The sequence below is a fragment of the Pedococcus sp. P3_C7 genome, assembly GCF_056402615.1.
In genome coordinates this window covers 1-55,745 of record NZ_JBFUHC010000011.1, presented here as the reverse complement: position 1 = coordinate 55,745, position 55,745 = coordinate 1, and the positions used below count along the sequence as shown (strand labels likewise).

The window sequence follows — 55,745 nt, the reverse complement described above, 5'->3', positions numbered from 1 at the left end:
CATCGGCATCACGGTCGCGGATCTCGACCTCGTGACCGACTTCTTCGTGGCGCTGGGCCTGGAGGTCGAGGGCAGGACCTTCGTCGAGGGCGAGTTCCTCGACACGGTCTGCGGCATTCCCGGCTCCCGCACCGAGATCGTCATGTTGAAGCCACCCGGCGATGGCACCCGCCTGGAGCTCGCGAGGTTCGTGCGACCCGACTCCGTGCCCGGCTCCCCGGCCGCCATGGCCAACGAGCTGGGGTTGCGCAACGTGTCCTTCGAGGTCGATGACCTGCAGGCAGCTGTGGACTGGGCTGCGACACAGGGCTACGGACTGGTCGGGGGCGTCGGCGAGTACGAGGGCTCCTGGCGGATGGCGTACGTCCGGGGGCCGGAAGGGCTCGTGGTCTCACTCGCCCAGCGCCTCGGCTGACGCCTCGCACCAACCGTGGCAACGCCATTGCGCAGAACGGCGTTGCCACGGCATGGTTCAGGAGGCCGTCACCACCAGGGTGTGCGAGCCGGCCTTGGTCGGGACGGTCACCTCGAGGCCACGGTTGGTCGTACGGCTGGTCCAGTCGGACAGCACCCGCCCGTCGAGCACGACCTGGGTCACCGTGCTGCCGCGCGGGACGGTGTGCCCGATCCAGACCTTGTCGGCCCCGACGGCGCTGTCGACGGCAAGGGTCGTCGTGTAGCGCGAACCAAGGACGGAGGCCGTCACGCCGGCGAACCCGCCGCCCAGCCGGATGTGCTCACCGGAGGCCGATGGCTGACCGGCCGGCACCTGCGGCACCACGACCAGCTCGCCGTTGCCGAGGTCGGGCTGGAGGCCGAGCCACTGGTGGACGACCGCCCACGCGGTGCCGTAGTTGCCCCACGCCTGCATGAACATCGAGCGGCAGGTCCAGCAGCGGTCGATGTTGGCGCCCTGGTCCGGCGAGGGGAAGATCTCCGGCATCGCGCCCGGCTGCTCGTCAGGTGTCCCGCCCGTGGCGGGCTCGGCGAACATCGGGTCGGCCAGGGCGTGCGTGTAGCGCTGCTGCTGTCCGGCGCCGAGCCGGCCGTAGTTGCCCTCACCGATCGACTGGATCGACGTGGTCAGGCCGAAGACGACCTTCTCGCCCTGGCCGTTCTGGCCACCGCCGCACCCCGTGTGGAACAGGCCGGTAGACAGGGGAGCCGTCCCGCTGTAGCAGGGGTCCTCGCGGCCGGCGAGCGCGGTGTTCCCGTGGGCGAACGGCGCGAGGCCGGGCACGGTGCGCCCGTTGACCTGCAGCTCGGCCTCCATCGGCGTCTGGCCGATCCAGTGCTTCTGGAACGACTGGACGTTGCCGGGATCGGTGAGCGAGTCGGCGTACTGGGACGCCGCGGCATACCACCACGCCCCGTCGAAGCGGTCGCTGATCTGGCGGGCGAGGGTGTTGGCCCACGAGAAGGTGGGGCCGTCGTGCTTTGCCTTCGCCATGGTGGCCAGGTCGTAGAGCCCGCGGATGTAGTAGACGGTGTTGTCGAGCTTCTCCGTGCCCATGCCGCCGCGCTCGACGTTGCCGAGGCCCTCGGGGAAGCCGTCGTGGTCGGCGTCGAGGGTGCGGGTGACGTACTTGAGGTTGCGCACCGAGAAGTCGTACATCTCGTCGCGGAACCCGTTGTCACCGGTCCAGCGCCACAGGAGCGCCACGGTGCTGGGGAACTTCACCGTCTCATCGGTGTTGAAGTTGTATGCCGTGGTGCCGTCCGGGTTGGTGCTGCGGGAGTCCTGGCCGTACCAGATCGACCCGTCCGACACGACCTCGTGCGTCACGACGCCCGAGCGGTTGTTGAGGATGTCGGACACCTCGCGCAACGCCCGCAAGTGGTCCTTGATCGCCTCGAACTGCCCGACCGACACCGAGGCGAACGCGGTGTACTCGGCATCCGTGCCGAAGATCCACGGGTAGTCGGGGAAGCCCGCCCCGATCCAGGTCGCCTTGGCGACGGTCCCGGAGGGTGCGGGGAACTGCTTGCCCTGGTTGGTCCAGCGGATCTGCAGGTCGGTCGCCGTCTGGGTGAGGTCGGCAATGTTCTGCTTGCCCCACTGCACTGCGTCCTGCACCAGCGGGTCGCCGGGCAGGGAGAGCTGCGTCATCTGCGACAGCGCCTGGCGTGAGGCCTTCTTGGCGGCCAGGGCCGCACCGGGGTCGGCCAGCGCCTTGGCGAGCTCGCCACGCGCCGAGGTCAGTCCCTGGTCGGAGCCGGCGACGGCCAGCCAGATCGTCGTCGAGCCGCCGGCCGGCAGGTCGAGGCTGTAGGTCAGCCGGCCGCCGGTGCCCTTTCCGAAGGGTCCGTCGTCGCAGGCGGAGGGCTTGGGGTCTGCCGGGGCGCCCGTCTCGTTGCCGGTGCAGCGGTGGCCGGGCTGGGCTCCGTAGAACTGGCTGCCGATCTGCCCGGTGCTCGGGGTGGCTGCGGTGCCGACGACCGCGGCGTAGTGGTGGACAGGGGCCCCGGGCAGCGCACCGTCGTCGGTGAAGACGAGGTTCTTGCCGTCGTAGGCACCGGTGTCCTGGAGGTTGTCGCTCGCGTTCGGGGTCACGCCGCCGAAGCCCCACGGGTACTGGCCCATCAGCTCGGAGTGGGCGTCGACCGAGAGCTTGGCCGTCCGGGCCGCACCCGGGTTGGTCACGGTCAGGCCGAAGAGCGCACCACGCACGCCGTCAGGCACGAAGTCCGTGCGCGCGACCTTGAGGCCTGCGGTGTCGGGCAGGTCGTAGCGGCTGTAGCCCCATCCGCTCGTGAACTTCGTCGCGGGCCCCACCCACTGGTCGTCGAGGCCGAACCACACGCCGTCGACCATCTTCATCGGAGGTGTCCAGACGCCGCCCATCTCACCGGTGATGTGCCAGCCGTTCGCGTAGAACCGGCCGTCCTCGAAGCCGATGGAGTAGGCGCGGGTGCCGGCCGAGACCTCCCGCCGGTCGGCCAGGCGCGTGCTCACCGACAGCTCGTCGCCGGCCGCGGCGACCGCCGCTGCGGTCCCCCCTCCCCTCGGCGTGGCAGTGGCGGGCACCTGTGCCGCCATGACGGCCACTCCCAGCAGCAGCGCTGTTGCACCGGCAACGTGAGATCGAGACATCGTCGTCCTCCGACCCAGAAGGGGGAGCGACGCCGGGCGGCGTCGCCTGGGTGGTCTGGACGGTTCGCCCGAGGTTTTCGGACTACTTTGTCCGGACCTTGGGACGCTACACCCGGCCCTGCGGACCGGCAACGCAAAATCTCGTGCTAGCCAGCCGACGTCCCGACCGCCGCACTGGGGCTAGCGATCGCCCTCGTCAGCAGCGCCTGGGTCGACTCGCACATCAGGTCCGCAGCCTCGTCCCGCGACAGTCCCGCCATGTCGGTGAGCCAGACCAGCGCTTCGATCCCGGCGGCACTGCGGATCGCCAGAACGAGCCGGTGCAGCGCCTGGTCGCCGAGCTGTCCGCGCAGCGGTTCGAGGGCCTCGGTGATCCAGGCGATCGCCCGACCCTGCCGCAAGGGCAGCGGCGAGCCGTCTGCGTCACGGGGCTCGAGGGACAGCCGCAGCATGGTGCGCTGCTGGGCCTCGGTCTGCACGATCAGCGTCGTGAAGGCGCGGATGACGATGTCGAGCCGCGCGGCAGGCTCCGCGGGAGGGTCGTCGCCGAGCAAGGAACGCGCGCCGGTCTCGGGATGGGCGGCAGCCAGGAGGGACCCGTGGTTGGGGAAATAGCGGTATGCCGTGGCGCGCGACACCGAGGCCGCGACGGCGGCCTGGTCGACGGTCGGGATCTCACCCCTGGCCACCATGGCGCGCGCGGCGTCGACGAGCGCCCTGCGGGTGCGGCTCTTCTGACCGGTCCGGCCGTGGGTCTCGTAGGGCATTGACACACCGTTCATGATACGTCAGTCTCATCATGAGACTCCAGTCTCACGGACGGTGTGTCCGACCGGCGTGGCCACACGGCGACTCCGGTCGACTCCGATCCCCGCGCAAGTCCGACGAAAGTGGGCGTCATGTCCAGCACGACCACGGTTCCCGCAGCCATCATCAGGGCCGAGGGCGAAGGAGAGCGTCGCTGGTTCTTCGGCGGCGGCGTCCACACCTGGAAGGTGCGCGCCCACGAGAGCAACGGCGCCTTCCTGCTGTTCGAGGACTCGATGTCCGGCGGGAAGGCGACCCCGCTGCATACCCATCCGGACTCCGACGAGACCGCGCTGGTGCTTGAGGGCGAGATCCTTATGCACGTCGACCGAGTCGACCACCACGTCGGTGCCGGCGGTGTCGCGGTCGCACCACGGGGAGTGCCGCACGCCTTCCGGGTGCTGTCGGCGAGCGCGAAGATCCTGTTCCTGCACACGCCGGGGTGCTGCGAGGCGTTCTACTGGGATGCGAGTGAACCGCTGGCCGAGGACGGGGTCGACGGCGCAGACGGTGTCGTCGACTTCGACCGGGTCCGCGCCTCCGCGCAGGCGAATGGCGGGATCGTGCTGCTCGGCCCGCCGCCGTTCGGGTGAGGCCCCAGGGTCACCCTCCCTGCGAAGCGGTCTCCTCGGACAGGACGGTGACGGCGCGCTGACGTCGTGTGTCGACGGTCAGCTGGAAGACGTCGGGGCGGTGGTAGTGGCCGACGGGGTCGAACATCCGTCGTCCGGAGGCCACCGCGGTGAGGTCGACCTCCGCGGCGAGGATGCCCTCCTCGTGACGCAGCGGACCGGCGACGATCTCGCCGTTGGGGTTGCAGATCACGCTGTTGCCCGGCTCGACCCACTCGGCCTCGGCACCCTCCTGCGCCCGCCACACGCGGTCGCGGTCCGGGAAGTCGACAGGGATCTGGTCCACGCGCAGGCAGGGGTTCACACCGAGCACCCACACCCGACCCTCCCGGGCGATGTGCCGCATCGTCGCGATCCAGCCGTCACCCTGGGCCAGGGTGGGCGCGACCCAGATCTCGACCCCCTGGGCGTACTGGTGGAAGCGCGCCAGCGGCATGTAGTTCTCCCAGCAGATGAGGCCACCCACCCGGCCCAGGTCGGTGGGCACCACGTCGAGCATCGAGCCGTCACCCATCCCCCACACCGTCCGCTCGGATCCCGTGGGCATCAGCTTGCGGTGCTTGTTGAGCAGTCGTCCATCCGGCCCGAAGTACAGGAGCGTGTTGTAGATCGTGGTCCCGTGCGGCTCCCGCTCGTCGACCCCGACCACCACGTATGCCGCCGCCTCCCGGGCGGCGGCGCCGATCCGTTCCGTGGTCGGCCCTGGTACGACGACCGCCTGGTCGACGAGGCGGGCGAACCAGGCCTCGTCGCCGTCCCAGATGGGGACCGAGTCGATCCAGATCGGCGTGCCGGGCACGAAGACCTCGGGGAACACGATCAGCTCGGCGCCCCGAGCGGCGGCCTCCGCGATGAGCTGCACGACCTTGTCGGTCGTCGCCTCGCGATCCATGAGCACGTAGGACGCCTGCACCGCAGCCGCCGTGAAGACTCTGCTCATCGAGGCACCTCCACCCGACGTCGCTCAGGTCAGGCCCAGGACGGGCGAGCCCTGCTCCTCACGGTAGACCGGTCGCCCTCGTGATGACCTACCTCAACTGGCGGAACGCAGGTAGCGGCCGAAGTGGGGGACGGTGAACGCGATCCGGCCTCGCTCACCGGAGTAGATCAGACCCTTCTTGAGGAGCGCATCCCTTGCCGGAGAGAGGGATTGGGGTTTGCGGTCGAGGACCTGTGCCACCGACGCGGTGGGCACCGACTCGGTCTCGTCGACCTCCTCGCCGGCTTCGGCCAGCGTCAGCGCAGCGTCCGCCATGGCTCGCAGGTACTCGCGCTCGGCGGGGGTGGCTCGTTCGAACCGGGACCCGAAGAACCCCACGCCCAGCTCGGCCTCCGCCTCGGGTGCGGCCACCGTGATGTCCTCGGCCGTGATCGGCGAGCGCGGGGCGACGTCCCACGCGACCTTGCCGTAGGCCTGGACGAAGTACGGGTAGCCGGCGGTCGCGGCATACATCGCGTCCAACGCCTCGGGCGTGAACTCGGCCTCCTCGTCGGCGGCCGGCGCGACGAGGGCGAGGTCGGCCGCGGCGCGGTCGAGGCGGTCGATGCGTTGGTAGCGGAACAGTCGCTCGGAGTAGGACTTCGACGCGGACAGGACGGCCGGGAGGTGCGGCAGTCCGGCACCCACGACGATGACCGGCAGGCCCGACTGGGAGATCTCGTGGCAGGCCGCACAGATCGCCGACACGTCGTCGGGGGACAGGTCCTGCATCTCGTCGATGAAGATCGCGACGCCCCGGCCCACGTCGGCCGCCAGCCCGCCCACATCGGTGAGCAGCTCGACCAGGTCGATCTCGATGTCGCCGGAGTCCGCGCGGCCGGTGGCCACGGGAACGTCGATGCCGGGGTTCCACTTCTCCCGCAGCTTGGCGCCCGGAGCGGCATCCCGCTGGGCAAAGGCCTTGATCACCCCGAGGACGTGGTCCACCTCGTCACCCGCGGGATGCCCTAGCTCGCGGACCGCCACGTGCAGCGCTGCGGACAGCGGGCGGCGCAGGCCCTGGTCGGGACGTGCCTCGAGCTTGCCGGTCCCCCAGTGGGCCCGGACGGCCGCGGAGCGCAACGCGTTGAGCAGCACCGTCTTGCCGACCCCGCGCAGCCCGGTCAGCACGATGGACCGCTCGGGTCGGCCGCGCGCGATGCGTTCGAGCACGACGTCGAAGGCGTGCAGCTGCTCGTCTCGACCGGCGAGCTCGGGTGGGCGCTGGCCGGCTCCGGGCGCGTAGGGGTTGCGTATCGGGTCCACGATCGCAGGCTATGGGGGTTTCTAGCGATTCCCGGAGATTTCGCGATACGCGGCGATCGTGTCGCCCTCGACGGGTTCGGGTCGGGGTGCAGTCGAGCTCAAGTCCGGCTTCAAGTCCAGCCCAAGTGCCGCCCAAGAGGCGCTGGCCACAGTGGCCCCACCACAGCGCCGGACCGCCCGGCCAGACCAAGGATCACTGGAGTCATCCCATGAATGTCCGCACCATCACCGCCGTCGCCAGCGCCACCTTCGCGCTCGTGGCACTCGTCCCTGCCAGCGCTCACGCCGCCACCGTCGAGCGTCTCGACCGCAGCCTCTTCGACGGCACCCCGAGCGTGTCCGCCTCGAGCTGGCACTTCGACGGGCCGACCGCAGGGCCACTCGGAGGCGCGCTCGACCTGGTCGTCACCGCCTCCGACGGCACCTTCCCGACCGTCCCGGGTACCTGCGAGCCGGTCGACGTCCACGCGGTCCTGCAGGTCAGCCCCGGCGAAGAGCTCACCATCAGCACCACCGGTGAGGCCTGCGCCCACATCATCGACGCCAGCCTCAGCGTCAACGCCTACTTCGACAAGGCCGACCTCGCGTACGCCGGCGCCGAGCACAAGAAGGCCAAGGTCGTCGGGGACGGCCTCATCGCGGCAGCGCACAGCTGGCTCGGGGGACAGGCGAGCGTCTCGACGTCCGTCCGCTGGTGAGACCTGGGGGTGGGTCGCGCGGGTCTGCGCGGCCCACCCTCCTCCTCGCTGCGCGTCAGTCGCGGGTGCGGCGGCGGACGATGTGCCCCACCACGGCAGGGATCCAGCCGGTCTCGCCGCGCATCCAGCGTCCCGCCACCAGGTTGTGCGGGACGACGACGAACGAACCCTTGAAACCCTCGGTCAGCGACAGGTCGGTCCCGAAGACATCGGTGACCACCTGCCAGTCGAGGTCGGTGTGGCGGTCGAGGTGCTCGCCGATCCCCACCGCGTAGCGCTCCACGACGGCGGCATGGTCGGGACGGTCGTCCTCCGGCGCGGCCGACCACGCGGCATACGCCCGGTCGAGGCCGGCACTGAGCGAGTCGAGGTCGTCGACGTCGACTCCTTCGGCGGTCAGCGACTCCAGGGCGGCGGTGATCCGGCCTCGCTCACCGTCACCCAGCGGGTCCACCAGCGGGCGCAGCGAAGCGCCTGGGTCGAGCGTGTCACCGGCATCGGGGAGCGTGCGCTCCTCCGTCTCGGGCACGTCAGCTGCGGAGTCGTCGCGGCCCCGACCGAACCACGCCATGGCCGTGACCTACTTGACCGTGGCGGAGCCCGAGTCGGCGACGAGCTGCTTGCCCGCGCCCTGCCACGCCTTCATGCCGCCGTCGAGGTTGGCGACGTCGAAACCCTGTTGCGACAGCCACGCCACGGCCCTGGACGAACGGCCACCACCGCGGCAGGCCACGGCGAGCGTGCCCGCATCGGTGTCCGGCAGCTCGTCGAGCCGGGACGGCAGCTCGCCGAGCGGGATGTGCAGGGCACCGGGCGCATGGCCCGCGTCCCATTCGTCCTGCTCGCGCACGTCGAGCAGTACGGCGTGGTCGTGGACGTCCGTGACAGGAACCTGGGGGATGGTCATGCCCCCAATGAAACACCCCCGCCAGACCGCGCGGAAATCCAGTGGGCAGACCGTCCCCGCGGGCGGCACAGTGTGGCCATGACGAGCAGCGCGGCGGCGATCGCCCGGGTGGTGGCCACGGCTCGCGCCCAGGTGGGCGACCATCCCGCTCTCGTGCCGGTGCTCGACGGCCTGCCCGAGCTGCTCGCGGACCTGGTCGAGCGCTGGTCGCTCACCCTCGGCGAGGTGTACGCCGAAGGCCTGGGCGTCCCCGTGGTCGCCGTCGACGCCGACGGGACGCCTGCGGTCCTCAAGATCGAGCAGGTGGGCCCCGGCTTCACGGCCCAGGTCGCCACTCTCGAGGCAGGACACGGGCGCGGGTATGCCGCGGTGCTGGCGTCCGACGCCCCTCACGGCGCCGTGCTGCTGGAACGCCTCGGTCCCAGCCTCGCCTCCTCGCGGCTGCCTGCGGTGACCCAGGTCGACCACCTGGCCGCCACGCTGCGGTTGGCGTGGGAGGTGCCGGTGTCCCTGGCTCCCGAGGTCGCTGCCGGGGAGGACAAGGCCGCGGTGCTGGCGGGGATCGTGCGCCGGTTCCGTCAGGGCGACGACGAGGAGCGTTGGGGCGCAGCACTGGACCGCGCCCACGAGCTGGCCCGTCACCTGTCGGCGACCCGCGATCCCGCGCGCGACGTCCTCTGCCACGGCGACCCCCACCCCGGCAATGCGTTGCAGGCCAACGGGATCCCGCGCTACAAGCTCGTCGACCCCGACGGGTTCCGGTGCGAGCCCGAGTACGACGTCGGCGTGACCCTGCGTGACTTCAGCAGGGAGGTCCTGGCCAGCCGTGACCATTCCCTGGCCCGCGAGCGGCACGAGGCCCTGTGTGCGCACGCGGCCGAGCTCACCGGCACCGACCCGGAGCGGGTGGGGCAGTGGGCCTTCGTCGAACGGGTCACCACCGCCCTCTACCTGCGCTGGTTCGACGACGACGAGGCAGCCGAGTCCTTCCTCGACGCAGCCACGGTGCTGCTCCGGGACTGACCCCGGCGAGACGTGGGCCAGCGGTGGACCACGAGCCTCAGTCCTTGGCGTCGCCCCGCGCGCGACCGTGCCGCGCGTGACGATAGGTGAACGCTCCGACCGCGATCGCGACCAGTCCGACCACGGTCAGGCTCGTCGAGTCGAGGGGCTTGTCGATGGCCGCGACCGGGACGACGAGGACCACACAGAGGAAGAGGGAAGCGCCCAGAGCCCGGAGGACTGCCCGTGCAGGCCTCACAGTCCCCCTCAGACGTCTCGTCGCCGTTCTCTCACCCTCTAGAGTCCGTGGACGCTGCTCGGTGACGGACGAGCGGACGACGGGACGCCGGCCACGGGTGGATGATCGGGAGATGGACCCCCCACGGCCACTGGTGGGACGCGCTGCCGAACAGGCGCGGCTGCTCCGCGCGCTGGACGAAGCCGTGGATGGGAAGCCGGGGGCGACGCTGCTCCACGGCGAGCCCGGCATCGGCAAGACCAGCCTCGTCCGCGACCTGGTCGAGCGGGCGCAGGCGCGAGGGTTCCACGTCCTGTTCGGCCAGTGCCTCCGGTTCGGGGCCGAGGTCACCACGCACCTGCCGTTCACCCAGGCATTCGACCGCTGGGGGCGAGGCGTCGGCGCCGAGACCCTCGACCGGGTGTTTCCGGGTGCGGTTTCCCACGGCAACGTGCTGGGACCCCGCGGCGGCGTTGCCGACCCCGGGCCGCAGGGACTGCTCTTCCAGCTTGCTGGTGCCGTCGACCGGCTGGCCGACGACGCACCCACCCTCGTGGTCGTGGACGACCTCCAGTGGGCTGACCCGAGCTCCCTCGATGTCCTCTCCTTCATCGTCGCCGGACTGCACCCGGGTCAGCACCTCACGCTCGCCCTCACCTACCGGGACACCGAGCTGGGTGATGGGCACCGTCTGTACGGCTGGTTGGCCGACGTGCGACGCCTCACCGCCGTCCACCACCTCCGCCTCTCGCGCCTCAGCGCCGGCGAGACGGAGCAGCTCGTGCTGCGGCTGCCAGGCGTGCAGGCCGATGTGGCGCTGGCAGAGAGGGTTTTTGCCCGTTCCGAGGGAAACCCCTACCTCGCGGAGCTCGTGGCGCAGGAGGTCGGCGATACCGACGGTGCCGGCGGCCGACTCGCCCAGGCGCTGCTCGCTTCGTGGCACCGACTCGGTCCCACGGCCAGGTCGGTCACCCAGCTGGTGGCCGTCGCCGGGCGTCCCGTGGCGTTCCGCGTGCTCGAGGACCTCGCCCGACGGCGTGGACTGGCGGCCGACGAGGTGACGGCCGCCGTGAGCGAGGCGGTCGGCGAGGGCATCACCGTCGTTCAGGACCATGGGGACGTCTGGTTCCGCCACCCCCTGCTGGCCGAGGTGGTGGTCACGACGCTGCCCCGGTGGGAGCTCCCCGAGGTCCATCGCGCCTTCGCCGCCGGCTGGGAGGCCGCCGAAGGCGTCACGGACGCCGAGCGCGCGACCCACCTCGCCCTGCACTACGCCGCCGCCGAGGACGTGGAACCGGCCTTCAGATGGGCTCTGCGCGCCGCGGACGAATCCCTCAGGCTCCACGCGATCAGCGAGGAGGCGACACACCTCGCCACGGCCGGCGACCTGCTCGAGCTGGTTCCGGCTGAGTCGAGGCCGTCCAGGACCGAGCTGCTCACGAGGGCCGGGCGGTGCCTGATCGCCGCCGGCAGACCGGCCCTGGCCGTGGAGTTCTACGAGCGGGCGCTCTCGGCCGTCGATCCACAGGAGGAGCCGCTGGCCGCCTGCCGCGTCCTGATGGCGCTGAACTTCGCCAAGGGGACCAACATCACCGGCAGCGCTTCGGCCGTGGTCGCCGACTTCGAGCGAGCCGTCGCCCTGACCGACCCCTTCCCGGACTCGAAGGAACGGGTGCTCGCGCTCGCGCACCTGGCCAACTTCGAGGTCTTCGAGGGGATCGCCGCCGGTGCGGGACACGCAGCGGAGGCCGTCCACCTTGCCGAGGCACTGGGTGCCGACGACGCCCTCGCCTGGGCTCTGGTGGTGCGCGCGCAGACGTCGTGGGGCACCCATGACGGCGTCGTCGATGCGGAGCGGGCGTGGGCTCTGGCCCGTGGGGTCGACGAGACCGAGCTGCTCATCAGGGTGTCGGTCAACGTCTGCAACAGCTTCGAGTCCGTGGGGCAGCTCGCAGCGTCGGCGTCGCTCTCGCGCGAGGTCTTTGCGCTCATGCGGGAGCGCGGCAGCGCCCAGGGCATCTCCTGCACCGGTGCGCGCGCAGCGCTGACGCTGGTCCAGCTCGGCCAGTGGGACGTTGCGCGCTCCATCATCCGCGAAACGCTGGCCCTGCGGCTGAACACCCGCTGGGGAGCGGCAGCCCGGTGCGGCGCGGCCGTGCTCAGCGCCCTGGAGGGCGACGTAGCCGCGGCCGACGCGCACCTGTCCCGCGCCAGGGAGCTGATGCCCGTCAGCGGCCTGGGGGACGAGTTCATCCTGAGCGAGATGCTGGTCGCCCTCGAGCTCGGACGACCTCGACGCACCCTCGAGCTGGTCGAGACCTGGATGACCCAGGCCGTCGCCCTCGACCACTCCGTGGCCGACGAACTCCTCCGGCTGGCGGCGCGCGCCGCAGCCGACCTGGCGGACGCCGGTGCGGGCGCGTCCGACGAAACGAGGGCCGCCGCGATCTCCTGGCTGGAGCGCATCGAGTCCCTGCGTGGTGGCTCGCCGCCGCCGTTCCTGCCCTCCGGGCTGGAGGACGCCGTCCACCCGGCGTGGGGCGCTCTCTACGGCGCAGACCGGGCCAGGTGCCACGGCGAGGACCCGACGTCGCTGCCCTTGTGGCAGGCGGCGGCTGAGGCGACCAACCGTGCCGGACTCCGGTTCGACCACGCCAGGTCGCTGTACTTCCTCGGCCGGACGCTCCTGGCAGAGCCGAAGGGTCGCGAGAGGGCGGCCGACGCGCTGGGCCGAGCGGCTGCCATCGGCGACGAGCTCCGGGCGGCCCCGCTGGTTGCCCTCGTCGAACAGCTGGCCCTGCAGGCGCACCTCTCCCTGGTCGACCCCGGCGAGCACCACCCCGCAGCCGAGCCGGTCACCGAGCTGGTGGGCGTGGCCCTGACCCCGCGTGAGGCCGAGATCCTGGACCACATCGTCGCCGGGGAGACCTATGCGCAGGTGGCGCGCCACCTGTTCATCAGTGAGAAGACGGTGAGCGTCCACGTCTCCAACCTGCTCCACAAGACCGGTACGTCGAGCCGAATCCAGCTCGCCGCCCTGGCCGTGCGATCGCACGGGGTCCGGGACACCGCTACTTGAGGAGGCGGGACATCCGACGGTCGGCCAGCGGCTTGCCACCGGTCTGGCAGGTCGCGCAGTACTGCAACGACGAGTCGGCGAACGACACCTCGCGCACCACGTCGCCGCAGACCGGGCAGGTCTCCCCGGTGCGGCCGTGCACCCTCATCCCCGCGCGCTTGGCGTCCTTGAGCTCCTTGGCCGGCTTGCCCGAGGCGGTCGCGACGGCCGCGGACAGCGTTCCCCGCAACGCGGCATACAGGCGATCCACGGCCTCGTCGTCGAGGCTGGCTGCCATCGCGAACGGCGACATCCTGGCGACGTGGAGGATCTCGTCGGAGTAGGCGTTGCCGATCCCGGCGATGAACCCCTGGTCGCGCAGCAGCCCCTTGATCTGTGAGCGTCGCCCGGACAGCAGCGCCCCGAACGCCTCACGGGTGAACTCGTCGGCCATCGGGTCAGGTCCGAGGGAGGCGATCCCGGGGACGTCGTGCGGGTCACGGACGAGATAGGCGGCGAGACGCTTCTTGGTACCCGCTTCGGTGAGGTCGAAGCCGGACGCATCGGAGAACCGGGTGCGCAGGGCGATCGGTGACTTGCCCGGACGCAGCACCGTGTTGGGCATCGCGTCAGACCAGCGCAGCCAGCCCGCGCGGGCGAGGTGGAAGACGAGATGCACTCCGTCGCAGTCGATGTCGACGAACTTGCCGTGCCGGGACACAGCGTCGACGGGAGCTCCGCTGAGCGCCTGCGGTGGCGGGTCGAAGGTCTTCAGCACCGAGAAGGACCCGAGCTCGACCCCTGTCACGGCGAGCCCGACGGTCCGCTCGGCGAGGAAGTCGACGAGCGCCTGGACCTCGGGCAGCTCCGGCACAAGGCCGAGTTTGTCAGAGATCCGCAGCGGATCCGCGGGAATCCCAGCACCGACAGACCCCTTGCGCGGCGGTGCGACGATGGAGCCATGACGACGACGGCCGCACCCAAGGAGCTGCTGCGGCTCAAGTCGCACACCGGACGGCTGGCCCTCACCACCACGGTGCTGGGGAGCGGAATCGCCCTGCTCGACAGCACCATCGTCAACGTCGCGCTCCCGACGATCGGACGCGACCTCGAGGCCGACCTCGCCGGCCTGCAGTGGGTCGTCAACGCCTACGCGCTGACGCTGGCCTCCTTCATCCTGCTCGGCGGCTCACTGGGCGACCGGTTCGGGCGACGAGCGATGTATGCCGTGGGCGTGGGCGGGTTCGGTGTCGCCTCGGTGCTCTGCGCCCTGTCGCCGACGGTCGAGGTGCTCATCGCGGCACGTGCCTTCCAGGGTCTGTGCGCTGCACTCCTGGTTCCCGGCAGCCTCGCGATCCTCCAGGCGTCCTTCCACCGGGACGACCGGATGGCTGCCATCGGCGCCTGGACCGGCCTGCTGGGCGTCGCCACGGCTTCGGGACCTGTCATCGGCGGCTGGCTCGTCGAGCGTGACTGGAGGTGGGCCTTCTGGCTCAACGTGCCACTGGCGGTGGTGGTCGTGGTGCTGAGCCTCAAGTTCGTGCCCGAGTCGCGAAATCCGTTGGCCAGCAAGCACGTCGACGCAACCGGGGTCGCCCTGGCCGTGGTCGGACTGGCCGGCCTCACCTATGGCCTGACGTCCCTGTCCGACGGGCTCAGCGCCTCGGCCCTGACCATCGGTGCGATCGGCGTGATCGCGCTGGGCGGGTTCGTCCGGGCTGAGCTGCACACCCACGACCCGATGGTTCCGCCCTCGCTGTTCGCCAACCGGGTGTTCACCACCATCAACCTCGTCACGCTCCTCGTCTACGCGGGACTGTCCGCCGCGCTGCTGTTCCTCGTGCTCTTCCTCCAGACCGTGGCTGGCTGGTCCGCGCTCGAGGCTGGTGCCGCGACCCTGCCCCTCAGTGTTGTCATGCTTCTTCTCGCCGGCCGCTTCGGCAGACTGGCCGCCAGGTCCAGCCCACGCCCCTACATGATCGGCGGAACCCTCGTCGCCGCAGCGGGATTCGTGCTGTTGGCCATGTCGCCGAGAGAGGCCTCCTACGTCACCAACGTCTTTCCCGGCATCACGCTGGTGGGGCTCGGCCTCGCCATGACGGTCGCCCCCCTGACCGGCACCGTGCTCGCCGCCGCGCCGGACGAGCTGGCCGGCACCGCGAGTGGCGTCAACAACGCGGTGGCGCGCACGGCCGGCCTGCTCGCCGTGGCAGCCCTTCCCCCGCTGGTCGGGTTGGGCGGCGCCGACTACGCGTCGGCCGACGCGCTCGCGCCCTCCTACCGACTCGCCATGCTGGTCTGCGCCGGGCTGCTGGTCGGCGGTGCAGCCCTGACTGCCTTCGGCCTGGCCCAGCGCGAGACGCCGTGCGCGGACGCACCCCACCTCGACGTCACGGCTCGCTAGCTGCGCGGGCCGTGCCCTACAGGTCGAGGGCGATGCGCAGCAGCCGCACCAGCCCGTAGCCGTCGCCCGCGCGGCATACCGGCACCTCGCGCTCGTGGCGGCCACGCGGTGCGGCGAACTCCTCCAACGACACGGGTATGCCGTGGGACAGCACCTGCTCGCCCGGCGTCAGCTCGCGGATGGCGATGGCTGCGACCGTGTGCGGCCGTTGCTCGGCGAAGTCGCCGTAGATCTTGGGGTCGTGCTGGCCGTCGTCACCGACGAGGACCCAGCGGATGTGGGGGAACTCGTTGGCGAGCCGGTGCAGGCAGGCCTGCTTGTGCTCCTGCCCCGACCGGAACCACCCGGTGTTGGTCGGACCCCAGTCGGTGAGGAGCAGGGGGCCCGGCGGGTAGCCGTGACGTCGAAGGAACCGGGTCAGGGTCGGCGCGGTGTTCCACGCGCCGGTGGAGACGTAGACCATCGGTGCGTTCGGGTGTCGTTCGAGCAGCTCGCGGTACATCGTCGCCATGCCGGGCACGACGTGTCGGGCGTTCTCGCTCTTCACGAAGGTGTTCCAGGCCGCGATCATCGGGCGAGGCAGGGACGTCGAGATGACCGTGTCGTCGATGTCGCTGATCAGGCCGAAGGTCTCGTCGTCGCCCACGATCATGACGGCCGCCACCACGTCCTCGGCGTCGGCCGCGCTCACCCTGACCTCGTGCCAGCCGGGCTCGAGTCCGTGGCCCTTGACCTTGGTGTCGATGTAGCCGCTGCGGTCGCTGCGGGTGTGCACAGTCTTGGCGCCGACGGTGATCGTCACGGGGACGTTCATCGCCGGTGCGGTGACGAACGCGCGCCAGCCACGGCGCTCGTCCTCGGCGGACCGGAGCTCCGCTGCGGAGGCGCCGGCGTCGGCGCGCTCACCGGGCTCGGGTCGCCGGGTCAGCAGCACCCTGCCGAGCACCCGGGCGAACTCCTGCGAGCCGTAGCCGGTGTGGGCCACGATCCGGGTCTGCCAGCCGCGGCGTCTCAGCGCCGAGTCGACCCGACGGTGCCAGGCGTCCTCGACGATGGAAGCGCGATGCGGTCTGGCCATGGACAGACCCTATGGCCTCGTGAGCACCGTCCTGAACTGGTCGACGAGTCGATCACCGGTGGCGCCGGGGCCGTCGAACTCGAAGATCTGCTCGCCACGGCTGGCGATGAGCAGTGGCCCTCCGCCGAGGTCGAAGTCCTGGGCGAGCTCGAAGTCCTCGGCGGCCAGCTCACGGGCCCGCTGGCTGGCCGCGAACAGCTCGACAGCGGGACCGTCGAGACCGAGACCCGCGCAGATCGACTCGAGGACACCCGGTGCGTCGAGCGGGCGCGACTCGACGAAGTACGCGTGCTGCACGGCACCCAGGACCGTCGAGACGGGCAGCTCGCCCGCAGCGAGGAGGGCGATGAGGCACGCGGCCGGTGCGTTGGCGGCATACCGGCCGGACTGCACGACCTCCACGTCGACGAGCGAGCAGGCGGCACTGAGCACCGCGCTGACCGAGGGCAGGTAGGCCCACGAGTCGGGATCGTAGATGTCCATGACGTAGACGAGCAGGGTCGACGGGTCGGCCGTCGACGGCAGTCCGTGTCCTGTCCATCCGGTGGTGAAGCGGCCCGGAACGCCGAGTCCGGGGAGTCGCGGCTCGTGTCCGCAGCGCAGGCCCAGCCTCGTCGACGGGCGGGGGGTGCCACAGCCGGTGAAACCGCCGCGGCAGGTGCGGGGAGCACCCTTCATCTCGCAAACCTCCTGGGGCAAGACCGCTGCCCGTGGATGCACAGTCCCGGTAAAGCAAAAAGCAACCGGGATGGCCGTGTGGCCAAACCCGGTTGCTTCAGGTGGAGCCGAGACTAGCTCACAGCGCCTCGGAACGCGAGGATCGAGCTTCGGCGACGATCTGGGAAGCCAGCACGCGCAGCTTGAGGTTCTGCTCCTGGGACTGGCGCCGGAGCAGCTCGAAGGCCACGATCTCGCTGATCGAGTGCCGGCCCATGAGCACGCCCTTGGCCTGTTCGATGACGGCGCGACTGGCCATCGCCTGCTCCATCTGCGCCGCCACCTGACGGGCGCCGGCGACCTGCACCGCAGCTGCCAGGGCATCGGCCGCGCGAGCGGCAGCCATCCGCACGAGCACCAGGTCGCTGTGGTCGAACGCGTGCCGCTCGTAGCCGTAGAGGTTCAGGGCCCCGAACCGCCGCCCCCCGGACTCCAGGGGCAGCGCGAGCAGGGACTGCACCTCGCCGGCCTCGCAGCCTGCCATGAAGGCGGGCCAGCGCTCCTCGCCCCCGGCGAAGTCGACGAGGTTCTCGCGCCCGTTCCGGAACGCGTCCAGACAGGGCCCGTCGCCGACGGCGTACTGCACGGCGTCGATCTCGAGCGTCCCGGCCGTGGTGTACGCCGCGGTGCGCGGTCGGTCCTCCATGACCACCGTGACCCCCACCGCGTCGCAGCCGTCGATGTTGGCGTTGACCGCAGCCACCAGCCGGTCGAGGTAGGGAGCGAGGTCGTCGAGACCTTCGAGTGAGCCCGCGAGCTCGGACATCAGGCGCTGGGCCGCGGCCAGGCTGCGGTCGCCGGCGTCCTGGTGGAGCGCCTCGGCCTCGCGCGCGTCCTGCTCGGTGATCCGCGTGGCGGGTGTGGTGCTCGAGAGGTCCCCGGCATTCGCACCGTCCGCACTGCTCGGGATGCTCGGGGTGTTGTCCGGAGTGAGGTCCGGGACGGAGGCCAGCTCGGCCATGGGCGCTCCTAGGCGACGTGGTGTTCACGCTCACCGTACCCGCCAGTCGGCGTTCCGGGACCACAAACTTCCGGTATGCCGGGTGGCCGCCCGAGCGCGGACGTGCGGTGACGTGGACACGCGGTTAGATGTCGGGATGGCACACGCGCGGCTCCGACCCGGGGCCCCCCGGTGAGCGAGCAGCCCTCGTCGGTCTTCCGCAAGGGCAGCCGGTCGGCGCCGGACGGATACTTCCGGTGGGAGGCGGCCGGGCTGGCCTGGCTCGCGAGCGCGCCGGGCGGGGCCGAGGTGGTCACCGTGCTCGACGTGGCCTCCGACCACCTGGACCTGCGGAAGCTGACCTTCGCCAACCCGGACCCGGCGATGGCCGAGGCGTTCGGCGCCGCCCTGGCCCGGACCCACGATGCCGGCGCCGCGGCATACGGGAGCCCTCCGGACGGCTGGGAGGGCGACGGCTTCCTCGGCCCGGCGACCGAGCTGCTGCCCCTGCCGCTGCGGCCGACCGAGACCTGGGGCGAGTTCTACGCCGAGCAGCGACTGCTCCCGATGCTGTCGATGGGGGTCGATAGGGGTATCTACCACCATTCCGATATTGCGCTCTTCGAGCGGTTGGCGCGCCGGGTGAGCCACGGGGAGTTCGACGACGGGGCGACCCCGGCCCGCATCCACGGCGACCTGTGGTCGGGCAACATCGCGTGGACCCCGAGCGGGGGAGTCCTCATCGACCCGGCGGCGCACGGTGGCCACCGCGAGACCGACCTGGCGATGCTCGCGCTGTTCGGGTGCCCGCACTGGGACTTCGTGATCGGCGGCTACCTCGAGCAGCACCGCCTCGACGCACAGTGGCCCCAGCGGGTGGCGCTGCACCAGCTGCACCCGCTGATGGTCCACGCGGTGCTCTTCGGTTCCGACTACCCGAGCCGGGCGGTCGAGCGCGCCCGCCGCTATCGCTAGGGGTCGCGCTCAGCCGTCCAGCAGCCCGCGGAGGAAGGCGGCCTGACCGACGTGCTGCTGGTCGTCGTTGACCACGCTGACCAGCCGGACCCCCAGCGTGACCGGCGGGTCCCAGCGCTCGTCGACCACCCGGCCGAGGTCGTCAGGGGTGAGCGGCCGGACGTAGTCGACCGTGACGGCGTGCACCGCGTCGAGGTAGCCGACCAGCTGGTCCGGGTCGAGGCCACGCACCCGGGCGACCTGGTCGGGGGTGTGGCCGTAGCCGGTGTCGGCCGGCACGAAGGGCAGCCCGAACCGCTCGTGCCAGCCCGCGCTCGTCCACACCTGCTCGTGGTCGGCGACCTCCGCGATGTGGTCGTCCTGGATGCGGGTCAGGTGCCAGACCAGCCACGCGATCGAGTTGGAGTTCGGCGTCGGACGCTGCGCGAGCTGTTCCGGCGACAGTCCCCTGACGGCATCCTCGGCACCCTGGCGAATCCTGGTGAAGGCGTCGACGAGCAGGTCACCGAGGGTCATGTCCGGATCCTAGGCAGATCGCTCAGGACGCGCCTCCCGGCCCGCTCGGGAGCAGCAGGGCCGAGTCGCCGAACTCGTGCCACAGGTAGCCGCCCCGCGCCGCCTCGTCGTAGGCGCGCTGGGTCAGGTCCTGCCCGGCCACGGCCTCGACGAGCAGCAGGTGCGAGGCCTGCGGGTCGTGCCACCCGGTGACCAGGCCGTTCACCACCCGGGGCGGGTCGTCGCGGGTGACCACCCGGGTCGTCCACCCAGACCTCGCAGCCACCTCGCCGTCGCCGTGGCCGCCGTGGCCGCCGCTGTCGGCCCCGTCAAGGACCGCGGACTCGAGAGCGCGGGTCACCGTCGTCCCGACCGCCACGACGCGGCCACCGGCGGCTCGAGTGGCGTTGACCAGCCGGGCCACCGTCGCGGACACCTCGAACCACTCGGGCTGTGGCGCCTCGCCCGCCTCCTGCGACGAGACCCCCGTGTGCAGCGTGACCACCGCGACGCCGATGCCGGTCGCGACCAGCCTGGTGACCAGTTCGGGGCTGAACGGCCTTGCGGCACTTGGCATCTCGGCGCCGCCCGGACGCGTGGCGAAGACCGTCTGGTAGGCCGCCAGCGGGTAGCTCCGGTCGAGATGGCCGTAGGCGATCGGCCTTCCGTACCTCACGAGGTGCTGCTCGAGCGCGCGCGGGCCGCTCACCGCTGCCCGCCAGAGCCGGTTGCCGCTGCCGGTGGGGGAGGAGTCGGCCCGCGGGTAGGGCGCCAGCAGGGTGAGTCGCCCGCCGGCCGGGAGCTCGAGCTCCTCGCCGACCTGCGCGTCCAGGACGGCGCGGGACGCATCAGGCGGGGTGCGCAGCTCGACCACCCAGGTGCCGTCGTCGAGCCTGGTCGCGGCGTGGACGACGACCGGGCCGCGACCGCCGGCCAGGGCGTCGAACTCCGCCGCGAGGGTGGCCGAGTTGTTGACCACGACCAGGTCACCGGGCGCGAGGTATGCCGGCAGGTCCCGGAAGCGTGCGTGCGCGACTCCCTGGTCGGTGGCCACGAGCATCCGCACCTCGTCCCGGGCGACGCCACGCTCCTCGGGTGGCCCGGGAGCAGTGGTGGCGTCGGGGCTGTCGACGCGGGTCAGCGGGGCGACGGACAGGCGGGTCACGCCGACGCCTCCTGGGCGAAGTCGGCGGCCCGGTACCGGCCGCTGGCCGGGCGCTCGCGAATCAGCGCTCGAATGGCCGGCACGACCGTTTCCGGGAGCGGTCGGTCGCTGATGTCCTGGCCGGGGAAGGCGGCCTGGTGCATCGCCGTCCGCATGTCCCCCGGGTCGATCGCATAGGCGGCGACCTGCGGGTTCTCGACGCCCAGCGTCAGGATGACGTGGTCCAGGGCGGCCTTCGACGCGGCATACGCACCCCATCCCTCGTAGTGCTCCACCGCGGCGTCCGAGGAGATGCCCACCAGCACCCCGCCCGAGGCGCGCAACGCCGGGAGGACGAGCTGGGTGAGGGCCAGCGGGGCTGCGACGTTGGTGAGCCAGACGTCGTCGAGGCCGTCGGGGTCGACCTCGGCCAGTGGCGGCAGTGGGGTGGGTCCGAGGGTGCTGGCGTTGTGCACCAACAGGTCCAGCCGGCCGCTCGTCGCCACCGCGGCAGCGAGCGCCTCGCGGTGCGCCGGGTCGGTCACGTCCCCGGCGACCTGGGTGATGGTTCCGGGCAGTGAGCCGACGGCCTCCTGGAGCCGGGTGGTGTCCCGGCCGTCGACGACCACGTGCCACCCGTCTGCGGCGAGGTCCCGGGTGAGGGCCAGGCCGAGCCCGGCCGAGCCACCCGTGATGAGGGCGGTGTGCATGGTGCCTCCAGTTGCGCTGTTCGGCTGATGGAGACATCATCAAAGTTAAAGTGAACTTGAAGTCAAGCCCCGATCCGAGGAGGAGTGGAGGGCGTGGACACGACCGACGTGCTGACCGTCTCCGAGGTCGCCGAGCGCAGTGGGTTCGCGGCCTCGGCGCTGCGCTACTACGAGCGCGAGGGGCTGATCGAGGCGTCCCGCACGTCGGGCGGCCAGCGACGGTACGCCCGCAGCGTGCTGCGCCGGCTGGCCTTCATCCGGGCTGCGGGCAATGTCGGGCTGACCCTCGACGAGATCCGACGCGAGCTGTCGAACCTGCCCGCCAACCGCACGCCCACGAAGTCCGACTGGCACCGCATCTCGGCCCACTGGAGGACGAGGCTTGACGAGCAGGTCGCGGCCCTGGAGGCGTTGCGCGACAAGCTCGACTCGTGCATCGGGTGCGGCTGCCTCTCGCTGCGGCAGTGCGGCATCTCGAACCCCTCCGACTACGCCGCCTCCACCCCCGACGCTCCCGGGGCCGCCTACCTGCCGCCGCTCCTGCGGCGACCCCCGCGCTGACGGCGGAGAGGCGTTCATGACCCTCACCCTGCTCAGCTACAACATCCACAGCGGGGTCGGCCTCGACGGCGTGCTGGACCTGCGCCGGATCGCTGACGTCATCGCGGCCACCGACGCCGACCTCGTGGGGCTTCAGGAGGTGGACCGGCACCGCCGGGCACAGAGCCGGTTCGAGGACCAGCCGGGTCTGCTCGCCCAGCTCCTGGGCTGGCACCTCGCGTATGCCGCGAACCTCGACGCCGAGCCCGCCCACCCCGGATCACCGCGAGCCCAGTACGGCACTGCCCTGCTGAGTCGCCTGCCGCTGGAGTCCGTGACCAACACCCTGCTGCCGTGCTTCCCCGGCAGTGAGCAGCGCGGCATGCTCGAGGCCACCGTCCTCGTGGACGGCACCGCCCTGCGGGTCCTCGGCACCCACCTGCAGTGGGACAGCGAGACCGAGCGGACCCGGCAGGCGGAAGCGATCGTCGCCACCCTCGACGAACGCCCGACCGTCCTCCTCGGCGACCTCAACACGACACCCGGCTCCCCGGCACACAGCTGCCTCGCCGGGCGGCTCGAGGATGCCTGGACCGTCGCGGGTGACGGCGACGGGCACACCTTCGAGGCCGAACCTCCGCCACGTCGCATCGACTACGTCTGGGTGGGCGGGGGTGTGCGCCCCCTGTCGGCGCAGGTGGTGCGCTCGGATGCCTCGGACCACCACGCCCTTCGCGTCGAGGTCGCCCTGCCCGGCTGAGGGTCGCTGCCCGGCTGAGCACCCCAAGTCAGTCCCAAGTGGCGCACAAGCAGGTGAGCCGACGCTGGTCCCGACCAGTTCACCTCTGCCTTCGAAGGACGACCCACCATGACCCGCTTGCTCTACCGACTCGGCCGCGGCGCCGCTGCCCACCCGCGGCGGACGCTCTCCGCCTGGCTGCTCATCGCCCTCGTGGTCGCCGGTCTCGCCGCGACCCTCGGCGGCACACCCCAGGACGACTACGACGTCCCGGGCGCACGCTCCCAGGTCGGCATCGACCAGCTGCGCGCCCACCTTCCCGGCGCCGGCGGCACCGCCGCCCGCGTGGTGGTGCACGACCGCTCCGGCGACCGGCCCACCGACGGGACCCTGTCCGGCCTCTCGAGCCGGTTGGAGCAGATGCCGCACGTCGTGCAGGTGTTCCCCGCACAGCGTTCGGCCGACGGCGACACGGCAGTCGTCAACGTCAGCTACGACGCCCCTGTCACCGACCCCGACCTCATGGGCCACCTCGAGCCGCTGGACGCCGCCGTCGCACCACTGCGCGCCGCGGGTCTGCAGGTCGAGCTCGGGGGAGAGCTGCCCGAGAGCGCGGCCGCCCCGATGGAGGGTCGTGGCGAGATCATCGGCATCGTCGCAGCGCTCGTCATCCTCGTCTTCGCCTTCGGGTCCGTGGTCAGTGCCGGCCTGCCGATCGCCACCGCACTCGTCGGACTCGGTGTCGGCACCGCTGGCGTCACCCTGCTCGCCGCCGTCATGGACGTCAGCACGGCCGCCCCGATGGTCGCGACCATGGTCGGACTCGGCGTCGGCATCGACTACGCGTTGCTACTCGTCACGCGCCACGCCGAGTACCTCGCGCAGGGCTTCAGCGTGACCGAGTCCGCCGGGCGCGCCGCCGCGACAGCCGGTCGGTCGGTGGTCTTCGCGGCCAGCACGGTGCTCGTCTCGCTGATGGGCCTGCGGCTCGCCGGGCTGCCCGTCTACAGCTCCTTCGGCTTCGCGACCGCCATCGCCGTGCTGTGCGTGATGGCCGCCTCGCTCACCCTCGTGCCGGTGCTGTGCCGCTTCGCCGGCCGTCGGCTGCTGCCCCGCACGGTCCGGCGCGGAGGCGCCACCCGGCGTGGCCGCGCGGCACGGGCCAAGGGCGCCCCAGCCCGTATGCCGTTCACGGCACGGTGGGCGGTCAAGGTCGCCAGGCGTCCGCTGCTGTGGGCGATGGCCGCCGCGATCGTCATGCTCACCCTGGCCGTTCCGGCCCTCGAGATGCGGACCTGGCCGCAGGACCCGAGCAGCCAGTCCACGGAGCTCACGACCCGTCGGGCCTACGACCTCGTCAGTGCCGAGTTCGGGCCCGGGAGCAACGGGCCGCTCACCGTCGTGGTCGACCGCTCCAGGCTCGGGGACGCCGCTGTGGCTTCGCTGGCCCGAGCCCTCGAGGAGCGCTCCGACATCGTCGACGTGACGCCTGCGGTCACGTCGCCCGACTCGGCCATCAGCGTGTTCGACGCGATCCCCGCCTATGGGCCGACCGACGAGCGCACTGGTGCCCTCGTGCGCAGTGTGCGCGCCCAGCTGCCTGCCGGCGCTGAGCTGACGGGGGGCACGGCGTTCTTCGCCGACATCGCCCAGATGCTCGCCGGACGCCTGTGGGTCGTCATCGCCTTCGTCGTCGCCGTCTCGGTCCTCCTGCTGGCGCTGGTCTTCCGCTCGGTCGTGATCCCGCTCAAGGCGGCAGTCATGAACCTGCTGAGCATCGGTGCCGCCTATGGCGTCCTGACGGCCGTGTTCCAGTGGGGCTGGGCCACCGACCTGCTCGGCCTCGACCACCCCATGGCCGTGTCGAGCTGGGTGCCGATCCTGATGTTCGCCATCCTCTTCGGCCTCTCCATGGACTACGAGGTGTTCCTGCTCTCCCGGATCCGCGAGGACTGGGCACGCACGGGCGACTCGCACGGCAGCGTCGTGCGGGGGCTGTCCGCCACCGGGCGGGTGATCTCGAGTGCGGCGGCCATCATGGTCGCGGTCTTCCTCGGCTTCGCCAGCGAGGTGGACGTCGTGGTCAAGCAGCTCGGCATCGGCATGGCAGCCGCGATCCTGCTCGACGCGACGGTCGTCCGGATGGTCCTGGTGCCGGCCACCATGTCGCTCCTGGGCGACTGGAACTGGTGGGTCCCCCGGTGGCTCGACCGCCTCCTGCCGCACGTGCGAGCAGAGGTCACGGACGAGGACCTCGACCTCGAGCCGGCCCCTCTGACCACGGCGCCCGCGGTGACCCGCGGCGGCGCGCCGGGCAACCCGGCATCCCTGCCCGTGGCTGTGGGGGTGAGCGGCACCGAGGACGTGGGCCTCTCGGACGAGGACCTCTGGGACGACGAGCTCGAAACCGTCACCAGCCGCTGACCGCGCCTGACCACCTGACCCAGAACCGTTGACCTGAGAGGAAACCTGTCATGACCACCACCACTGCACCCACCTGGCCGGAACAGCTCACCTTCCCCGGACAGACGGCCGCCCACCCGGGACCGGTCGACATGACGATGATGTACGTCATGCACCACGGGTTCCGCCGGGACCTGGCGGCCTTCGCCACGGCGGCCGCGGCCACCCCCACGGAGGCGCGGTCGACCTGGCGAGCGCTGGCGGCGCGCTGGGAGCTGTTCGCCGAGGTGCTCCACCACCACCACGCGGGTGAGGACGCCGGTCTCTGGCCGGCCCTCCTCGAGCGCGCCGACGAGGCGGACCGCCAGGTCCTGGAGGCCATGGAGGCGGAGCACGCGGAGATCGACCCGATCCTGACAGCGTGCGCCGCCGGCTTCGAACGGCTCGCGCACCAGGCCGACGAGGACGCCCGGGCGGCCCTGGCCGTGCGGCTGTGCGCGGCCCGGGAGAGCCTCGGACGGCACCTGCGGCACGAGGAGACCGAGGCCATCGCGATCATCCAGCGGGTGCTCACCCACGAGGACTGGGAGCAGCTCGAGGAGGAGCACTTCAGGGCCGGGGTCACGTTCGCCCAGGTGCTCGCCCTGGTGCCCTGGGCCGCCCACGACGTGCCGGGACCGTTGCGGCGTCAGGTGTTCGCGAAGACCGGTCGGCCCAACCACATCCTGTGGCTGCTCACCCGCCGGGCCTTCGAGCGGCGCGAGGCCATCGCCTTCCGCTATGTCGACTAAGCAGTCTGGGCGTCAGAAGGAGTAGCGCTCCCGCTGGTCACGCAGCCACTGCGCGGCCAGCGGGATCTGCCATTCCTCGCACAGCTCGAGCGCGCGATCGGCGTGGCTGGCGGCCAGGTCCGCCTCGCCGACCGCGGCCGCCGCCTGGGCGAGGTAGGCGTCGACGGGCCCCATCGCGTTGCCCGATCCGGCGCAGCACGAGTAGCCGGCGTACGCCGCCAGCCGGTCGTAGGCAGCCGACGCCATCGCGTGGTCGTCAAGGCCGAGGGACGCCTCGGCCGCGGCACACCAGTTGAGCATCGAGAACCAGTCGTCGTCGTCGACGCGCACGGCGTGGGTGGCGGCAAACTCCCTGGCACGGTCGAGCTCACCGGCCCGCAGCCAGAACACGAGCATCGTCGAGGTCACCGGCAGCACACTGTGCTCCACGAACTGCTCGAGCACCGGGGCCACCTCGAGGGATCGGCCCTGCCACAGCCGCAGCGACATGAGGGCGCCGGCCGTGGCGTCCTCGGTCTGCGACAGCGTCATCTCCTGGTCCAGCCGGACGATGTCGTCCATCCTCTCGACGCACTCGTCGAACCGCCCCGCCATCGCCAGCCACGGCAGCTCCAGGCTGTCCAGCACGATGAGCCCGTACGGCAGCCGCAGCCGCTGGGCCCAGTCGCGCGCCACCACCGCGTGCTCCCACATCTCCTCGACCAGCCCGAGTTCCCCGGCCACCACGGCCCGCAGCGTCGTGGTGACGACGTACGCGCGTTCGTTGCCGAGCCGGTGGGCCAGCTCCATCCCCTCGGTGACGAGGTCTCGGCGCAGCGGTGCGGTGGACGTCCGCCAGACGGCGACGTAGGAGAGCTGGCAGGCGTCGAGCAGCAGGTCGTCGTCGCCGATCCGCCGGGCCATGGCCAGACCCTCCTCGACGAGCGCCATCCGCTCCTCGAAGGTCGAGCCGTAGTAGATCTCGAGGGCAAGGCCGAGCATCACCCGGCAGCGCAGCCCGCCATCGGCGGGAGGCAGCCCCGCCAGCGCACGACGCAGCGCCTCGACGACCACCGCGTTGACGGTGCCGTGGGGTCCCGACTGCCACAGCGCCCCCACGGAGGTCACCGTGGCGGCCCGACCGAGGAGCTCGACGTCCGCCAGCTCGTCCGCGACGGCGATGGCCGCCTCCGCTGTCGCCACCAGCCCCTCCCAGTCGCCCGACCAGCGCTGGGCGTCCGCGAGGTCCATCAGCACGTCGTACCGCTCGCGTGCGGTGGAGTCGGGGTCCTGCGGCAGGGTGTCGAGGGCCGACTGGAGCAGGTCTGCGGACTCCTCGTAGGCGTGCAGCCGCCGCGCCAGGGCCGCTGCGCCGACGGCTGCGAGCCAGGCACGCGACGCGTGGGCCGGCCCGGCTGCCAGCCAGTGTCGCGCGACCTCGGTCTCTCGCCCGGGCCCGCCGGCCAGCGACTCCGCGACCCGGGCGTGGGCTCTCGCGCGACGGGCAGCGGGGATGGCTGCGTAGATCGTGTCGCGCACCAGCGCGTGACCGAACAGGTAACGGTCGATGCCGTCCTCACGGAGGAGCCCCGCCTCGAGCGCGGGGTCGAGCTGGTCGAGCAGGTCCTCCTCGTCGAGGCGCGAGACCGCGGAAAGGGTGGCGAGGTCGAACTGCCGGCCGACCAGCGCCGCCCACCGCAGGGCCGACACGCTCTCCTCGGGCAGCCGTTTGAGCCGCCGGGCGAGCACGTCGTGCACCGCGGCCGGGGGGTTGGCTTCGGCCAGCAGGGCGGACAGGTCGCCGCCCTCGCGCGCCAGCCGGGCGTACTCCACGAGGAAGAACGGGTTGCCGTCGGTCCGCTTCCTCAGCGACGCGGCCTCGTCAGGGGAAGGCGTCGACTCGCTCACGGCCTCGACGACGCGCGAGGCCTCACCCGCCGTGAGCCCGTGCAGGTCGATCCGCACCGCGTGGCGACGGGCGAACATCTCCACCGCGTCGAGGAGCGCGTCAGTGGGTTCGGGGTGGCTGCGCCACGTGCCCACCACGAGCAGCCGGCCGTCCTGCACTGTCTCTCCGAGCAACCGCAGCACGCGCAGCGACGCGACGTCGGCCCAGTGCAGGTCGTCGAGCAGCACGACGACGGTGCGACCGGTCGCGGCCTCGGCCACCGCGCCCGCGATGGCCTCCCACGTGCGGAACCTGCCCCCACCGTCCTCGTCCTGGTCGGTCATCTCGGGCAGCTCACGCCCGAGCCCGCGCAGCACCTGCTGCCACGGCCACAGCGGGGGCGCCCCGTCGTCCTGCGAGCACCGTCCGAGCAACACGGTCGCACCGCGTTCGTTGGCCACGCGGGCCAGCTCGCCCGCAAGGCGGCTCTTGCCGATGCCCGGCTCCCCGACCAGCGCGGCGAGGGCCACCGTGCCCGACTGGGCCTGGTCCAGCGCGCCGACCAGCTCCGCCAGCTGCGGTGACCGCCCGACGAGGGGCCAGGGCGGAAGCGTCGGGACGAACGACTGGATCCGGGTCGGCCCGCCTCCGCCCACGGACTCGGTGCCGCCGGTCGCCACGTCGGGTGTCCAGGACGCCGGCTGCCCCGCAGGCGACGCCGGCTGCCAGTCCAGGGCGGGGTCCTGCCGAAGCACCGCCGCCTGCAGGTCGCGCAGCTCCTGCCCCGGTTCGAGGCCGAGCTCCTCGGCGAGGACCTCGCGGACCTCGCGCAAGGCGTCCAGGGCCTCGGCCTGACGGCCCGCCCGGGTCAGGGCCAGCGCGCGCAGCCCCCAAAGTCGTTCGCGCAGTGGGTATGCCGTCGTGAGGGCCTCGAGCTCGCCGGCGACAGTAGCGTGTTGCCCGAGCTCCAGGGCGGCGACTGCCCGGTCCTCGAGGGCGACGACGCGCAGCTCCTCGAGCCGGGCGCGCTCGGCCACCGCGAAGGGTGCGTCCTCGAGCTCGAGGTAGGGCGTGCCGCGCCAGAGGGCGAGAGCCCGGTCGAGGTCGGCGACGATCGAGCTCAGCTCCTCGGTGGTGAGCCCACTGGCATCGTGCAGGCGCGCCAGCTGGCCGATCCGACGGTGGGCGCGGCTCACGGCGCGGTCGAACGAGGCGGCGTCGAGGTCGTCCTCGCCCACCCGCAGCGCATATCCCGGCGCCACCGTCACCAGGACCGTCGACGGTGCCCGGGCCGCGCGCCCCGGCTCGAGCGTCCGGCGCAGGCCGGCGATGTAGGCCTGCAGGGTGCCGGTCACCCCGGGTGGCGCACCGTCCGCCCACAGCATGTCGACGAGGGCGTCCACCGACACCGGGCGCCCGTGGTTCATGGCGAGCGCGGCCACCAGGGCGCGCTGCTTGCGCGTGCCGAGATCGACCGGCGCGTCGCCGAGATGGGCCTGCACGGCGCCGAGGACACCCACTCTCATTCGCCCGAGAGTACGCGCGGGGCGCGCCGTGACGCTCGTGCTTTCAGGCGATATCGGCGACGCCGACCCATCACGCCGAGAGGCGGTATGCCGCGTGGTGACCACGCGGCATACCGGTCCCCCTCTGTCCCCCGTCCCCGGTCCCCGTCAGGACTCTCTCTGCCCACCCTCAGTCGGTGACGCGACCGTTCTCGACGAGCCGCGGGATGCGGTGGTTGCCCACGAACAGTCCGTGCGGGTCGACGGCCGAACGAATCCCCTTGAGCTGCAACCAGGTCCGCTCCGTGTAGGCAGTGCGCGGGTCGACGTCGGTCTCGGCGAAGTTGAGGTAGCTGCGGCCGTTGGACCAGGGCGACAGCACCTTGGTCAGCCGGTGGGCGTCCTGCTGACCCTGGGCAGCCATCTCCGGTGTCATCGCCATGGCACCCGCGAAGGTGACGAACTGCCCGTCGAGCCTGGACAGCGCACCGCCGCCCTCGTGGGTCCGGCCGAGCGCTCCTCCGAGCTGACGCAGCTCGGCCATCAGGAGCGAGGACGACGTGCCCGGCCCCACCTCGGACAGGAAGGCGTCGATCGCCTCGTCCGGGAGGGAACCCAGCATCGCCGAGTCGGACACCACCGGCGTCGGCCCCTCGGGGTCCATGTGCAACCGCACCAGGGACTTCGCCGGCACCCGCCCGAACGTGTCGATCTCGGGGGAGAGGGCCCGCAGGTCGGCGATCGCGGCCTGGCCGGCCTCGTCCGAGCCGAGCACGGCACCGTCGATGACGACGACCGAGCGGCCGCGCAGCATCTCGGGGATGTCCGGGATGGGCGGGAGGTTGAGGACGCGGAAGGACGTGGTGACGTCGTCGGGCGCGCCCGGAGCCCACTGGGCCCACCGGCGCAGCACGGGGTCCGCGAGCTCCCGGTCCCAGATGAGCATCCCCGCATAGGCGCTCTCGATGGCGTAGAGCCGGAACTCCAGGGCGGTGACGACGCCGAAGCTGCCGCCTCCGCCACGCAGTGCCCAGAAGAGCTCGGCGTTGCGGTGCACATCGGCCCGGACGTGCTCACCGTCGGCCATCACCAGCTCGACGGCGGTCAGGCTGTTGGTGGCCAGGCCCAGACGTCGGGCGTACCAACCGATGCCCCCGCCCAGGGAGTAGCCGGCGATGCCGACGTCGGGGGAGCTGCCGTGCAGGGCAGCCAGGCCGTGGTCGCCGGCGGGCTCGGTGGCGTGCATCCAGAGGGCGCCGCCCTCGACGCGGGCGATCCGGCGCACCGGATCGATGCTCACGCCGGTCATCGCCGACGTGCGCAGGACGACGACGTCGTCCAGGCCCTGGGCGACGAGGGGTCCCGCGTTGTGTCCGGTGCTCTGCGGGGCGACCCGCAGGTCGGCGGCGGCGGCCGCGCGGACCACCTCTTGCACCTGGGCGACCGTGGTCGGTTGCGCCACGGCCGCCGGCCGCTGGTCGAGGGCCGCGTTCCACGGCAGGCGTGCCGCGTCGTACCCGGGGTCGCCGGGCAGGTGAACCGCACCGTCGCACAGGCCGCGCAGTGCCTCGGCGCGGCGGGTTGAGGTGGTGAGGTCGATGGTCATGGGTGACTCCTTGTTCCGCAGGTCAGAAGGTGTGCGGAACACGGTGCCCCCACCCACTTGGGCGGCACTTGGAGCCGGCTTGGGGTCGCCCGCCGGCTCGACAGATCAGCCGGTCATGACCCTCGCGCGTGCGGCCGGCTCCGGGGTGCTGGTGCGCTCGACCCGCGAGGCGACATCGGCCACGGTGTCCTGGAGCAACCCGACCAGCCGGTCGGCGACGTCGTCGACGCAGGCAACCGCGAGGCCCTCGACGGCATACGCGACCGTGTGTGGCGCGGTCTGGCGTCGATAGGTCCGCTCGCTGACCAGGGCGACACGCGCGTAGCGCTCCGCCCAGGCGTGGGCGTCGGGAGCCGACGCGAACGCGGTGGCGCACCAGCCGTCCACGTCGCCCCGCACGGCGGGGCGGGTCGCGGCCAGCCGCTGGGCCGTCAGCAGGCCCACGGCGAGCACGTTCTGGCGGGTCGACGGAGCCACGGGAAGCGCCGCGGCGGCGGCGCGGGTCGCGATGACCAGGTCGAGGTCGAGGTCGGTCCCGGTGAGGCCGACCACGTCGGGGATGAGGGTGACCAGCCTGGGACGGTCGACGTCCCCGAGCGAGTCGTTGACCATCCGGGCGAGCGCGGCCAGCAACGGGTGGGTGCACGCGGGGTGGTCGCTCCAGCGCTCGCCGGCGAGGAAGGAGGCCATCTCCATGAAGCAGGCGCCCTTGCGAGGGTTGCGGTGCCGTCCCGCGGACAGGACAGGGACCAGGTCCGGCAGGGTCGTCTCGCGGCTCATCGCATCTCCCAGCGCACGGTCGTGGTCACCCGCCACGCCGCCATTTCCACTATGCGCCGGGGACGCTCGGGGCGCCACCCCTACTCGGTGCGATGACGGTCCGGTGGCGGTCGGCGCCGCTGAGGGGTCGTCCGGAGCCAAACCGCCGCATCCGCAAGGATCGCCTCGTCCTCCTGATGGAGAAGGCGCGCCCCTCCCTGCCGGATGTGTCGTAGTACTCCTGGCCCGACGATGGTGACTGCCGGGGGGACATCACCTGATCCGCAGCCCCGTCACCCATTCCTCGCCAGCATCTGGCTCTTGTGCAGGGAGTCCCGAATGACGGTCATCGAGCGCCTCTTCGACAACGCGTGGTACGTCGCCAACGCCTCGCCGACAGCCCGCGACCAGCTCGCCGCCGACGTGACGCGGGCGTGGATGGCCCGGGAGTCGGCGATGAGCGACGCCGCCAGCGCGTGCAGCGTGGCCGGCGTCTCCCCGGCTCGATCGGCCCTGGCCCTGTCGCTGAACAACGCCACCCAGGCGGCGTACGACCGGGCACGGTCCCGGGCCGCCGAAGCCGCACGCTGCACCGACATCATCGGCGGCCACGCCTTCTGCGTGCGCCGGGAGGTGCACCCGAACGGCGCCATGTCCGTCGAGGTGACCTCGTGCACGCTCATCCGGCGGGCGTCCCTGTCGGTGAATGGTCGCGGGCACGAGTGGAACGCCACCTTCCACGACCCGCAGGGCCGGCTGCGCGAGTCGTTCTCGACCGTGCTCGGCACCGATCCGTGGGCAGCCCTCCACACGGCGTGTGAGTGGATCGTCAGCGGTCAGCTCTGAGGCTCGCGAACCAGGGGGCCGAGACCGACTTGGGCACGACCATCTCCCAGGCGTCCAGCACGATCTCGGGAAGCCGCTCCAGCTCGATCGCCGCCGTCCACGCCTCGACCCACTGGTAGCGCAGGTCGACCTGTCCGGGCATGAAGAACACGTCGGGCTCCGACTCGACCAGGGCCGCCCGCTCCTCGCGAGGAAAGGCGAAGCCCATCTCGGTCTCGTCGCGGGAGAAGGCCAGCCACACGATGCTGCCGACCCGCCACTTCACCCGGTCGCGGACCAGTACCTCGTAGGCGCGCGGCAGTGGCGCCGCGATGCGGCGCACGTCCTCGACGGTGACGGCCACCCCACCACTGTCGCACCCGTCACTGACAGCACAGTCATGCAGGAGTGCGAGAAGACGTCAGCTCTCCGGGACGCTGGTCCGCAGCTCCTCCAGCCACGCGCGGGCGGTGACGTCGGACGGCATACGCCAGTCGCCACGGGGCGAGAGTGAGCCACCCGCAACGACTTTGGGGCCGTTGGGGAGCGCGGAGCGCTTGAACTGGTTGCTGAAGAACCGATGCACGAAGACCTCCATCCAGCGCCGGATCGTCGCGAGGTCGTATGCCGTGCGGCGGCCCTCGGGGTATCCCGCGGGCCACTCGCCGGACTCCGGGTCGGACCACGCGTGGAGCGCCAGGAACGCGATCTTGCTGGGGCGGTAACCGCGACGCAGCACGTGGTACAGCGTGAAGTCCTGCAACGCGTAGGGCCCGACGGAGTCCTCCGTGGACTGGAGCTTCTCGCCCGCCCTGGTCGGGACGAGCTCGGGGCTGATCTCCTGGTCGAGGATCTCGGTGAGGGTGCCGTTGACAGGGCCCTCGAACTGGCCGCTGCCGACCACCCACCGGATCAGGTGCTGCATCAACGTCTTGGGCACGCCGCTGTTCACCCCATAGTGCGACATCTGGTCGCCGACGCCGTACGTGCACCACCCGAGCGCCAGCTCGGACAGGTCGCCCGTGCCGAGGACGATCCCACCGCGCTGGTTGGCGGCGCGGAAGAGGTAGTCGGTGCGCAGGCCTGCCTGGACGTTCTCGAAGGTTACGTCGTAGACCTCCTCGCCGCGCCCGAAGGGGTGAGCCAGGTCCTTGAGCATCTGGGTCGCGGCCGGCCTGATGTCGAGCTCCTCCCACGTGATCCCGAGGGAGTCCATGAGGTGGATCGCGTTGGTCTTGGTGCCGTCGCTCGTGGCGAAGCCCGGCATCGTGAAGCCGATGATGTCGGTGCGCGGCCTGCCGAGTCGGTCCATGGCCTTGGCCGCGACGATGAGCGCGTGCGTGGAGTCGAGCCCGCCGCTGACGCCGATGACGATCTTGGGCTGCCAGGTGTCGGTGGCGATGGCCCGCAGCCGCTGCTCGAGCCCGGACACCTGGATGTTGTAGGCCTCGTAGCAGTCGAGCGCCAAGCGGGCCTCGTCGTCGGGCACGAAGGGGAACCGGTCGACCTTGCGGCGCAGCCCGATGTCACCCGACGGTGGCTTCAGGGCGAAGCCGAGGGTGCGGAAGTCCGCGCCGTCGCTGGCGTCGATCCGCTCGGCGCGGCGGTTGTCGTCGAAGGAACCCTGTCGGATGCGTTCCTGCCGCAACCGGTCGAGGTCGACGTCGACGACGGTGGCGCGGGCACCGTCCGGGAAGCGCTCGCTCTCCCCGAGCAGGTCGCCCATCTCGTAGACCATCGTCATGCCGTCCCAGGACAGGTCGGTCGTGGACTCACCGGCCGACGCCGCGGCATACAGGTAGGCCGCGTTGCACCGCGAGCTCGCCGAGCGGGCGAGCAGGTGGCGGTCCTCGGCGCGGCCCACGGTGATGGGCGACGCGGAGAGGTTGAGCAGCACGGTGGCTCCCGCCAGCGCGGCCTTGGCGCTCGGGGGGACCGGCACCCACATGTCCTCGCAGATCTCGACGTGGACGGCGAGGCCGGGGACGTCGTCGGCCTCGAAGATGAGGTCCGGGCCGAACGGGAGGTCGCCCTCCTCGTCGGCACCCGGCCAGTGCGGCGCGTGGAACCAGTCGCTGCGGGTGTCGTCGCCGGAGGCGAAGTGTCGCTTCTCGTAGAACTCGCGGTAGTTGGGCAGGTTGGACTTCGGCACGACGCCGAGGACCTCGCCGCGGTGGATGACGACGGCACAGTTGAACAGCCGGTTGCCGTGCCGCAACGGGGCGCCCACGACGACGACGGGAAGCAGGGTCCTGGTCGCCACGGCGAGGGTGACCACTGCGCGGTCGACCTCGTCGAGGAGGACGTCCTGGAGGAGGAGGTCGTCGATGGCGTACCCGGACAGGCTCAGCTCGGGGAAGAGGGCCACCGCAGCACCCTCCGCGTGCCGCAGCCGCACCTGCTCGACGACCGCCTCGGCATTGCGGGCGGGGTCGCCCGCGTGGACGGGGAGGGTGCAGGCCGCGACGCGGGCGAAGCCGTGGCGGTAGGCAGACGCGAAGTCCGACGATGAAGCCCCGTGGTCCATGGCCCGAGTCTGTCAGAGGGTCCGGTGCGAGGACCGGCGAAGGGTTCGCGTCGAGCCCCGCCGCCCGCCGTTCGTCCCGTTCAGCCGCGCAGTCGGGCCGCCTGACGGGTGAGGTGGTCACGCTCCGCCGCGCTGGTCGCCGCCCTGGCCGCCGCGGCATACAACGTGTGTGCCTGGTCGAGGTCCCCGGCCTTCTCGTGCAGGTATGCCGCGACGGCGACGTGGCGGGGGACGGTTGCGTCCACCGCGGCCAGGGCTCGGAGGCCTGCGAGCGGGCCGTCGACCTCGCCGACGGCGACGGCGCGGTTCAGCGCGACGACGGGGCTGTCGGTGAGCCGGGTGAGCTCGTCGTACCACTCCAGGATCTGCGTCCAGTCGGTCTCGGCCGCGGACCGGGCGTCGGCGTGCAGCGCCGCGATGGCGGCCTGGGCCTGGAACTCACCGAGCTGGTCGCGGGCCAGGGCGTCCTGCAGGATCCGCACCCCGTCGGCGATCGCGGTCGTGTCCCACCGGGAACGGTCCTGGTCGGCCAGCGTCACGAGCTCGCCGGCCTCCGTGCGGCGCGACGCCCGCCGGGCGTGGTGCAGCATCATCAGTGCCAGCAGCCCCGCCACCTCGGGTTCGTCGGATGCCGCAGCCAGCTGACGGGTCAGCCGGATCGCCTCCGCTGCCAGGTCGACCTCGCCCGTGTAGCCCTCGTTGAACACGAGGTAGAGGACGCGCAGCACGACCGCGAGGTCGCCAGGATGGGTCAGCCGCTCGCCCGAGATGGTGCGCTTGGCGCGGCTGATCCGCTGCGCCATGGTCGCCTCGGGGACGAGGTAGGCCTCCGCGATCTGGCGCGTGGTCAGCCCGCCGACGGCGCGCAGGGTCAGCGCCACCGCGGAGGTCGGCGAGAGCGCAGGGTGGCAGGAGAGGAACAGCAGCAGGAGCGTGTCGTCGGCCTGTTCGGTGGCGCCTGGCCCCGGCTCCTCGTGGAACCGCTCCTCCCGCCTGCGTCGCGCGGCCTCCGATCGCACCGCGTCGACGTACCTGCGCGACGCCACCGTGACGAGCCACGCCTTGGGTTCGTCGGGCTGCGCGGACGGCCAGCGACGGAACGCCTCGACGAGGGCCTCCTGCACGGCGTCCTCGGCCGCCGCGAAGTCTGCTCCGCGGCGGACGAGGATGCCGAGCACCTGAGGTCCGAGGTGCTTGAGCAGCTCGTCGAGCTCGCTCATCGCCTGGTCACTCCGTGATGACGGGCGGCTCGGACATGAACGCCCGGACCTCGATCCACTCGTTGAGGGGGACGCCACCCGGGCCGGGGGCCGACGAGAGGAACGCCGCCGCCTCGTGGGCGCGCTCCACCGAGTCGACGTCGATCACCATCCAGCCGGCGATCAGGTCCTTGGTCTCGGCGAACGGGCCGTCGGTCACCGGCGGCTTGCCCTCGCCGTCGTACCGCACGAAGGCGCCCTCGGGTGAGAGCCCATCGGCGTCGACGAACTCACCCCGCTCGCGGAGCGTGTCGGCGACGTGGTGCATGAACCCGATGTGGTCCGAGATCTCCTGCGGAGTCCACTGGTCCATGGGGATGCAGCCCTGGGGGCTGCGCTCCGGACCGCCTCGGTAGTGCTTCAGCAGCAGGTACTTGGCCATCGTCATCTCCTTCGTCCGTGCCGGCCATTCTGGCCGCCATCACCCCCAGGACGGAGCCGTCGGTCGGTTCTCGACATGGTCGGCGACACAACTTTCGGCCCACGGGGGGGAACTTCGGGTATGCCGCGTGGCTCAGCCCCGCACGGGGAGGTGGGCGTCGAGCCAGCCCACCACCTCGTCCATCACCTCGTCGCGGTTGGTCTCGTTCAGGACCTCGTGGCGCGCCTCGGGCCACAGCTTCACGCTGACGTCCTGCACGCCGAGACGGCGGTACTGGTCGGCGACCTGCTGGACGCCCTTGCCCTTGGCGCCGACGGGATCGAGTGACCCGGCGATGAGGTGGATGGGCAGCTCCTTGGGCACGCGGGCCACCTCCGAGTCGGCGTTGATGGCAGCGAGGCCGCCCAGCAGGTCGACGAAGAAGCCGCTCGTGAACACGTTGCCGCAGCGCTCGTCGGCGACGTACTTGTCGACCTCGGCCTCGTCACGGGAGAGCCAGTCGAACTTGGTGCGGTTCGGCTTGAAGGCCGCGCCGTACTGGCCGAAGGTGAGCTGGTCCATCAGGGCGCTGGGGTGGCGACGGCCGCGCAGCCGGGCCTGGGCGGAGGCGAGCGCGAGGCCCACCTTGCCCAGCGCGCCCGGGTCGCCGGCCGTGCCGGACAGCACCAGCCCGTCGAGCTCCCCGCCGAACCGCGTGACGAAGGAGCGGCTGAGGAACGAGCCCATGCTGTGGCCGAAGAGGAAGAACGGCAGACCCGGGTGCTCGGACAGCGCGTGCTCGGTCACGAGGTGCAGGTCGTCCACCACGGTGTCCCACCCGTGGTCGTCGGCGAAGTAGCCCGCGTCCTGGGCGGCGCGCGCCGTGGAGCCGTGGCCGCGGTGGTCGCTCGCGTACACGGCATACCCCGCGGCGGTCAGCCGTTCACCGAACCGGGCGTAGCGGTCAGAGTGCTCGGCCATGCCGTGCGCGACCTGGACCACGGCCTTGGGTGGGCCCTCGGGCAACCACCTGTTGACGTGCAGCTGGGTTCCGTCGGGAGTGGTCAGGGTGCTCGTGCTCGACTGCATTGCGCCTCATTCGCTCGGAAAGGTGTCGCCAGGGCCGCTGCGCTGACAATAGCCACGCGCGGGAGCCGTGACGGACCGTTGCCCGGCATTTGGTGGGGCGATGAGTTCTGCCGGGTGGCATGGTCTGTATCGACGAATCCCACCCTCGTGCGAAAGGCTCCGACCATGGCCAGAAAAGTCTCGGCCCACCTGTTCAACTCCGTCAACGGCGTCGTGGAGGCCCCCGACCAGTGGCAGTTCGACCGCTTCGGGCCGGAGGAGATGGAGATGATGGGCAAGGCCATCGGCGGCGTCACCGACGTGGTCATCGGCCGCAAGCTGTGGGACGAGTGGTCGCAGTACTGGCAGTCCGCGGGTGCCGACGACCCGTTCGGCCAGTTCATCAACCCGGTGCGCAAGCATGTGGTGTCCTCGACGCGATCGGGTGACCTCGGCTGGAACAGCACCGTCATCGACGGCGACCCGGCCGCCCACGTCCGGGAGCTCAAGGAGTCCGAGGGTGGGGACATCTCGGTCGTGGGCGGCATCGACACCATCCGGTCACTGTTCCTGGCCGGTGTCATCGACGAGCTGACGCTGACCACCCACCCGGTGGCTGGCGTCGGTCGTCGGCTCTTCGACGAGTCCGTGCCGGTCACCCGGCTCGACCTCGTCGACAGCCAGGTCACGTCGGTCGGGAACGCCGTCCTGACCTACCGGTTGCGGCCGCAGGACTGAGCCGAGCCACCACCTCCGGCCGGGTGAGGACCAGGCCCACCAGCTGGGTCCGACTGGTCAGCCCGAGCTTGTCGCGGATGCCGTCGAGGTGTCCCTCCACCGTGCGGACGGTGATCACCAGGGCGTCCGCGATCTCACGGTTCGACAAGCCCTGCGCGACGAGGGTCGCGATCTCCTTCTGGCGTTCGGTCAGGGCGGTGGCGGCGCGGTTGACGTCCCGGTCCCTCGGAGCCTCCCGCCGCGGCCCGCGGGTGACCTCGGCGAGGAACTCACCGGGGGACCCGGAGGCGATCTCGACCACGTCGACGGTCCCTATCGAGATGTTCGGCGTCACCGAACCGGCCGAGGGGAGGGTTGCCACCTCCCTGCGCAGGGCCAGGGCCAGCCGCTGCGCCGCACCGGCTGCCGTGGCACTGACCAGCACCGCGAAGTGTCCGAAACCCAGGGCAGCGACGAAGCGGTCGGCCCCGCGCAGCCGGTCGGCGAGTCCGACCATGACCGTGTCGGCGGCGTCGATGCCGTCCGCGTGCACGATCCCGCCGACGTTGGTCACCTCGATGATCGCCATGACCACCTGCGCTCCGGGAGCCTGACCTGGGTGTCGTTCCAGGCTTCGCTGGACGCGGTACTCCAGCTCGACGCGGGTGGGCAGCCCCGTCATCGGGTCACGCGAGAAGAAGGGGTCGACGACGTGGGGGGCCGGCACCGTGGAGTCGGGCAGCACCCAGTGACTGCCCACGATGGAGACCACGCGGTGCGCGTCGTCGTGAAGGCCCCGCGCGGTGATCCGTACGAGGGCACTGCCGTCGGGGCCGGGCACGAGCACCGCCAGGCTCAACGTCCGGGTCAGCCCCTCGGCAACGGCGGCGATGCCGTCGCCCAGCGGCGAGCGCTGGTCCTCCGGGAAGCCGTCGAGCCACTGGTCGATGGACCAGCTGCTCGCGTCAGCCATGCCGTGGTGTCGGAGGATGGAGGGGGACAACCTCAGCAGGTCGTTCGCCGGGTCGTAGTCCCACGACCCCATCGGCGCCCGGACCGCGGCGCCCTGGTCGACACGCTGGGTCGCCATCGCCACGCCCAACGAGTCGTGGATGGCGTCGCGGGCTGACAGCAGCAGCCGTCGATCGGCCTGGCTGAAGTCGCGAGGCGAGTCGTCCAGGACACAGATGGTCCCGAAGACGTCACCGTCGGGCCAGTAGACGGGGAAGCCGAGATAGGCCAGCAGCCCGCGCCGGGCATCGGGGTTCTCCACCCACTCCGCCTCGCTGCGGCTGTCAGCCACGACGAGCTCGGCCTGGTTGGTGATGACGTACTCACACAGCAGGCCCGGCTCGAGAGCCAGCCGCTCTCCCGGGTCGTAGTAGTCCTGCTCAAGGCTGGGTGCGGTCATCTCGATCGCACCGTCTTCCGTGTGCCGGGTCACGAGCCCCAGCTTCACGTTCATCGACCGTGCGAGGACGGTCATCACCAAGCGCCACGAGGCCACCGTCTCCTGCGACGGCGCCCTCGTGGTCATCGACTCCTGGTCCGGCATCTCCTGATCCCCCTGCATCGAGTTGTCTCCCCACCCGACGAGGTACCCAGGACGGCCCGCACCGTCGTGGCACCAAGACAGGTAGTTCCCCCCGTGTGTGCGGAGTCCTCGGCAGCCAGTCTGGAGTTGTCCTTCAGCACCAAGGCTGGTCCACAACTCGACAGAGACTGCACAGCACGTCGACCGGCCGCAGCCGGTATCCCCAGACGGCCCGGGTCGACATCCCGGAGGCGGGTGCGGTGACACTCGCCACCTTGAGCTGGTTGCCTCACCCGTCCTCCCCTTCCGGGTGCATGGGTCGGTATGCCGTCGGCCTGCTCACCGACCCGCGACCCCTGCAAAACGTTCGACAACCCCGCCCGAAAGTAGCACCACCCCTCGCGTCGACGTCAACACGCGGGATCGCTGGAGCAGTCGAACCATGACAACGCACATCGAGGTCCGGACCGGACCTCTCGACGAGGAGGTACCGATGTCAGCGCTACCCGTCGGTTCGGACGCGCCACACCCTCGGCGCGGCACCGACGCCGATGAGCAGCACGACTCCGGTGTCGGGCAGCACCACGCTCCCGGCGAGGAGGTTGACTCGGCCCTGATCGAGGCCGTCCGGGCGGGCGACGAGTCCGCGACGGCGACGTTGTACACGCGCTACCACGCGTCGGCGCTGAGGGCGGCGAGGGGCATCGCGGGGCACGGGGTTGCCGAGGACCTCGTCTCCGAGGCCTTCACCAAGGTGCTCGTGGCGATCCTCCACGGGGCCGGTCCGAAGATCGCGTTCCGCCCCTACCTGGTCGCGACGATCCGCAACCTCTACGTCGACGGAATCCGCCGGAGCGCCCGGGAGTTCCTGGTCGATGATCCTGACGTCCTCGACAACGCCGAGCCCGATGCGGCAGAGGCGTTCGTGGAGCACACCGTGATGATGGATGCCCTGGCCACGCTCCCACCCCGGTGGCGGGAGATCCTGTGGCGGACCGCGGTGGTGGGCGAGCCCCTGGGTGTCGCGGCCGCCAAGATGGGCCTGAACCCCAACGCGGCTGCCGCCCTGAACTTCCGTGCGCGGGGTGGCCTGCTCAAGGCCTACCGCGAGGCCCAGGACCAGGAGACCGGCTGGTAGCAGCGGCCCGCGTGCTCGGTGCCCGGTCAGGGGAGTGCCGTCAGCGGACCACCTTGAAGTTGAACTGGCCGGTGCCCAGCGTACCCATCAGGCGAAGCCACAGGGGCAGCAGCATCTCGGCACCCCGAGCGGTCTCCAGGGCGCCGAGGTCGATGACGTCGTCGTGCCCGAAGGCCTGCAACAGCGCGACGACCTCGGCCTTGGCGTCCGCGTCGTCACCCGACACGAACACGGTGCTGGACTGACCGAGGGACTGCGGGTCGACCATCAGGGAGGCGGTCAGGGTGTTGAGGGCCTTGACGACCTTCGCCCCGGGGTAGGCCCGCTGCACCTGCTCGGCCAGGGAGTCGCTGTCCTTGACGAAGAGCGTGGGCGGGAAGCCGGCGGTGAAGTCGAGCGGGTTGGAGATGTCGAGCAGCACCTTGCCGTTGAGGTTGTCCGCTCCGGCCAGACCCAGGACGCTGAGGGCGACCATGCCGGAGGAGGCGTTGACGACCAGGGTGGCACCGGCTGCGGCGTCGGCGAAGCTGGTCAGCTCGACCCCGGGGTGGGCGGCGTGCCAGGTCGTGAACGGCGGGTTGCCCATCTGGTCGGGGTCGACCCGGGCCGCGGTCGCCTCGGGGTCACGGGTGCCGATGGCCACTGAGTGGCCCAGCTCGTCGAGCTTGCCGGCGATGGTCTGGCCGACGATGCCGGTGCCGAGCACTGCGATTCTCATGAGGCGATAGTAGGCACCGTCCCTGGACGCGTTGGGGCGCGCCAGCGGAGGGGATCGAGCGAAGGCCCCCAACCGTGGTGGTTGGGGGCCTTCAGCTCACGTGCGCGAGGGGGGATTTGAACCCCCACGCCCTTTCGGACACTGCGACCTGAACGCAGCGCGTCTGCCGTTCCGCCACTCGCGCGTGGGAACGGCCAATTGTGGCGTACGCGCCCTGCGTTCGCCAAACTGGCCCATCGCGCCTCCGACGGACACGCGGCCACGAGGACCGTCTGCCCCCTTCGGCGCGGCGCGCGTGACCAGTCTGCCCAGACCAGCCCGTTACGATCGGGTCCAGACGTGACCAGACATCGCAGGGCAACAGGTGAGGAGGTGCCAGCAGTGGGACTGTTCGACCGGGTCGAGCAACGCCTCGAACGCGCCGTCAACGGTGCCTTCGCCCGTGCCTTCAAGTCCGAGGTCCAGCCGGTGGAGATCGCGTCCGCGATCCGCCGGGCGATGGACGACCGCGCCGCCGTTCTCGGCCAGGGCCGGACCATCGTCCCCAACCTGTTCACCGTCGAGCTGTCCGACACCGACTACGAGCGGCTCGGTGGCTACGACGAGGAGCTCGAGAACGAGCTGATCGCCGCGGCGCAGGAACATGCCGAGTCCCAGCGCTACCAGCCCGGCGGTCCCCTCCAGGTGAACTTCGCGAGCGCCAACGACCTCGAGACGGGCGTCTTCCGCCTCCGCACCTCCACTGCCCGGCGCCCCGGAGCCGCCCCCAAGCGGGGCGAGGAGGGGTATGCCGCGACGCCGGCTCCCAGCCCCGCCGCACCGGCCGCGCCAACCCCCGCCGCGCCGACGCCGGCCGCCCCACGCCCACGGCATACCGAGGACGACGGGTTGGAGGCGACGCAGATGCAGGCACCGGTCGCACCGGCAGCCCCGCCACGCCGGGTCAACCCGGCCGACCGCCCGTGGCTGGACGTCGACGGCGAGCGCTACCCGCTGATGGGCGCCATGACCGTGCTCGGCCGCGACGACAGCGCCGACATCATCCTCGACGACCCGGGAATCTCCAGGCAGCACAGCGAGATCCGCGTGACCAACGACGGGCCGCACCTCGTCGCGAGCATCCGCGACATGGGGTCGACGAACGGCACGTTCGTCAACAGCGAACGCATCACCAGTCAGCGCCTGTCCGACGGGGACCGGATCACGGTGGGGCGCACCTCCGTCATCTACCGCGCCGGTCGGCGGTGAACGCCACGCATGAGTGAACTCACCCTCACGATCATCCGCCTCGGGTTGCTCGTCCTCCTGTGGATCTTCGTCTTCAGCGTCGTCGGCGTGCTCCGGGGAGACATCTACGGCACCCGCGTCGTCAGCCGCACGCCCCGCAAGCCCGCGCCAGCCGCACGTCAGCCCGACTCGCGCTCGGCCGCCCCAGCGCCGGCCACACCCGCGAAGCGCCCCAAGCGGCAACCACATTCGTCCGTGCCGCACTCCCTCGTCGTCACGCAGGGGCCGCTCACCGGCACGAGCCTTCCGCTGCGCCAGGCCGGTACCATCATCGGCCGCAACCCCGAGTGTGCGCTGATCCTCGACGACGACTTCGCCTCCGGCCGGCATGCCCGCATCTTCCAGCGCGACAACGCGTGGTTCGTCGAGGACCTCGGCTCCACCAACGGCACCTTCGTCGGCACGGAACGACTGACCGGCCCCGTCCGGGTCGAGGCAGGCAGCACGCTGCGGATCGGCAAGACCGTCATCGAGCTGCGGCGATAGGTAGCCACGACGATGCCCTTCGCCTTCCACTACGCCGCGCGCTCCGACGTCGGCATGGTCCGTTCGGAGAACCAGGACTCCGGGTACGCCGGGCCTCGCCTGTTGGCGATGGCCGACGGCATGGGTGGTCACGCCGGCGGTGACATCGCGTCGTCCACCGTGATCGGTGCGCTCGTCGACCTCGATGGAGAGGCCCTGGGCAGCGCCGAGGCGAGTTCGGCTCTGCTGCAACGGATCACAGCGGCCAACAACCAGCTCGCTGACATCGCGAAGGCCGAACCGGCCCTGCAGGGCATGGGCACGACGCTGATCGCGATCCTGCGGTCCCACAACAAGCTCGTCCTCGCCCACATCGGTGACTCCAGGGCCTATCTCGCCCGCGACGGCAAGCTCACCCAGATCACGAAGGACCACTCGTTCGTCCAGAGCCTGGTCGACGAGGGGCGGATCACCGAGGACGAGGCCATCGGTCACCCGCAGCGGTCGCTGGTGACCCGGGTACTCACCGGACAGGACGACGACGAGCCCGACGTCACCGTCCGTGAGGCCCGCATCGGCGACCGCTACCTCATCGCGTCCGACGGCCTCACCGACTACGTCGCCGGCGACACGATCGCCGAGCTGGTCCTCGCCGGACAGGCTCCCGGCCCCACGGCCGACCGCCTCGTCGACCTCGCCCTCAAGGCGGGAGCCCCCGACAACGTCACGATCGTCATCGGTGACGTCGTGGACATCACCAAGGTGACCGCGCCGCCGACCCAGCCCCAGATCGTCGGGGCCGCCGCCACCCGCACCAAGGGCGGCACCCGCCCGATCCCGGTGACCCCTGCCGCGAAGGCCGCCGCCCTGTCCCGTGAGGCCTCGGGCCAGGACGACGAGAGCCAGGACGTCACACTCGCCGAGGAGGGCCCCGCCTCCGGGCCGGGCCGCTGGCTGCGTCGCGTCGCCCTGCTCGGCCTGGTGCTCATCGTGCTCGGCGGTGGCGCGTATGCCGCGTACACCTGGTCCCAGCGCCAGTACTTCGTGGGCGCCCACCAGGGCAATGTCGCCATCTACCAAGGGGTTTCGCAGGACCTCGGGCCGGTCAAGCTGTCCCACGTCGAGTCCGGGTCCGACGTCATGGTGGCCGACCTCCCCGATTTCGAGCGCCAACAGGTGCAGCAGACCATCGCCAAGGACTCGCTGGCCGACGCGCAGGCGCTGGTCAACCGCCTGCGCACCGACGCGCTGCGGTGCGCGGCGAGCCGGGCCACCGGCGGGGCCTGTGAGGACGCCGGCACCCCGTCGCCCTCCACCACCACCTCGACCACCACGACCACCACCACGGCGCCGACCACCGCTGCGACCACGACGACGAGATGACCACCGTTTCGAGCTTCGCCCCCCGAACCCGCCGCAACGTCGAGCTGGTGCTGCTCCTGCTGGCCGTGAGCATCGTGGTCCTGGCCTACGTCAACGTCGGGCTGTCCGTCTCCGGCGCGTTCCCCCCGGGTCTGGTCACGCACGGCGCCGGCCTGCTCGTCATCTCGCTGGCGTTCCACCTGCTGCTGCGGTGGAAGGCGGCGTACGCCGACCCCCTCCTGCTCCCGATCGTCACCCTGCTCAACGGGTTGGGGCTGGTGATGATCCACCGCCTCGACATCGCCAAGGGACGCGACATCAGCTCGGGCCTGGCCCTCAAGCAGCTCACGTGGAGTGCCCTCGCCGTGGCGATCGCCGCGGTGGTGCTGTGGTTCCTGCGTGACCACCGGATGCTGCGGCGCTACACCTTCACGGCGGCCGTCGTCGGTTTCGGGCTGCTGATCCTGCCCCTCATCCCCGGTATCGGTCGCACCGTCAACGGGTCGCGGATCTGGATCGGGCTCGGACCCTTCACCTTCCAGCCCGGTGAGGTCGCCAAGATCGTGCTGGCCGTGTTCTTCGCCGGCTACCTCGTGCAGACTCGCGACGCGCTGTCCCTCGCAGGTCGCAAGGTGCTCGGGTTCACGTTCCCCCGGGGCAGGGACCTGGGGCCGATCATCGTCGCCTGGGTGCTCAGCCTGCTCGTCCTCGTCTTCGAGAAGGACCTCGGCTCGTCGCTGCTGCTGTTCGGGCTGTTCGTGTCCATGCTCTATGTCGCCACCGAACGCACCTCGTGGATCGCGATCGGCATGACGCTGTTCTGCGGTGGGGCCTATCTCGCGTTCCTCGTGTTCGGGCACGTCCAGCAGCGCGTGCACCTGTGGCTCGACCCGTTCGCGCCCGACCAGTCGGACCAGGTGGCCAAGGGCCTGATGGGCATGGCCGCCGGTGGCCTGCTCGGCACGGGTCTGGGTCGTGGCCGTCCCGACCTCACCTACTTCGCCGAGTCCGACTTCATCATCCCGAGCTTCGGCGAGGAGCTCGGCCTCATCGGGCTGTTCGCGCTCCTGGTGCTCTACGTGCTCCTGGTCGAGCGCGGACTGCGCACCGCGCTCGGAGTCCGCGACGGTTTCGGCAAGCTCCTCGCCGCAGGGCTCGCGTTCTCGGTGGCCCTCCAGTGCTTCGTCGTCGTCGGCGGTGTCACCCGGGTCATCCCGCTGACCGGTCTGACGATGCCGTTCCTGTCCTACGGAGGCTCCTCCCTGCTCGCCAACTGGACCCTCGTCGCCCTGCTGCTGCGCATCAGCGACGTCGCCCGGCGCCCGGTCGCCGAGATCCAGCCCGGTCCCACGCCGTCCGGCCAGGCCAGGACCGAAGTGGTGGCGATCCGGTGAACGCCCCCATCCGCCGGCTCTCGACCGTCGTCGCGCTGTTGTTCACGGCGCTGCTGATCTCCTCGACCTACATCTCGTTCGTCCAGGCCAAGGCCCTCCAGGACCGCCCCGAGAACCGCCGCACCCTGCTGGCCAACTACGCCCGCGAACGCGGCCAGATCCTCGTCGGTGGCACCCCGGTCGCGAAGTCCACCGCCACCAAGGACGAGCTCAAGTGGCTGCGGACCTATCCGCAGGGCGACCTCTACTCGCACATCACCGGCTACTACTCGTTCACCTACGGCGCGGGCGGTGGCATCGAGGGGGCCGAGAACAGCCTGCTCGCCGGGTCCTCCGACAAGCTCTTCTACCGCCGCGTCTCCGACATCCTCACCGGCAAGGAGCAGACGGGCGCGAGCCTCGAGCTCACCATCAACGCCAAGGCGCAGGCCGCCGCCGACAAGGCGCTGGGCGACCAGCGCGGAGCCGTCGTCGCCCTCGACCCCACGACCGGTGAGATCCTCGCCCTCGTCAGCCACCCGGCATACGACCCCTCCGTGCTGAGCAGCCACGACACCGACAAGGTCGTCGCAGCCTGGAAGCAGCTCAACTCCGCCCCCACCCAGCCGATGGTGGACCGCGCCATCGCCGGAAACCTCTACCCTCCGGGGTCGACGTTCAAGATCGTCACCGCCGCGGCGGCGCTCGAGTCCGGCAAGTTCACCGAGGAGAGCCAGATCCCCGGCCCGGCCGTGCTCGACCTGCCGCAGACCAGCTCCGACCTGCCCAACGACTTCCGGGGCAACTGCGGTCCCAACGACAAGACCACCCTCACGCACGCCCTCGAGATCTCGTGCAACACCGCGTTCGGGTGGCTGGGCATGCAGGTGGGGGCCGACGGCTTCCGTGCCCAGGCGGCGAAGTTCGGCATCGGTGACCGCCTGTCGGTGCCGATGTCGGTCACGCCGAGCTCGGTGCCGGCGGAGCTCAACCAGCCCCAGCTCGCGCAGTCCGCGATCGGTCAGTACGACGTTCGCGTGACGCCGCTCCAGGTGGCGATGATCTCGGCGGCCATCGCCAACAACGGGATCGTGATGCGACCTCACCTCGTCAAGAAGGTCACCTCCTCGGACCTCGAGGTGATCGACGAGACGCAGCCCGAACAGCTCTCGCAGGCCGTCTCGGCCGACACCGCGGCAGCACTGACCCGGATGATGGAAGCCGTCGTGAAGAGCGGCACGGGCCGCGCCGCCCAGATCAGCGGTATCGACGTCGCGGGCAAGACCGGCACCGCGCAGCACGCCGCAGGCAAGGCGCCGCACGCCTGGTTCACCGGGTTCGCGCCGTCGAGCGACCCCAAGGTCGCCGTCGCGGTCGTCGTCGAGGACGGCGGCAATGCCGGCAACGAGGCCGCGGGCGGCCGGGTCGCGGCACCGATCGCCAAGGCAGTGATGGAAGCGGTGCTGGGCAAGTGAGCCACGAGACCGGCCAGGTGCTGGCCGACCGCTACCGCCTCGTCGAGCGCATCGCCCTCGGCGGGATGGGCGAGGTCTGGCGGGCCCACGACGAGACGCTCGATCGCGAGGTCGCCGTCAAGGTCCTCCTGCCCGGCAGCGCACAGGACGAAGGCTTCCTCGAGCGCTTCCGCGCCGAGGCACGACACAGCGGCGGACTGTCCCACCCCAACATCGGCACCGTCCACGACTTCGGCGAGGAGGACGGCAGCGCCTTCCTCGTCATGGAGCTCCTGCAGGGCGAACCCCTGTCGACGCTGATCCGCGAGCGCGCACCGATGCCCCAGGCCGAGGTCACGGAGATCCTCTACCAGGCGGCCCTGGCCCTTCAGGCCGCCCACGAGGCGGACGTGGTCCACCGAGACGTCAAGCCGGCCAACATCGTCGTCGACGCCAACGGGTACGCCAAGCTCACCGACTTCGGCATCGCCCGCGCCCTCAACGAGGCGCCGCTGACCCAGACCGGAGAGGTGCTGGGGACACCCCACTACCTGGCTCCCGAGCAGGCCAAGGGGGAGGTGGCGGGTCCACTGAGCGACGTCTACGCCCTGGCCGTCGTCGGCTACGAGATGATCACCGGCCAGCGACCGTTCTCCGGCGACACCTTGGTGACCACCGCCCTGGCGCACATCAGCCAGCCGGCCCCACCGCTCTCCGACGACGTCGAGGAACCGCTGCGCACCACCGTCATGGCGGCGCTGGCCAAGGACCCGACCCTGCGACCTCAGAGCGCGGCCGCCTTCGCCGAGGCGCTCAGGCTGACGCCCGGACAGGCCCCCGCACACCTGGTCGCCGGCGCGGCCGCGGCCGTCGCACCCTTCATCGTCGGCGTCCCGGCCGACCTCGGGCCCGAGGGCACCCTGCCGACCTCGGTCATGCCCACGCCGGCAGCCTCCGGTGCCGACATCACCACGGACTCCGACCGCGCCGACACGGCGGTGCACGACACTCGGCGGCCGGGATGGCTGATCCCGGCCGCGGCCGCGGTCGTCGTCCTCGTCGTCATCGTGGTGGCCATCGCCCTCGGCGGTCGAGGAGCCGGAGCGCGGCAGGGCAACCCCGGTGCCACCACACCCAGCACGGCCACCACGACACCAACGACACCATCCAGCGCGACCACGACGGCGACGACGGCGAGCCGGACCACAGCGCCCGCCACCACTGCCGCGCCGAAGGCGCCCGCCAACGCGGGCAACGGCAAGGGCAAAGGGGGAAAGAAGAAGTGACAGCACCACGCCTGCTCGGGGGACGCTACGAGATCGGTGAGCTCCTCGGCCGCGGTGGCATGGCCGAGGTCCACCTGGGGCACGACACCCGCCTGTCGCGACCCGTGGCGATCAAGATGCTGCGCTCCGACCTGGCGCGGGACCCCGCGTTCCTCGCCCGGTTCCGCCGGGAGGCGCAGTCCGCCGCAGGCCTCAACCACGCATCGATCGTGGCCGTCTACGACTCGGGCGAGGACTACGCCACCGAGGCCGGAGGCGCCAGCGTTCCCGTGCCCTTCATCGTCATGGAGCACGTCGAGGGTCAGACCCTGCGCGAGCTGCTCAACAACAGCTCACCACTCGCGCCGGCCGAGGCGGCCCGGATCACCGAGGGTGTCCTCGACGCCCTCGCCTACAGCCACCGCATGGGCATCGTGCACCGCGACATCAAGCCGGCCAACGTCATGATCGGCCCCCAGGGCCAGATCAAGGTGATGGACTTCGGCATCGCCCGCGCCGTCGCCGATGCCAACGCGACGATGACCCAGACCCAGGCCGTCATCGGCACGGCGCAGTACCTCTCCCCTGAGCAGGCCCAGGGTCACCACGTCGACGCCCGCTCGGACCTCTACTCCACCGGCTGCCTGCTCTTCGAGCTGCTCACGGGACGGCCGCCGTTCCAGGCCGACTCCCCGGTGGCCATCGCCTACCAGCACGTCGGGCAGCCCCCGCCGCGCCCGTCGACCCTCACCCCCGGCATCGACCACGCCCTCGACGCCGTGGTGCTGCACGCGTTGGCCAAGGACCGTGAGTCCCGCTACCAGGACGCCACCGCCTTCCGTGCCGACCTGCAGGCGGCGCGCCTCGGCCGCCCGATCAGCGCAGCTGCTCGTGGCACGGCAGGCGCCGCGGCCGGCACCGCCGACGCGACGGTGGCCCTCGCGCCGGCCAGCGCGACCGCAGCCACCACGGTGATCCCGGCCGGGGGGAAGTATGCCGCGCCGGCGGGGTCCAACACGGCGACCCTTCCCGCCATCGGGCACGACCCCGACGACGAGCCCCGCAAGCGACGGGGCCTGGCGTACTTCCTGCTCGTCCTCGCCGTGCTCGGTGCCCTCACCCTGATCGCCGTGGCCGGGAAGGCCCTGCTGGACCGGCCGGGACAGAACCAGCCGAAGGTCGCGGTCCCCTCGGTGATCGACCTGCCCGTCGACACGGCCGAGGCCAAGATCCGCGCCCTCGGACTGGTGCCCGAGCCCACCGATGTCAACAGCGCCAAGGAGGTCGGCACCGTCGTCGACCAGAACCCCAGCGCCAGCGAGATGGTCACGAGCGGCAGCAAGGTGGGCATCAGCGTGTCGATCGGGCCGAACACCGTCGACCTGCCCGACCTCAAGGGCTTCAGCAAGGACGAGGCCGCCGCCCAGCTGGCTGACCTCAACCTGAAGGTGGGCAGCATCAAGGAGGTCGATGACACCGGACTGGACAAGGGCAAGGTCTCGACGACCTCGCCGGCGGCGGGCGAGGCCGTCGCGGTGGGCTCGGCCGTCGACCTGAACGTGTCGTCCGGCAAGGTGACGGTGCCGGATGTCGTGGGCAAGACCCGCAACGAGGCGGCCGACCTGCTCGGCGAGCTCGGGCTGAGCGTCAAGACGACCTACGTCGACAGCACCCAGCCGGAGAACACGGTGCTCAAGCAGAGCATCAAGGCCAAGACGAAGGTGAACGACGGCTCGACCATCACCTTGACCATCGCGCAGCCACCACCCCCGGTGCAGACACCCACCACCCCACCCACGACGGCGACGACCACGGCGCCCCCCACTCTGCCGACGGGAACGGCGACCACGCTGCCGTAGCCAGGCGGCCCCAGACGAGGCCCCGTGGCGCGGCCCGGCGAAGCGGTGGAGTCAGCCGGCGGCGACGGCTCGCGCCACGCCCTCGGCGTCGCGCACCAACGGGCTGAGTCCTGCCGAGCGGGCGACCGCGTCCTCGAGGCCGCACAGGGTCAGCCAGTTGGCGAGGATCCGGTGGCCGCCCTCGGTGAGCACGCTCTCGGGGTGGAACTGCACGCCGTGCAGTGGCAGGTCGCGGTGGCGCGCGGCCATGATGATGCCGGACTCGGTGTGACCGTTGGCGACCAGCGTCTCGGGAACGGTCGCGGGGTCGATCGTCAGCGAGTGGTAGCGCGTCGCGGTGAACGGCGACGGCAGCCCCGCGAGCACCCCCGTGTCGTCGTGGAGCACCCTGGAGGTCTTGCCGTGCAGCAGCTCCGGGGCGCGGCCGACCGTTGCCCCGGTCACGACTCCGAGAGCCTGGTGACCGAGGCACACGCCGAGCATCGGCTGGGCACGCTCCCCGCAGCCCTCGATCATCGCCATCGAGACGCCGGCCTCCTCCGGGGTCCCTGGTCCGGGTGAGACCAGGACGCCGTCGAACTCCGCGCCGTCGGCGGGACGCAGGGCGTCGTTGCGCACGACCTCGCACTCGGCACCGAGCTGCTGGAGGTAGCCGACGATGGTGAAGACGAAGCTGTCGTAGTTGTCGACGACGAGGATGCGGGTCATCGGTGGTCCTCCGTCATCGGTAATCCTGTTTCTTGGGCCCGGACCAGGTGGTTCGGCGCACGCAGTGCGGTGGGGTCGACCGTGTTCTCGTTGAACGGCATGAGGGGGGCGATGCGCGGGAAGAGCCACAGGAAGCAGAAGGCGACCACGAGCAGCACGAGCACGGCGGCGAGCAGGACCCGCACCACGAGGGGACCGGGCAGCGCGCGCCAGATCGCGGCATACAGCATCGGTCAGGCTCCCTTCGGGGCGGCGAGGGTCCCGGCAGGCAGGCCCTCGGCATGGGGGTAGGTCTTCACCAGCTGGGCGAACACGACGTAGCGCTGGGCGGCGCTGTACTTGGGGTGGCACGCGGTCATCGTCAGCCAGCGCTCGGTGGGCTTCGCGCCAGGCTTGTCGGGCACGGGCGCGATCACCCTGACGTCGCTGGGCGCCACGATCTCGTGACGCCGCACGGCATAGACGTTGTATGCCGCCTTGGTCTCCACCACGACCAGGTCACCGCTGCGCAGCTTGTCGATGTCGTGGAAAGGACGCCCGTAGGTCGTGCGGTGCCCGGCGATCGCGAAGTTGCCGACCGCCCCGGGCCCCGCGGTGCCGTCGTAGTGGCCGATGCCGTCCTGGAGGATGTCGCGGCCGGTGCCCTCGAGGAGCGGGCGCGCGTAGTGCGCCCCGAGGCGCGGGATCCGCACGATCGCGAACGCCGCCCCGAACGGGGCAGCCGTCGGCTGCCCGGCGGGGCTGGTCGGCGCCGCGGCCGCGAAGTCGCGGGTCAGCGTGGAGACCGTCGCGTCCTGCGTGCGGTTGGCGGTGACGTCGGTCCACCAGAGCTGCCAGCCGACGAAGAGGAGAAGCAGCAGCCCCGCCGTGACCATCAGGTCGCCGGCGACACCCAGGACCCAGCGGGCCACCCTCATCGGCCGGCCCGGGCGCGCTGCAGGTTGATCGAGCCCGCATAGGCGGGGAAGGTCTGCTGCACGTTCGTCCTCACGTCGTATCCCACGCCGACCTCGCCCACCCACTGCCGGTAGATGGACACCGACGGGCTGCGCTCCAGCGCTGTCTTGAGGTTGGACTGGTCACCCATGGCGGAGATGACGTAGGGAGGGGAGTACACCCGTCCCTGGAGGATGAGGGTGTTGCCGACGCAGCGGACCGCGCTGGTGGAGATGATCCGCTGGTCCATCAGCATCATCGCCTCGGCTCCGCCCTCCCAGAGCGCGTTGACGACGGCCTGGACGTCCTGCTGGTGCACGACGTAGTCGTCGACCGAGAAGCCGTCGGGCAGCACGGCGGGGACGTTCTTGGCATCGGTGAGCGACACCTGCACCGTGGGGCCGGCCACGGCCTGGGTGCCGGCCGCCAGGGTCAGCTTGTCGGCCTCCGTGGTCAGCTGGGTGACGCGCAGGTCGCCGGGGGCCTGCTGGGCCGAGAGCCGGTCCACCTCGGCACGCAGCTGCGCGAGCCGGCTTGCGAGGACGGTGTTCTGGCGGGTCTGGTTGCGGATCAGGCCCGGCAGGTCACCGCCCGACGAACGCAGGTCGGTGCCCCGGGCCGTGGCCGCGCTCAGGGCGAACAACAGTCCGGCGACCAGGGCGACCAGCGGGACCACGGCCGACCAGAGAGTGGGGCGGCGCGTCAGCCACGTGAGCCGCTGGTCCGCCATGGCACTACGCTATGCCACACGTCGAGACGGTTGACGCTGCCGTCCGAGTTTCGAGGAGTGTTTCCGTGCCTGAGTCCAAGGGTCGCGCCAAGCGCGCTTACACCCCGCCGAGCAAGCCCGCGAAGGCCAAGGTCGGCAACCCGCCCTGGTTCGTGCCGGCGATGCTGACGCTCATGGTCGTCGGCCTCCTGTGGATCGTCGTCTTCTACATCACCAGCCAGCGCTTCCCGCTGGAGTCGCTCGGTCGCTGGAACCTCGGCGTCGGCTTCGGCCTGATGCTCACGGGTTTCGCGATGACGACCCGCTGGCGCTGACCGCACCGTCCCGCCTGACCGCCTGACCCGCACGTTATCCACAGGGTTGTGCACAGCTGGGGACAAATGACAGGCGTGTAATACGGGCCCGACGCCCGGGTCAGCCGAGGAGCGAGGCCGGCGACGCGGCATACTTGCCGATCGCGACCGCGACCACGACGAGCAGCACCAGTGCCACGCCGGGCCACTGCCAGCGGCGGCGTTCGCGGGCGGAGGTCGCCGCGATCACCCCCGCCACGGCAGCGCCGGTGAGCAGACCACCGAGGTGGGCCTGCCACGCGATCCCCGGCACGACGAAGCCGATCACGGCGTTGATGCCGATCGTCGCGTACATGCCGGCCGAGGAACGGCCCAGGTGCCGGTTGAGCACGAGCAGCGCGCCGAACAGGCCGAAGACCGCTCCCGACGCACCGACCGCGCCGATGTACCAGGAGCTGGGGTCGAGCTCGTCGAAGGGCACCGCCGGTGACAGCAGCAGGTAGCAGGACGATCCGCCGATGGCGCTCACCAGGTAGACCGCGGCGTACCGCGCTCCGCCCAGCAGCCGCTCGAGGTACTGCGCCCCCACCATCCACAGCGCCAGCATGTTGAACAGGATGTGCGTGATCGTCGCGTGGGCGAACGCCGACGTGAGGAAGCGCCAGGGCTCGTGCGCGCCCAGGTAGGGCACGAAGGAGATGTCGCCGCTCAGGCTCGGTTCGGCCGTCTGCAGCACGAAGACCAGGACGCAGATCGCGATGATCGCGTAGGACACCAACGGGGTGTCACTGACGCTGCCGCCGAAGACGGTCCGCGTGCTGCGGACCGTCTTGGCCTGTTCCTTCACGCAGTCGACGCACTGGACGCCGACCGCGGCCGGTCGCTGGCACTCGGGACAGACCGGCCGCGCGCACCGCTGGCAGCGCACGTAGGAGACCCGGTCGGGGTGCCGCGGGCAGACGGGGGTCGTCTGCTGTTGCGGGTATGCCGTGGGCTCACTCATGTGCGGACCTTGCCTTAGGGTTCGCACCGGTGCGAACGGCGGCGATCTTGTCGACGACCTCGCGACTGGGGCCGTCGGCCACCTCACCGAAGATGGTGTGCTTGCCCTGCAGCCACGTGGTGTTCCCCACGGTGATGAAGAACTGCGACCCGTTGGTCCCCTTGCCCATCCGCTTGCCGGCGTTGGCCATGGCGAGCATGTAAGGCTTGGTGAAGTCCTTGTCGGGGCTGATCTCGTCGTCGAAGGTGTAGCCCGGGCCACCGAAGCCCTGCCCGAGGGGGCATCCACCCTGGATCATGAACCCGGGGATGATGCGGTGGAACACCAGGCCGTCGAAGAACGGCGTGGGGTTGGATCGGCCGGCGTCATCGCGGTACTCCTGCTCACCCTTGGCCAGTCCCACGAAGTTCTTGACGGTCTTCGGGGCGTGGTCGGGGAACAGCGTGACGTTGATGTCGCCGTGGTTGGTCTTGAGGGTGACGTCCATGTCGGCCATCCTTCCATGCGCGGTCTCGTGAGATGGCCCTCAGTACCCCCACGGGCTTGCTCACCAGCGGAAACAAGGCAGGATGGGTCGAGAGAAGTCGTCCGTCCGGTCGTCGTGCAGAGCCCTTCGCGGCACTGGTTCGCCGATCGTCCGGACTCCATCCCACGCCAAGTCACAGGAGGCACGGTGTTCCGCACCAAGACCAAGACTGAGCAGGCCAGCGACGCTGTCAGCAGCTCCGCGCAGAGCGCGGTCGACTATGCAGCAGCCCTCAAGGAGCGCGTCGGCCCGGCCGCCGAGGTGGCCAAGGAACGCGCCGCCCAGGCCAAGGACTGGAGCAAGCCCCACGTCGAGCACGGCCTCGAGGCCGCCCGCGAGTGGGCCAAGCCGCGGGTCGACCACGGCATCGAGGTGGCTGCCCCCAAGCTGCAGGGCGCCGTCGAGGGGCTGGCCCCCAAGGTCGACACCGCCCGCGACACCATCGTCGACACGCTGCTGCCCAGGGTCGCCGAGGCGATCGCGGCCGTCGCCGCAGCCTCCGCCGCCGCCAAGTCGGCCGCTGCCGACACGGCTGACCGGTCCTCCGACGCCTACTCCGTGCTCAAGGGCGACGCCGTGGCCAAGCCCCGCAGGCGCAAGGGCAAGATCCTGCTGTTCCTCGGCCTGGCCGCCGCAGCAGCAGCCGCTCTCGCGGCCTTCAAGAAGTCGGCACCGCGCGAGGACCCGTGGGCCACGCCCCTCGACGACCCCTACACCGCACCGACGGCCGGCCGCGACTCCAGCGTCAGCGCGACCAGCAAGGTCGCCAGCCTGACCGACGCCGCCAAGGAGAAGGCCACCAGCGCCGCCGAGACGGTCAAGGACAAGGCCGCCGACGCCAAGGACAAGGCCACCGAGGCTGCGTCCGACGCCAAGGACAAGGTCACGAGCAAGGGCAAGCACGTCGCCACCGACGCCGCCGACGGGGTCTCGGACGCTGCCGACGAGGTGTCCGACGCCGCGCAGGACGCCAAGGACAAGGT

53 protein-coding genes and 1 tRNA gene (1 of these 54 running past the window's edge) are annotated in these 55,745 nt (G+C 71.3%); 23 read left to right on the top strand and 31 right to left on the bottom strand.

The features are described from left to right. Window positions 1-415: the 3' portion of a VOC family protein gene (locus AC1DS4_RS16295; RefSeq protein WP_477632897.1), read on the top strand. The gene continues 26 nt to the left of window position 1, outside the view; only the last 415 of its 441 coding nucleotides appear in the window; its start codon lies off the left edge, out of view; it ends in the stop codon at window positions 413-415. Window positions 416-472: 57 nt separating this feature from the next. On the opposite strand, the gene AC1DS4_RS16290 is transcribed toward AC1DS4_RS16295, so the two are convergent. Then, a complete protein-coding gene (locus tag AC1DS4_RS16290) occupies window positions 473-3,094 on the bottom strand; it encodes a glucosidase family protein (RefSeq protein ID WP_477632896.1) in 2,622 nt (873 codons plus the stop codon). Between the two features lie 146 nt (window positions 3,095-3,240). Then, the gene (locus AC1DS4_RS16285) at window positions 3,241-3,861 is read right to left on the bottom strand and encodes a TetR/AcrR family transcriptional regulator (protein ID WP_477646078.1); all 621 of its coding nucleotides are present in this window, start codon (window positions 3,859-3,861) and stop codon (window positions 3,241-3,243) included. A 132-nt stretch (window positions 3,862-3,993) separates the two neighbouring features. Between AC1DS4_RS16285 and AC1DS4_RS16280 the strand changes: the two genes are divergently transcribed. Beyond that, window positions 3,994-4,494 carry a cupin domain-containing protein gene (locus AC1DS4_RS16280; protein WP_477632894.1) on the top strand — a complete coding sequence of 167 codons (501 nt, stop codon included), beginning with the start codon at window positions 3,994-3,996 and terminating at the stop codon, window positions 4,492-4,494. Between the two features lie 10 nt (window positions 4,495-4,504). On the opposite strand, the gene AC1DS4_RS16275 is transcribed toward AC1DS4_RS16280, so the two are convergent. Together AC1DS4_RS16275 and AC1DS4_RS16270 are read right to left on the bottom strand one after the other, a co-directional pair. Further along, window positions 4,505-5,473, bottom strand: coding sequence for a carbon-nitrogen hydrolase family protein (locus tag AC1DS4_RS16275; RefSeq protein WP_477632893.1), 969 nt, complete (start codon window positions 5,471-5,473; stop codon window positions 4,505-4,507). Between the two features lie 93 nt (window positions 5,474-5,566). Next, on the bottom strand, window positions 5,567-6,778 hold the full coding sequence (locus AC1DS4_RS16270) for an ATP-binding protein (RefSeq protein ID WP_477632892.1): 1,212 nt from the start codon (window positions 6,776-6,778) through the stop codon (window positions 5,567-5,569). Between the two features lie 209 nt (window positions 6,779-6,987). Here AC1DS4_RS16270 and AC1DS4_RS16265 point away from each other — a divergent pair, with 209 nt between their 5' ends. Next, the gene (locus tag AC1DS4_RS16265; RefSeq protein WP_477632891.1) at window positions 6,988-7,476 is read left to right on the top strand and encodes a hypothetical protein; all 489 of its coding nucleotides are present in this window, start codon (window positions 6,988-6,990) and stop codon (window positions 7,474-7,476) included. Window positions 7,477-7,531: 55 nt separating this feature from the next. Here AC1DS4_RS16265 and AC1DS4_RS16260 read toward each other — a convergent pair whose 3' ends face one another. After that, a complete protein-coding gene (locus tag AC1DS4_RS16260; protein ID WP_477624593.1) occupies window positions 7,532-8,047 on the bottom strand; it encodes a DUF3806 domain-containing protein in 516 nt (171 codons plus the stop codon). A gap of 9 nt (window positions 8,048-8,056) precedes the next feature. After that, window positions 8,057-8,383 carry a rhodanese-like domain-containing protein gene (locus tag AC1DS4_RS16255; protein ID WP_477624592.1) on the bottom strand — a complete coding sequence of 109 codons (327 nt, stop codon included), beginning with the start codon at window positions 8,381-8,383 and terminating at the stop codon, window positions 8,057-8,059. Window positions 8,384-8,461: 78 nt separating this feature from the next. On the opposite strand from AC1DS4_RS16255, the gene AC1DS4_RS16250 reads away from it, so the two are divergent. Then, on the top strand, window positions 8,462-9,406 hold the full coding sequence (locus tag AC1DS4_RS16250) for an aminoglycoside phosphotransferase family protein (RefSeq protein WP_477632890.1): 945 nt from the start codon (window positions 8,462-8,464) through the stop codon (window positions 9,404-9,406). 37 nt (window positions 9,407-9,443) lie between these two features. Here the strand turns inward: AC1DS4_RS16250 and AC1DS4_RS16245 are convergent, their stop codons facing one another. Then, on the bottom strand, window positions 9,444-9,644 hold the full coding sequence (locus AC1DS4_RS16245) for a hypothetical protein (protein ID WP_477624590.1): 201 nt from the start codon (window positions 9,642-9,644) through the stop codon (window positions 9,444-9,446). A gap of 112 nt (window positions 9,645-9,756) precedes the next feature. On the opposite strand from AC1DS4_RS16245, the gene AC1DS4_RS16240 reads away from it, so the two are divergent. Further along, a complete protein-coding gene (locus AC1DS4_RS16240) occupies window positions 9,757-12,702 on the top strand; it encodes a helix-turn-helix transcriptional regulator (RefSeq protein WP_477632889.1) in 2,946 nt (981 codons plus the stop codon). Here AC1DS4_RS16240 and AC1DS4_RS16235 read toward each other — a convergent pair. Next, entirely contained in the window at window positions 12,695-13,555 is an 861-nt protein-coding gene (locus AC1DS4_RS16235) for an Fpg/Nei family DNA glycosylase (RefSeq protein ID WP_477624588.1), read from the bottom strand. The two genes, AC1DS4_RS16240 and AC1DS4_RS16235, sit on opposite strands and share 8 nt — an antisense overlap. Window positions 13,556-13,642: 87 nt before the next feature. Between AC1DS4_RS16235 and AC1DS4_RS16230 the strand changes: the two genes are divergently transcribed. Next, window positions 13,643-15,085, top strand: coding sequence for an MFS transporter (locus AC1DS4_RS16230; protein ID WP_477624587.1), 1,443 nt, complete (start codon window positions 13,643-13,645; stop codon window positions 15,083-15,085). A 16-nt stretch (window positions 15,086-15,101) separates the two neighbouring features. Here AC1DS4_RS16230 and AC1DS4_RS16225 read toward each other — a convergent pair whose 3' ends face one another. The 3 genes from AC1DS4_RS16225 to AC1DS4_RS16215 form a co-directional block, all read right to left on the bottom strand. Beyond that, a complete protein-coding gene (locus AC1DS4_RS16225) occupies window positions 15,102-16,163 on the bottom strand; it encodes an App1 family protein (RefSeq protein WP_477614282.1) in 1,062 nt (353 codons plus the stop codon). Window positions 16,164-16,172: 9 nt separating this feature from the next. Next, a complete protein-coding gene (locus tag AC1DS4_RS16220; RefSeq protein WP_477632888.1) occupies window positions 16,173-16,841 on the bottom strand; it encodes a DsbA family protein in 669 nt (222 codons plus the stop codon). A gap of 118 nt (window positions 16,842-16,959) precedes the next feature. Next, window positions 16,960-17,841, bottom strand: coding sequence for a GAF and ANTAR domain-containing protein (locus AC1DS4_RS16215; RefSeq protein WP_477632887.1), 882 nt, complete (start codon window positions 17,839-17,841; stop codon window positions 16,960-16,962). Window positions 17,842-18,012: 171 nt separating this feature from the next. On the opposite strand from AC1DS4_RS16215, the gene AC1DS4_RS16210 reads away from it, so the two are divergent. After that, window positions 18,013-18,795 carry a fructosamine kinase family protein gene (locus AC1DS4_RS16210; RefSeq protein ID WP_477632886.1) on the top strand — a complete coding sequence of 261 codons (783 nt, stop codon included), beginning with the start codon at window positions 18,013-18,015 and terminating at the stop codon, window positions 18,793-18,795. A 9-nt stretch (window positions 18,796-18,804) separates the two neighbouring features. Here AC1DS4_RS16210 and AC1DS4_RS16205 read toward each other — a convergent pair whose 3' ends face one another. Genes AC1DS4_RS16205 through AC1DS4_RS16195 form a run of 3 tightly spaced genes read right to left on the bottom strand, consistent with a single transcriptional unit; the run spans window position 18,805 to window position 21,144 of the window. After that, entirely contained in the window at window positions 18,805-19,311 is a 507-nt protein-coding gene (locus AC1DS4_RS16205; protein WP_477614278.1) for a mycothiol transferase, read from the bottom strand. A 22-nt stretch (window positions 19,312-19,333) separates the two neighbouring features. Beyond that, the gene (locus AC1DS4_RS16200) at window positions 19,334-20,455 is read right to left on the bottom strand and encodes an S-adenosylmethionine:tRNA ribosyltransferase-isomerase (protein WP_477632885.1); all 1,122 of its coding nucleotides are present in this window, start codon (window positions 20,453-20,455) and stop codon (window positions 19,334-19,336) included. Further along, window positions 20,452-21,144, bottom strand: a complete 693-nt coding sequence (locus tag AC1DS4_RS16195; RefSeq protein WP_477614276.1) for an SDR family NAD(P)-dependent oxidoreductase — start codon at window positions 21,142-21,144, stop codon at window positions 20,452-20,454. The genes AC1DS4_RS16200 and AC1DS4_RS16195 overlap by 4 nt, the downstream gene beginning before the upstream one ends. 93 nt (window positions 21,145-21,237) lie before the next feature. Between AC1DS4_RS16195 and soxR the strand changes: the two genes are divergently transcribed. From soxR to AC1DS4_RS16175, 4 genes are all read left to right on the top strand, one after another. Beyond that, on the top strand, window positions 21,238-21,705 hold the full coding sequence (gene soxR / locus AC1DS4_RS16190; protein ID WP_477614275.1) for a redox-sensitive transcriptional activator SoxR: 468 nt from the start codon (window positions 21,238-21,240) through the stop codon (window positions 21,703-21,705). Window positions 21,706-21,721: 16 nt separating this feature from the next. Then, on the top strand, window positions 21,722-22,444 hold the full coding sequence (locus tag AC1DS4_RS16185) for an endonuclease/exonuclease/phosphatase family protein (RefSeq protein WP_477632884.1): 723 nt from the start codon (window positions 21,722-21,724) through the stop codon (window positions 22,442-22,444). 108 nt (window positions 22,445-22,552) lie between these two features. Beyond that, window positions 22,553-24,847, top strand: a complete 2,295-nt coding sequence (locus AC1DS4_RS16180; RefSeq protein ID WP_477632883.1) for an MMPL family transporter — start codon at window positions 22,553-22,555, stop codon at window positions 24,845-24,847. A 50-nt stretch (window positions 24,848-24,897) separates the two neighbouring features. Then, on the top strand, window positions 24,898-25,617 hold the full coding sequence (locus tag AC1DS4_RS16175) for a hemerythrin domain-containing protein (RefSeq protein WP_477614272.1): 720 nt from the start codon (window positions 24,898-24,900) through the stop codon (window positions 25,615-25,617). Window positions 25,618-25,629: 12 nt separating this feature from the next. Here the strand turns inward: AC1DS4_RS16175 and AC1DS4_RS16170 are convergent, their stop codons facing one another. From AC1DS4_RS16170 to AC1DS4_RS16160, 3 genes are all read right to left on the bottom strand, one after another. Then, window positions 25,630-29,010, bottom strand: coding sequence for a BTAD domain-containing putative transcriptional regulator (locus AC1DS4_RS16170; protein WP_477632882.1), 3,381 nt, complete (start codon window positions 29,008-29,010; stop codon window positions 25,630-25,632). Window positions 29,011-29,179: 169 nt separating this feature from the next. Continuing rightward, window positions 29,180-30,595: an FAD-binding oxidoreductase gene (locus AC1DS4_RS16165; protein WP_477614270.1), complete on the bottom strand. Its 1,416-nt coding sequence runs from the start codon at window positions 30,593-30,595 to the stop codon at window positions 29,180-29,182. A gap of 105 nt (window positions 30,596-30,700) precedes the next feature. Beyond that, entirely contained in the window at window positions 30,701-31,375 is a 675-nt protein-coding gene (locus AC1DS4_RS16160) for a hypothetical protein (protein ID WP_477614269.1), read from the bottom strand. A 318-nt stretch (window positions 31,376-31,693) separates the two neighbouring features. On the opposite strand from AC1DS4_RS16160, the gene AC1DS4_RS16155 reads away from it, so the two are divergent. Continuing rightward, the gene (locus AC1DS4_RS16155) at window positions 31,694-32,200 is read left to right on the top strand and encodes a hypothetical protein (protein ID WP_477614268.1); all 507 of its coding nucleotides are present in this window, start codon (window positions 31,694-31,696) and stop codon (window positions 32,198-32,200) included. Here AC1DS4_RS16155 and AC1DS4_RS16150 read toward each other — a convergent pair. The 5 genes from AC1DS4_RS16150 to AC1DS4_RS16130 all read right to left on the bottom strand — a co-directional run bounded on the left by AC1DS4_RS16150 (window position 32,184) and on the right by AC1DS4_RS16130 (window position 37,415). Then, the gene (locus AC1DS4_RS16150; RefSeq protein WP_477624586.1) at window positions 32,184-32,543 is read right to left on the bottom strand and encodes an MmcQ/YjbR family DNA-binding protein; all 360 of its coding nucleotides are present in this window, start codon (window positions 32,541-32,543) and stop codon (window positions 32,184-32,186) included. The two genes, AC1DS4_RS16155 and AC1DS4_RS16150, sit on opposite strands and share 17 nt — an antisense overlap. Before the next feature lie 57 nt (window positions 32,544-32,600). Next, window positions 32,601-34,706, bottom strand: coding sequence for an NAD(+) synthase (locus tag AC1DS4_RS16145; RefSeq protein WP_477632881.1), 2,106 nt, complete (start codon window positions 34,704-34,706; stop codon window positions 32,601-32,603). Between the two features lie 80 nt (window positions 34,707-34,786). Continuing rightward, window positions 34,787-35,926, bottom strand: coding sequence for an RNA polymerase sigma factor (locus AC1DS4_RS16140; RefSeq protein ID WP_477614265.1), 1,140 nt, complete (start codon window positions 35,924-35,926; stop codon window positions 34,787-34,789). Window positions 35,927-35,933: 7 nt separating this feature from the next. After that, window positions 35,934-36,347: a YciI family protein gene (locus AC1DS4_RS16135; RefSeq protein ID WP_477614264.1), complete on the bottom strand. Its 414-nt coding sequence runs from the start codon at window positions 36,345-36,347 to the stop codon at window positions 35,934-35,936. A gap of 132 nt (window positions 36,348-36,479) precedes the next feature. After that, entirely contained in the window at window positions 36,480-37,415 is a 936-nt protein-coding gene (locus AC1DS4_RS16130) for a lysophospholipase (RefSeq protein ID WP_477632880.1), read from the bottom strand. A 165-nt stretch (window positions 37,416-37,580) separates the two neighbouring features. On the opposite strand from AC1DS4_RS16130, the gene AC1DS4_RS16125 reads away from it, so the two are divergent. After that, window positions 37,581-38,132, top strand: coding sequence for a dihydrofolate reductase family protein (locus tag AC1DS4_RS16125; RefSeq protein ID WP_477614262.1), 552 nt, complete (start codon window positions 37,581-37,583; stop codon window positions 38,130-38,132). Here the strand turns inward: AC1DS4_RS16125 and AC1DS4_RS16120 are convergent. Then, window positions 38,080-39,666, bottom strand: coding sequence for a LuxR C-terminal-related transcriptional regulator (locus tag AC1DS4_RS16120; protein WP_477624581.1), 1,587 nt, complete (start codon window positions 39,664-39,666; stop codon window positions 38,080-38,082). The two genes, AC1DS4_RS16125 and AC1DS4_RS16120, sit on opposite strands and share 53 nt — an antisense overlap. Window positions 39,667-40,087: 421 nt before the next feature. On the opposite strand from AC1DS4_RS16120, the gene AC1DS4_RS16115 reads away from it, so the two are divergent. After that, entirely contained in the window at window positions 40,088-40,783 is a 696-nt protein-coding gene (locus AC1DS4_RS16115) for an RNA polymerase sigma factor (protein WP_477624580.1), read from the top strand. Window positions 40,784-40,823: 40 nt separating this feature from the next. On the opposite strand, the gene AC1DS4_RS16110 is transcribed toward AC1DS4_RS16115, so the two are convergent. Further along, window positions 40,824-41,501 carry an NADPH-dependent F420 reductase gene (locus AC1DS4_RS16110; protein ID WP_477614259.1) on the bottom strand — a complete coding sequence of 226 codons (678 nt, stop codon included), beginning with the start codon at window positions 41,499-41,501 and terminating at the stop codon, window positions 40,824-40,826. Window positions 41,502-41,602: 101 nt separating this feature from the next. Then, a tRNA-Leu gene (locus AC1DS4_RS16105) sits at window positions 41,603-41,685 on the bottom strand. A 197-nt stretch (window positions 41,686-41,882) separates the two neighbouring features. Here AC1DS4_RS16105 and AC1DS4_RS16100 point away from each other — a divergent pair. The 7 genes from AC1DS4_RS16100 to pknB are packed head-to-tail and all read left to right on the top strand — an operon-like array spanning window position 41,883 to window position 50,566. Then, window positions 41,883-42,749: an FhaA domain-containing protein gene (locus tag AC1DS4_RS16100; protein ID WP_477614258.1), complete on the top strand. Its 867-nt coding sequence runs from the start codon at window positions 41,883-41,885 to the stop codon at window positions 42,747-42,749. 9 nt (window positions 42,750-42,758) lie between these two features. Continuing rightward, a complete protein-coding gene (locus AC1DS4_RS16095) occupies window positions 42,759-43,274 on the top strand; it encodes an FHA domain-containing protein FhaB/FipA (RefSeq protein WP_477614257.1) in 516 nt (171 codons plus the stop codon). 12 nt (window positions 43,275-43,286) lie between these two features. Continuing rightward, window positions 43,287-44,636, top strand: a complete 1,350-nt coding sequence (locus AC1DS4_RS16090; protein ID WP_477624579.1) for a PP2C family protein-serine/threonine phosphatase — start codon at window positions 43,287-43,289, stop codon at window positions 44,634-44,636. After that, a complete protein-coding gene (locus AC1DS4_RS16085; protein WP_477614255.1) occupies window positions 44,633-46,009 on the top strand; it encodes an FtsW/RodA/SpoVE family cell cycle protein in 1,377 nt (458 codons plus the stop codon). Before AC1DS4_RS16090 ends, AC1DS4_RS16085 begins: the two co-directional genes overlap by 4 nt. Continuing rightward, a complete protein-coding gene (locus AC1DS4_RS16080) occupies window positions 46,006-47,463 on the top strand; it encodes a peptidoglycan D,D-transpeptidase FtsI family protein (protein ID WP_477614254.1) in 1,458 nt (485 codons plus the stop codon). The genes AC1DS4_RS16085 and AC1DS4_RS16080 overlap by 4 nt, the downstream gene beginning before the upstream one ends. Next, the gene (locus tag AC1DS4_RS16075; RefSeq protein WP_477614253.1) at window positions 47,460-48,728 is read left to right on the top strand and encodes a serine/threonine-protein kinase; all 1,269 of its coding nucleotides are present in this window, start codon (window positions 47,460-47,462) and stop codon (window positions 48,726-48,728) included. Before AC1DS4_RS16080 ends, AC1DS4_RS16075 begins: the two co-directional genes overlap by 4 nt. Continuing rightward, entirely contained in the window at window positions 48,725-50,566 is a 1,842-nt protein-coding gene (pknB, locus tag AC1DS4_RS16070; protein ID WP_477614252.1) for a Stk1 family PASTA domain-containing Ser/Thr kinase, read from the top strand. Before AC1DS4_RS16075 ends, pknB begins: the two co-directional genes overlap by 4 nt. Before the next feature lie 51 nt (window positions 50,567-50,617). On the opposite strand, the gene AC1DS4_RS16065 is transcribed toward pknB, so the two are convergent. From AC1DS4_RS16065 to AC1DS4_RS16050, 4 genes are read right to left on the bottom strand one after another with little or no spacing between them, the layout of a single operon-like run. Further along, window positions 50,618-51,274 carry an aminodeoxychorismate/anthranilate synthase component II gene (locus AC1DS4_RS16065; protein ID WP_477624578.1) on the bottom strand — a complete coding sequence of 219 codons (657 nt, stop codon included), beginning with the start codon at window positions 51,272-51,274 and terminating at the stop codon, window positions 50,618-50,620. After that, window positions 51,271-51,504, bottom strand: coding sequence for a hypothetical protein (locus tag AC1DS4_RS16060; protein WP_477624577.1), 234 nt, complete (start codon window positions 51,502-51,504; stop codon window positions 51,271-51,273). The genes AC1DS4_RS16065 and AC1DS4_RS16060 overlap by 4 nt, the downstream gene beginning before the upstream one ends. 3 nt (window positions 51,505-51,507) lie before the next feature. Then, complete coding sequence (locus AC1DS4_RS16055; RefSeq protein ID WP_477624576.1) at window positions 51,508-52,185, bottom strand: class E sortase; 678 nt, start codon at window positions 52,183-52,185, stop codon at window positions 51,508-51,510. 2 nt (window positions 52,186-52,187) lie between these two features. Beyond that, a complete protein-coding gene (locus tag AC1DS4_RS16050) occupies window positions 52,188-52,940 on the bottom strand; it encodes a DUF881 domain-containing protein (protein ID WP_477614248.1) in 753 nt (250 codons plus the stop codon). A 65-nt stretch (window positions 52,941-53,005) separates the two neighbouring features. On the opposite strand from AC1DS4_RS16050, the gene AC1DS4_RS16045 reads away from it, so the two are divergent. Next, on the top strand, window positions 53,006-53,254 hold the full coding sequence (locus AC1DS4_RS16045; protein ID WP_477614247.1) for a cell division protein CrgA: 249 nt from the start codon (window positions 53,006-53,008) through the stop codon (window positions 53,252-53,254). 100 nt (window positions 53,255-53,354) lie between these two features. On the opposite strand, the gene AC1DS4_RS16040 is transcribed toward AC1DS4_RS16045, so the two are convergent. Both AC1DS4_RS16040 and AC1DS4_RS16035 read right to left on the bottom strand, forming a co-directional pair. After that, window positions 53,355-54,236 (bottom strand): rhomboid family intramembrane serine protease, encoded by an 882-nt coding sequence (locus AC1DS4_RS16040; protein ID WP_477614246.1) that lies wholly within the window; start codon window positions 54,234-54,236, stop codon window positions 53,355-53,357. After that, window positions 54,229-54,723 (bottom strand): peptidylprolyl isomerase, encoded by a 495-nt coding sequence (locus AC1DS4_RS16035; protein ID WP_477646075.1) that lies wholly within the window; start codon window positions 54,721-54,723, stop codon window positions 54,229-54,231. The genes AC1DS4_RS16040 and AC1DS4_RS16035 overlap by 8 nt, the downstream gene beginning before the upstream one ends. Before the next feature lie 186 nt (window positions 54,724-54,909). On the opposite strand from AC1DS4_RS16035, the gene AC1DS4_RS16030 reads away from it, so the two are divergent. Further along, on the top strand, window positions 54,910-55,745 hold an 836-nt coding region (locus AC1DS4_RS16030), incomplete at its 3' end, for a hypothetical protein (protein WP_477646074.1).

Coding starts and splice junctions, on each gene's coding strand:
- AC1DS4_RS16290 (WP_477632896.1), bottom strand. CDS start 3,094: ATGTCTCGATCTCACGTTGCCGGTGCAACAGCGCTGCTGCTGGGAGTG.
- AC1DS4_RS16285 (WP_477646078.1), bottom strand. CDS start 3,861: ATGCCCTACGAGACCCACGGCCGGACCGGTCAGAAGAGCCGCACCCGC.
- AC1DS4_RS16280 (WP_477632894.1), top strand. CDS start 3,994: ATGTCCAGCACGACCACGGTTCCCGCAGCCATCATCAGGGCCGAGGGC.
- AC1DS4_RS16275 (WP_477632893.1), bottom strand. CDS start 5,473: ATGAGCAGAGTCTTCACGGCGGCTGCGGTGCAGGCGTCCTACGTGCTC.
- AC1DS4_RS16265 (WP_477632891.1), top strand. CDS start 6,988: ATGAATGTCCGCACCATCACCGCCGTCGCCAGCGCCACCTTCGCGCTC.
- AC1DS4_RS16260 (WP_477624593.1), bottom strand. CDS start 8,047: ATGGCGTGGTTCGGTCGGGGCCGCGACGACTCCGCAGCTGACGTGCCC.
- AC1DS4_RS16255 (WP_477624592.1), bottom strand. CDS start 8,383: ATGACCATCCCCCAGGTTCCTGTCACGGACGTCCACGACCACGCCGTA.
- AC1DS4_RS16250 (WP_477632890.1), top strand. CDS start 8,462: ATGACGAGCAGCGCGGCGGCGATCGCCCGGGTGGTGGCCACGGCTCGC.
- AC1DS4_RS16240 (WP_477632889.1), top strand. CDS start 9,757: ATGGACCCCCCACGGCCACTGGTGGGACGCGCTGCCGAACAGGCGCGG.
- AC1DS4_RS16230 (WP_477624587.1), top strand. CDS start 13,643: ATGACGACGACGGCCGCACCCAAGGAGCTGCTGCGGCTCAAGTCGCAC.
- AC1DS4_RS16225 (WP_477614282.1), bottom strand. CDS start 16,163: ATGGCCAGACCGCATCGCGCTTCCATCGTCGAGGACGCCTGGCACCGT.
- AC1DS4_RS16220 (WP_477632888.1), bottom strand. CDS start 16,841: ATGAAGGGTGCTCCCCGCACCTGCCGCGGCGGTTTCACCGGCTGTGGC.
- AC1DS4_RS16215 (WP_477632887.1), bottom strand. CDS start 17,841: ATGGCCGAGCTGGCCTCCGTCCCGGACCTCACTCCGGACAACACCCCG.
- AC1DS4_RS16205 (WP_477614278.1), bottom strand. CDS start 19,311: ATGACCCTCGGTGACCTGCTCGTCGACGCCTTCACCAGGATTCGCCAG.
- AC1DS4_RS16195 (WP_477614276.1), bottom strand. CDS start 21,144: ATGCACACCGCCCTCATCACGGGTGGCTCGGCCGGGCTCGGCCTGGCC.
- AC1DS4_RS16185 (WP_477632884.1), top strand. CDS start 21,722: ATGACCCTCACCCTGCTCAGCTACAACATCCACAGCGGGGTCGGCCTC.
- AC1DS4_RS16180 (WP_477632883.1), top strand. CDS start 22,553: ATGACCCGCTTGCTCTACCGACTCGGCCGCGGCGCCGCTGCCCACCCG.
- AC1DS4_RS16175 (WP_477614272.1), top strand. CDS start 24,898: ATGACCACCACCACTGCACCCACCTGGCCGGAACAGCTCACCTTCCCC.
- AC1DS4_RS16170 (WP_477632882.1), bottom strand. CDS start 29,010: ATGAGAGTGGGTGTCCTCGGCGCCGTGCAGGCCCATCTCGGCGACGCG.
- AC1DS4_RS16165 (WP_477614270.1), bottom strand. CDS start 30,595: ATGACCATCGACCTCACCACCTCAACCCGCCGCGCCGAGGCACTGCGC.
- AC1DS4_RS16160 (WP_477614269.1), bottom strand. CDS start 31,375: ATGAGCCGCGAGACGACCCTGCCGGACCTGGTCCCTGTCCTGTCCGCG.
- AC1DS4_RS16155 (WP_477614268.1), top strand. CDS start 31,694: ATGACGGTCATCGAGCGCCTCTTCGACAACGCGTGGTACGTCGCCAAC.
- AC1DS4_RS16145 (WP_477632881.1), bottom strand. CDS start 34,706: ATGGACCACGGGGCTTCATCGTCGGACTTCGCGTCTGCCTACCGCCAC.
- AC1DS4_RS16140 (WP_477614265.1), bottom strand. CDS start 35,926: ATGAGCGAGCTCGACGAGCTGCTCAAGCACCTCGGACCTCAGGTGCTC.
- AC1DS4_RS16135 (WP_477614264.1), bottom strand. CDS start 36,347: ATGGCCAAGTACCTGCTGCTGAAGCACTACCGAGGCGGTCCGGAGCGC.
- AC1DS4_RS16130 (WP_477632880.1), bottom strand. CDS start 37,415: ATGCAGTCGAGCACGAGCACCCTGACCACTCCCGACGGAACCCAGCTG.
- AC1DS4_RS16125 (WP_477614262.1), top strand. CDS start 37,581: ATGGCCAGAAAAGTCTCGGCCCACCTGTTCAACTCCGTCAACGGCGTC.
- AC1DS4_RS16120 (WP_477624581.1), bottom strand. CDS start 39,666: ATGCCGGACCAGGAGTCGATGACCACGAGGGCGCCGTCGCAGGAGACG.
- AC1DS4_RS16115 (WP_477624580.1), top strand. CDS start 40,088: ATGACAACGCACATCGAGGTCCGGACCGGACCTCTCGACGAGGAGGTA.
- AC1DS4_RS16110 (WP_477614259.1), bottom strand. CDS start 41,501: ATGAGAATCGCAGTGCTCGGCACCGGCATCGTCGGCCAGACCATCGCC.
- AC1DS4_RS16095 (WP_477614257.1), top strand. CDS start 42,759: ATGAGTGAACTCACCCTCACGATCATCCGCCTCGGGTTGCTCGTCCTC.
- AC1DS4_RS16090 (WP_477624579.1), top strand. CDS start 43,287: ATGCCCTTCGCCTTCCACTACGCCGCGCGCTCCGACGTCGGCATGGTC.
- AC1DS4_RS16085 (WP_477614255.1), top strand. CDS start 44,633: ATGACCACCGTTTCGAGCTTCGCCCCCCGAACCCGCCGCAACGTCGAG.
- AC1DS4_RS16065 (WP_477624578.1), bottom strand. CDS start 51,274: ATGACCCGCATCCTCGTCGTCGACAACTACGACAGCTTCGTCTTCACC.
- AC1DS4_RS16060 (WP_477624577.1), bottom strand. CDS start 51,504: ATGCTGTATGCCGCGATCTGGCGCGCGCTGCCCGGTCCCCTCGTGGTG.
- AC1DS4_RS16050 (WP_477614248.1), bottom strand. CDS start 52,940: ATGGCGGACCAGCGGCTCACGTGGCTGACGCGCCGCCCCACTCTCTGG.
- AC1DS4_RS16040 (WP_477614246.1), bottom strand. CDS start 54,236: ATGAGTGAGCCCACGGCATACCCGCAACAGCAGACGACCCCCGTCTGC.
- AC1DS4_RS16035 (WP_477646075.1), bottom strand. CDS start 54,723: ATGGACGTCACCCTCAAGACCAACCACGGCGACATCAACGTCACGCTG.